This is a genomic window from Bradyrhizobium sp., assembly GCF_036735945.1.
Lineage (GTDB): Bacteria > Pseudomonadota > Alphaproteobacteria > Rhizobiales > Xanthobacteraceae > Bradyrhizobium.
Genome location: NZ_DAINNI010000014.1, coordinates 1 through 57,671 on the forward strand (window position 1 = coordinate 1; position 57,671 = coordinate 57,671).

At 65.2% G+C, this 57,671-nt stretch carries 48 protein-coding genes (1 of these 48 running past the window's edge); 27 read left to right on the plus strand and 21 right to left on the minus strand.

The genetic code is table 11. The annotated features are described in order from the left end of the window. Nucleotides 1-120: 120 nt before the first annotated feature. The 4 genes from V7E26_RS07375 to V7E26_RS07390 form a co-directional block, all read right to left on the minus strand. On the minus strand, nt 121-711 hold the full coding sequence (locus V7E26_RS07375) for a DUF2889 domain-containing protein (protein WP_324414783.1): 591 nt from the start codon (nt 709-711) through the stop codon (nt 121-123). A gap of 45 nt (nt 712-756) precedes the next feature. Next, nucleotides 757-1,734 (minus strand): NADPH:quinone oxidoreductase family protein, encoded by a 978-nt coding sequence (locus V7E26_RS07380; RefSeq protein WP_324414784.1) that lies wholly within the window; start codon nt 1,732-1,734, stop codon nt 757-759. 81 nt (nt 1,735-1,815) lie between these two features. Beyond that, nucleotides 1,816-2,889, minus strand: a complete 1,074-nt coding sequence (locus V7E26_RS07385; protein ID WP_324414785.1) for an LLM class flavin-dependent oxidoreductase — start codon at nt 2,887-2,889, stop codon at nt 1,816-1,818. Nucleotides 2,890-2,969: 80 nt separating this feature from the next. Beyond that, nucleotides 2,970-3,728: a FadR/GntR family transcriptional regulator gene (locus V7E26_RS07390; protein WP_324414786.1), complete on the minus strand. Its 759-nt coding sequence runs from the start codon at nt 3,726-3,728 to the stop codon at nt 2,970-2,972. 154 nt (nt 3,729-3,882) lie between these two features. Between V7E26_RS07390 and V7E26_RS07395 the strand changes: the two genes are divergently transcribed. The 9 genes from V7E26_RS07395 to V7E26_RS07435 all read left to right on the plus strand — a co-directional run bounded on the left by V7E26_RS07395 (nt 3,883) and on the right by V7E26_RS07435 (nt 13,062). Beyond that, nucleotides 3,883-5,238, plus strand: coding sequence for an ABC transporter substrate-binding protein (locus tag V7E26_RS07395; RefSeq protein ID WP_324414787.1), 1,356 nt, complete (start codon nt 3,883-3,885; stop codon nt 5,236-5,238). Further along, complete coding sequence (locus tag V7E26_RS07400) at nt 5,235-6,134, plus strand: carbohydrate ABC transporter permease (RefSeq protein ID WP_324414788.1); 900 nt, start codon at nt 5,235-5,237, stop codon at nt 6,132-6,134. Before V7E26_RS07395 ends, V7E26_RS07400 begins: the two co-directional genes overlap by 4 nt. Continuing rightward, nucleotides 6,131-6,967, plus strand: a complete 837-nt coding sequence (locus V7E26_RS07405; protein ID WP_324414789.1) for a carbohydrate ABC transporter permease — start codon at nt 6,131-6,133, stop codon at nt 6,965-6,967. The genes V7E26_RS07400 and V7E26_RS07405 overlap by 4 nt, the downstream gene beginning before the upstream one ends. 8 nt (nt 6,968-6,975) lie before the next feature. Beyond that, entirely contained in the window at nt 6,976-7,767 is a 792-nt protein-coding gene (locus V7E26_RS07410) for a shikimate dehydrogenase family protein (RefSeq protein ID WP_324414790.1), read from the plus strand. Nucleotides 7,768-7,935: 168 nt separating this feature from the next. Next, nucleotides 7,936-8,349, plus strand: a complete 414-nt coding sequence (locus tag V7E26_RS07415) for a DUF3830 family protein (RefSeq protein ID WP_324414791.1) — start codon at nt 7,936-7,938, stop codon at nt 8,347-8,349. A gap of 2 nt (nt 8,350-8,351) precedes the next feature. Continuing rightward, nucleotides 8,352-9,290 carry an allantoinase PuuE gene (gene puuE / locus V7E26_RS07420; RefSeq protein WP_324414792.1) on the plus strand — a complete coding sequence of 313 codons (939 nt, stop codon included), beginning with the start codon at nt 8,352-8,354 and terminating at the stop codon, nt 9,288-9,290. Beyond that, complete coding sequence (locus tag V7E26_RS07425; RefSeq protein ID WP_324414793.1) at nt 9,271-10,527, plus strand: allantoate amidohydrolase; 1,257 nt, start codon at nt 9,271-9,273, stop codon at nt 10,525-10,527. Before puuE ends, V7E26_RS07425 begins: the two co-directional genes overlap by 20 nt. Nucleotides 10,528-10,702: 175 nt before the next feature. Next, the gene (locus tag V7E26_RS07430; protein WP_324414794.1) at nt 10,703-11,410 is read left to right on the plus strand and encodes a cysteine hydrolase family protein; all 708 of its coding nucleotides are present in this window, start codon (nt 10,703-10,705) and stop codon (nt 11,408-11,410) included. Next, on the plus strand, nt 11,407-13,062 hold the full coding sequence (locus tag V7E26_RS07435) for a regulator (protein ID WP_324414795.1): 1,656 nt from the start codon (nt 11,407-11,409) through the stop codon (nt 13,060-13,062). The genes V7E26_RS07430 and V7E26_RS07435 overlap by 4 nt, the downstream gene beginning before the upstream one ends. A gap of 116 nt (nt 13,063-13,178) precedes the next feature. Here the strand turns inward: V7E26_RS07435 and V7E26_RS07440 are convergent, their stop codons facing one another. Then, nucleotides 13,179-14,033 carry a VOC family protein gene (locus tag V7E26_RS07440; protein WP_324414796.1) on the minus strand — a complete coding sequence of 285 codons (855 nt, stop codon included), beginning with the start codon at nt 14,031-14,033 and terminating at the stop codon, nt 13,179-13,181. A 74-nt stretch (nt 14,034-14,107) separates the two neighbouring features. Here V7E26_RS07440 and V7E26_RS07445 point away from each other — a divergent pair, with 74 nt between their 5' ends. Beyond that, nucleotides 14,108-15,493 carry an NAD(P)/FAD-dependent oxidoreductase gene (locus V7E26_RS07445; protein ID WP_324414797.1) on the plus strand — a complete coding sequence of 462 codons (1,386 nt, stop codon included), beginning with the start codon at nt 14,108-14,110 and terminating at the stop codon, nt 15,491-15,493. Here the strand turns inward: V7E26_RS07445 and V7E26_RS07450 are convergent. Genes V7E26_RS07450 through V7E26_RS07465 form a run of 4 tightly spaced genes read right to left on the minus strand, consistent with a single transcriptional unit; the run spans nt 15,479 to nt 20,568 of the window. Next, nucleotides 15,479-17,119: an ABC transporter ATP-binding protein gene (locus tag V7E26_RS07450; protein ID WP_324414798.1), complete on the minus strand. Its 1,641-nt coding sequence runs from the start codon at nt 17,117-17,119 to the stop codon at nt 15,479-15,481. The genes V7E26_RS07445 and V7E26_RS07450 overlap by 15 nt on opposite strands. Beyond that, on the minus strand, nt 17,116-17,946 hold the full coding sequence (locus V7E26_RS07455) for an ABC transporter permease (RefSeq protein WP_324414799.1): 831 nt from the start codon (nt 17,944-17,946) through the stop codon (nt 17,116-17,118). The genes V7E26_RS07450 and V7E26_RS07455 overlap by 4 nt, the downstream gene beginning before the upstream one ends. A gap of 4 nt (nt 17,947-17,950) precedes the next feature. Then, nucleotides 17,951-18,928 carry an ABC transporter permease gene (locus V7E26_RS07460; protein WP_324414800.1) on the minus strand — a complete coding sequence of 326 codons (978 nt, stop codon included), beginning with the start codon at nt 18,926-18,928 and terminating at the stop codon, nt 17,951-17,953. A gap of 23 nt (nt 18,929-18,951) precedes the next feature. After that, nucleotides 18,952-20,568, minus strand: coding sequence for an ABC transporter substrate-binding protein (locus V7E26_RS07465; RefSeq protein ID WP_324414801.1), 1,617 nt, complete (start codon nt 20,566-20,568; stop codon nt 18,952-18,954). A gap of 426 nt (nt 20,569-20,994) precedes the next feature. On the opposite strand from V7E26_RS07465, the gene V7E26_RS07470 reads away from it, so the two are divergent. Beyond that, the gene (locus V7E26_RS07470) at nt 20,995-21,294 is read left to right on the plus strand and encodes an HU family DNA-binding protein (RefSeq protein ID WP_028347431.1); all 300 of its coding nucleotides are present in this window, start codon (nt 20,995-20,997) and stop codon (nt 21,292-21,294) included. A gap of 281 nt (nt 21,295-21,575) precedes the next feature. Here the strand turns inward: V7E26_RS07470 and V7E26_RS07475 are convergent, their stop codons facing one another. Beyond that, complete coding sequence (locus tag V7E26_RS07475; protein WP_324414802.1) at nt 21,576-22,355, minus strand: SDR family oxidoreductase; 780 nt, start codon at nt 22,353-22,355, stop codon at nt 21,576-21,578. Nucleotides 22,356-22,672: 317 nt separating this feature from the next. On the opposite strand from V7E26_RS07475, the gene V7E26_RS07480 reads away from it, so the two are divergent. Beyond that, on the plus strand, nt 22,673-23,518 hold the full coding sequence (locus tag V7E26_RS07480) for a CmcJ/NvfI family oxidoreductase (protein WP_324414803.1): 846 nt from the start codon (nt 22,673-22,675) through the stop codon (nt 23,516-23,518). A 68-nt stretch (nt 23,519-23,586) separates the two neighbouring features. Beyond that, on the plus strand, nt 23,587-24,834 hold the full coding sequence (locus V7E26_RS07485) for an MFS transporter (protein ID WP_324414804.1): 1,248 nt from the start codon (nt 23,587-23,589) through the stop codon (nt 24,832-24,834). On the opposite strand, the gene V7E26_RS07490 is transcribed toward V7E26_RS07485, so the two are convergent. The 4 genes from V7E26_RS07490 to V7E26_RS07505 are packed head-to-tail and all read right to left on the minus strand — an operon-like array spanning nt 24,831 to nt 28,083. Further along, on the minus strand, nt 24,831-25,601 hold the full coding sequence (locus V7E26_RS07490) for an anti-sigma factor family protein (protein ID WP_324414805.1): 771 nt from the start codon (nt 25,599-25,601) through the stop codon (nt 24,831-24,833). The two genes, V7E26_RS07485 and V7E26_RS07490, sit on opposite strands and share 4 nt — an antisense overlap. Next, nucleotides 25,598-26,125 carry an RNA polymerase sigma factor gene (locus V7E26_RS07495; RefSeq protein WP_324414806.1) on the minus strand — a complete coding sequence of 176 codons (528 nt, stop codon included), beginning with the start codon at nt 26,123-26,125 and terminating at the stop codon, nt 25,598-25,600. Before V7E26_RS07495 ends, V7E26_RS07490 begins: the two co-directional genes overlap by 4 nt. Further along, nucleotides 26,122-27,603 carry a YncE family protein gene (locus V7E26_RS07500; RefSeq protein ID WP_324414807.1) on the minus strand — a complete coding sequence of 494 codons (1,482 nt, stop codon included), beginning with the start codon at nt 27,601-27,603 and terminating at the stop codon, nt 26,122-26,124. The genes V7E26_RS07495 and V7E26_RS07500 overlap by 4 nt, the downstream gene beginning before the upstream one ends. 9 nt (nt 27,604-27,612) lie before the next feature. Next, nucleotides 27,613-28,083: a DUF305 domain-containing protein gene (locus V7E26_RS07505; RefSeq protein WP_442893361.1), complete on the minus strand. Its 471-nt coding sequence runs from the start codon at nt 28,081-28,083 to the stop codon at nt 27,613-27,615. Between the two features lie 240 nt (nt 28,084-28,323). Between V7E26_RS07505 and V7E26_RS07510 the strand changes: the two genes are divergently transcribed. The 4 genes from V7E26_RS07510 to V7E26_RS07525 all read left to right on the plus strand — a co-directional run bounded on the left by V7E26_RS07510 (nt 28,324) and on the right by V7E26_RS07525 (nt 34,718). Beyond that, nucleotides 28,324-29,640 (plus strand): aspartate aminotransferase family protein, encoded by a 1,317-nt coding sequence (locus V7E26_RS07510; RefSeq protein ID WP_324414808.1) that lies wholly within the window; start codon nt 28,324-28,326, stop codon nt 29,638-29,640. 36 nt (nt 29,641-29,676) lie between these two features. Continuing rightward, a complete protein-coding gene (locus tag V7E26_RS07515; RefSeq protein ID WP_324414809.1) occupies nt 29,677-31,344 on the plus strand; it encodes a hydantoinase B/oxoprolinase family protein in 1,668 nt (555 codons plus the stop codon). Beyond that, complete coding sequence (locus V7E26_RS07520; RefSeq protein ID WP_324414810.1) at nt 31,341-33,386, plus strand: hydantoinase/oxoprolinase family protein; 2,046 nt, start codon at nt 31,341-31,343, stop codon at nt 33,384-33,386. Before V7E26_RS07515 ends, V7E26_RS07520 begins: the two co-directional genes overlap by 4 nt. Before the next feature lie 105 nt (nt 33,387-33,491). Then, nucleotides 33,492-34,718, plus strand: a complete 1,227-nt coding sequence (locus V7E26_RS07525; RefSeq protein WP_324414811.1) for an ABC transporter substrate-binding protein — start codon at nt 33,492-33,494, stop codon at nt 34,716-34,718. 74 nt (nt 34,719-34,792) lie between these two features. On the opposite strand, the gene V7E26_RS07530 is transcribed toward V7E26_RS07525, so the two are convergent. Continuing rightward, a complete protein-coding gene (locus tag V7E26_RS07530; RefSeq protein ID WP_324414812.1) occupies nt 34,793-36,007 on the minus strand; it encodes a mandelate racemase/muconate lactonizing enzyme family protein in 1,215 nt (404 codons plus the stop codon). 224 nt (nt 36,008-36,231) lie between these two features. Between V7E26_RS07530 and V7E26_RS07535 the strand changes: the two genes are divergently transcribed. After that, complete coding sequence (locus tag V7E26_RS07535) at nt 36,232-39,564, plus strand: carboxyl transferase domain-containing protein (RefSeq protein ID WP_324414813.1); 3,333 nt, start codon at nt 36,232-36,234, stop codon at nt 39,562-39,564. Between the two features lie 213 nt (nt 39,565-39,777). On the opposite strand, the gene V7E26_RS07540 is transcribed toward V7E26_RS07535, so the two are convergent. Next, on the minus strand, nt 39,778-41,388 hold the full coding sequence (locus V7E26_RS07540; RefSeq protein WP_324414814.1) for a flavin-containing monooxygenase: 1,611 nt from the start codon (nt 41,386-41,388) through the stop codon (nt 39,778-39,780). A 177-nt stretch (nt 41,389-41,565) separates the two neighbouring features. On the opposite strand from V7E26_RS07540, the gene V7E26_RS07545 reads away from it, so the two are divergent. From V7E26_RS07545 to V7E26_RS07565, 5 genes are all read left to right on the plus strand, one after another. After that, nucleotides 41,566-42,792: a cytochrome P450 gene (locus V7E26_RS07545; RefSeq protein WP_324414815.1), complete on the plus strand. Its 1,227-nt coding sequence runs from the start codon at nt 41,566-41,568 to the stop codon at nt 42,790-42,792. Nucleotides 42,793-42,908: 116 nt separating this feature from the next. Further along, nucleotides 42,909-43,196: a GIY-YIG nuclease family protein gene (locus V7E26_RS07550; protein ID WP_324414857.1), complete on the plus strand. Its 288-nt coding sequence runs from the start codon at nt 42,909-42,911 to the stop codon at nt 43,194-43,196. A 119-nt stretch (nt 43,197-43,315) separates the two neighbouring features. Further along, complete coding sequence (locus tag V7E26_RS07555) at nt 43,316-44,920, plus strand: GMC family oxidoreductase (protein ID WP_324414816.1); 1,605 nt, start codon at nt 43,316-43,318, stop codon at nt 44,918-44,920. A 7-nt stretch (nt 44,921-44,927) separates the two neighbouring features. Next, a complete protein-coding gene (locus V7E26_RS07560) occupies nt 44,928-45,377 on the plus strand; it encodes a hypothetical protein (RefSeq protein WP_324414817.1) in 450 nt (149 codons plus the stop codon). Between the two features lie 83 nt (nt 45,378-45,460). Next, a complete protein-coding gene (locus V7E26_RS07565) occupies nt 45,461-46,483 on the plus strand; it encodes a S1C family serine protease (protein ID WP_324414818.1) in 1,023 nt (340 codons plus the stop codon). On the opposite strand, the gene V7E26_RS07570 is transcribed toward V7E26_RS07565, so the two are convergent. The 5 genes from V7E26_RS07570 to V7E26_RS07590 are packed head-to-tail and all read right to left on the minus strand — an operon-like array spanning nt 46,484 to nt 53,999. Continuing rightward, nucleotides 46,484-47,266 (minus strand): alpha/beta fold hydrolase, encoded by a 783-nt coding sequence (locus V7E26_RS07570; RefSeq protein WP_324414819.1) that lies wholly within the window; start codon nt 47,264-47,266, stop codon nt 46,484-46,486. It abuts the gene before it with no gap. A gap of 3 nt (nt 47,267-47,269) precedes the next feature. Further along, nucleotides 47,270-48,565, minus strand: a complete 1,296-nt coding sequence (locus tag V7E26_RS07575) for an O-acetylhomoserine aminocarboxypropyltransferase (protein WP_324414820.1) — start codon at nt 48,563-48,565, stop codon at nt 47,270-47,272. Nucleotides 48,566-48,606: 41 nt separating this feature from the next. Continuing rightward, complete coding sequence (pncB, locus tag V7E26_RS07580) at nt 48,607-49,911, minus strand: nicotinate phosphoribosyltransferase (protein WP_324414821.1); 1,305 nt, start codon at nt 49,909-49,911, stop codon at nt 48,607-48,609. 60 nt (nt 49,912-49,971) lie between these two features. Beyond that, nucleotides 49,972-53,517, minus strand: coding sequence for a molybdopterin cofactor-binding domain-containing protein (locus V7E26_RS07585; protein WP_324414822.1), 3,546 nt, complete (start codon nt 53,515-53,517; stop codon nt 49,972-49,974). After that, nucleotides 53,517-53,999, minus strand: a complete 483-nt coding sequence (locus V7E26_RS07590) for a (2Fe-2S)-binding protein (RefSeq protein WP_324414823.1) — start codon at nt 53,997-53,999, stop codon at nt 53,517-53,519. The genes V7E26_RS07585 and V7E26_RS07590 overlap by 1 nt, the downstream gene beginning before the upstream one ends. Before the next feature lie 289 nt (nt 54,000-54,288). Between V7E26_RS07590 and V7E26_RS07595 the strand changes: the two genes are divergently transcribed. The 4 genes in view from V7E26_RS07595 to V7E26_RS07610 are tightly spaced (at most 22 nt apart) and all read left to right on the plus strand, a layout consistent with a single transcriptional unit that may run on beyond the window. Further along, the gene (locus tag V7E26_RS07595; RefSeq protein WP_324414824.1) at nt 54,289-55,737 is read left to right on the plus strand and encodes a 6-hydroxynicotinate reductase; all 1,449 of its coding nucleotides are present in this window, start codon (nt 54,289-54,291) and stop codon (nt 55,735-55,737) included. Next, entirely contained in the window at nt 55,734-56,642 is a 909-nt protein-coding gene (locus tag V7E26_RS07600) for a UPF0280 family protein (RefSeq protein ID WP_324414825.1), read from the plus strand. The genes V7E26_RS07595 and V7E26_RS07600 overlap by 4 nt, the downstream gene beginning before the upstream one ends. A gap of 20 nt (nt 56,643-56,662) precedes the next feature. Next, nucleotides 56,663-57,247 carry an amino acid synthesis family protein gene (locus V7E26_RS07605; RefSeq protein ID WP_324414826.1) on the plus strand — a complete coding sequence of 195 codons (585 nt, stop codon included), beginning with the start codon at nt 56,663-56,665 and terminating at the stop codon, nt 57,245-57,247. 22 nt (nt 57,248-57,269) lie between these two features. Continuing rightward, nucleotides 57,270-57,671 carry the start of an ABC transporter substrate-binding protein gene (locus V7E26_RS07610; protein ID WP_324414827.1) on the plus strand. It continues 804 nt past the right edge of the window, so the window shows 402 of its 1,206 coding nt (coding positions 1-402); it begins with the start codon at nt 57,270-57,272; its stop codon lies beyond the right edge, outside the window.

Here is a 57,671-nt window from a genome sequence, read left to right on the forward strand (position 1 = left end):
TGATTTATAACGACCGGGTGTCTTCAAAACCCGCCAATCCGCGAAGACGGGTTAAAGGGGTGAACCACGCGGCGGCCGGCCATTCGATCAAGCGAGCCAATGCCGCAGGGGCGGTGACACCTAATCCTTCGTCCCAGGCCCGGTCGCAAACTGCGGGAATTTCGCCGCGACGATCGGGCCGTCGGCGCGCCAGGAATGGCAGCCGCCGATGAAGAACGGACGCTTGCCGGAGGTCTGCTGGTTCTCCAGCGCGTCGCGGCCCTCCGGCTGCTTGCCGTGCGACATGGTCTGGTACAGCGTGGTCACGGCGGGCCCGAGCAATTCCATCAGATGCGTGCAGGTCTCGATCCGGCCGATCTTGCGCCGCAGGATCTCGCGCCAGCCCGGGCCGATGCGCTCGCCGACCAGGCGCGCCAGGATCGGCTCGACCTCGATGCAGGTCGGGTAGGGCGTCTCGCGCATCATGGCCTGCGCTTCGCGGATGGTCATGCCGTCGTCAATCGCGAGCCGCAGGCCGATGTCGTGCACGGGATCGCCGGGCTTCAGTTCGCCGCGAAACTGGTCGGCGGATTGGAGGAACGGCTTGGTGTCGCGCAGCCACGCCTCGACTTCCCAAAACCCGTCGTCGCGCAGGAAGCCCTCGCAGATGACCGAGCGCGTATGCATCGGGCGGCGCCGGCGGGCTGCGTGCCCCTCTGATGTCAAAGCCATTGGTTTTTCCTGTTTCGAAGCCGAAGCGGCCGGGCGGTCTGCGCTTCAGCCGAATGTGACGATCATCTTGCCGAGCGCGGAGCGCGACTGCATGGTCTTGAATGCCTCGCGGAAATCCGCGAACGGCACGACCTTGCCGACCACGGGCTGCAATTTTCCCGAGGCCAGCCAGTCGAACAATTGCGTGATCAGCCTTGCGTGGGTCTCCGGCTCGCGCCGCTGGATTTGCGCGAGGTCGACGCCGAGCAGCGCACCGCCCTTGAGCAGCGGCAGGTTGAAGGCCAGCGCGGGGATGGTGCCCGAGGCGAAGCCGACGACGAGATGACGCCCGCGCCAGGCGATCGAGCGGAACGCCTGCAGCGCTACTTCACCGCCGACGGGGTCGAAGATCACATCCGGCCCATGTCCGCCGGTGAGTTCCTTCAGCGTGTCGCGCCAATCGGCCTTGGTGTAATCAATGGTCTGATCGGCGCCGAACCGGACCGCGAAATCACGCTTCTCCGCCGTCGAGGCGGCGGCGATCACCCGTGCACCCATCAGCTTGCCGAGCTGGACCGCGGCAATGCCGACGCCGCCGGCGGCGCCGAGCACCAGCAATATCTCGCCGGCCTGCAGCGCGGCGCGGGCATCGAGCGCGTAAAGTCCGGTCAGATAATTGGCCTGAAACGAGGCGCCGGCCTCGAAGGGGACCTGCGGCGGCAGGGGCTTGAGCGCCGCCGACGGCACCGAGATATATTCGGCGAGCGCGCCGGACCTGACCATGCCGATCACCGGCGTGCCCGGCCTGAACGCGGTGACGTCGCCGGCCACGGCATCGACGATCCCGGCGAACTCCGTCCCCGGAATGAACGGCAGGGGATCCCTGGTCTGGTAGAGCCCTTGCACCTTCAGCCCGTCGACGAAGCCGACCGCGGCGGCGCCGACCTTGACGCGGACATTGCCGCTGGAGACGCCGGGCGTTTCGATCTCCCTGATCGAAATACCATCGATGGAATCATAGTTCTCGACAAGGACGGCCTTCATGCAAATTCTCTCATGCGTTTTCTCGTCCCGCGCCAACGACTTGCGTCGGCGTATTAAGATGCGTGCGGGGCCAGGGTAACTCTATTCGGCGGCCTCGGCCTGCCGGTCGATCGCCAGCGCGCCGTCCTTGATCAGGGGAATCAGATCGCGGCCGATCGCCATGGTGTCATGCGGATTTTCGAAGCCGCGCAGCAGGAAAGAGTGGATACCGAGCCGGTAATATTCCAGCACCGCCGCCGCGATCTGCTCGGGCGTGCCGACGAGGCATGACGTATTGCCGGGGGCGCCGGTGGCCCGGGCAATTCCCATCCACAGCCGTTCATCATGGACGTCGCCGCGCGCGGCATAGCCGAGCAGGCGTTCGGCGGAATGGTTGGTCGGCTGCGGCGCCGCGCCGGTCTTGCGCTCGACATCCGCAAGCAGGGCATTGGCCTTGTCCCACGCCGCGCCTTCGGTCGCCGCCATGATCGGCCGCAGCGACATGTTGAAGCCGACCTGGCGCCCGAAGGCCGCCGCGCGGCGGCGGAAGTCCTGCACGCGCTCCCGCGTCTCCTTCAGCGGCTCGCCGAAGATCGCGAACACGTCGCAATGCCTGGCGCCCATTTCCAGCGCGCCTTCCGACGAGCCGCCGAAGAACAGGCTGGGGTAGGGCTGCTGATGCGGCTTGATGTCGGAATAGCCGCCCTCGACCCGGTAGAATTCGCCCCTGTGATCGATCGGGCCGTCGCTGGTCCAGAGTTTTCGCATCACCTCGAGATATTCGCCGGCGCGGCGGTAGCGGTCGTTCTTGGGCAGGAAGTCGCCTTCGCTGGCCTGGTCCGCGTCGCTGGTGCCGGCGATGATGTGCAGCGCCATCCGGCCCTGCGTGAGCTGGTCGAAGGTTGCGATCTGCCGCGCCGCCAGGGCGGGGGCCACCGAACCCGGCCGGTGCGCGATCAGGAACTTGATCCGCTCGGTGTGGTCGGCCGCATAAAGCGCAATCGCAAAACCCTCGGCGGCGGAGGCGTAATACCCGACCAGGACGGCATCATAGTTCCACTGTTCGTGCAGGCGGGTGAAATCGACCACCCATTGCCGGGATATCTGTCCCTTGATCAGGTGAACCGCAATGCCTTCCTGCTGGGTGCCGATCATGCCGATGATTCTTGCGGGCATCGCATCTCCTCGGGTCTTTTTGCTTTGGACCGAATGAAACGCGCATCGCCGTGCGAATGCAAGCACTTAGCGATTTGTGTTTAGGCGTCGCCTTCGCGTTCCGCGCCCGCCGCCACCGCTTCGCCGTTTCTGCGCCGTGACAGGGCGGATGTGATGTTGCGCTCGGTCAGGTCCATCAGGCGGTGCATCGCGCGCCGCGCGCCGTCAGGATTGCGCGCCCAGATCTCGTCGAGGATCGCGCGGTGGAAGGGCAGGCTCTTGCGCGGCGCGCCCGGGTTCAGCGTCGACAGCTCGAACGACATCCGCAAGGCGGCCTCGACGGTGGCGCCGAACGCGACCAGGAATTCGTTTCCGGTCGCGGTCAGTATGCCGCGATGAAAGCGAAGGTCGGGATCGGAATAGGCGCGGCTGTCCATGCCGGCGGCATCCATCTCGCGGTAGGCGCGCTCGATGCGGGCGAGGTCGGCATCCGAGCCGCGCTCGGCGCAGATCGCGCACGCTTCCGGTTCCACGATCCGGCGCACCTCCGTGAGCTGGCGGGCGAATTCCTCGCTTCTGCGTTCCGCCCAGGTCCATTCCAGCAGTTCGGCATCCAGCATGTTCCAGTTGATTCGCTCGCGGACATGCGTGCCCGCCTTCTGACGGGCGGCGATCAAGCCTTTTGCCTTGAGAAGGGAGAGCGATTCCCGGATCGAGGTGCGGCTGACCTCGAATTGCGAGGCGAGCTCGATCTCGCGGGGCAGGGTCCAGCCCTCCTGCCATGCGCCGGTCACGATCAGCTTTGCGATCTCGCGCGCGACATGGGTGTTGGACTGGCGGGATTCGGCGTCCCTGGGCAAAGCGAGACCCTCAAGGCGATGAAAGAATATTGTCTGCTTTATTGGATCACGATGTCAATCCATAGCAATTTTCTCGTTGGTATCTGAACGTCCTTCCTTTGACATGCGATTTTATGTCGGTCATATTATCCAAAAAACAAACAGGGAGGCTGCCGTGACCCACAACAATTCCAGCCGTCGCCTCAGCCGCCGGAGCCTGCTGCAGGCCGGCGCCGCCACGCTCGGCGCCGCGGCGTTTCCGATGCCGGCGATTGCGCAAGCCAAGCCCTTTGCCGGGGTCACGCTGCGCGGCGCGTCGTTCCAGCACCGCTTCTTCACCCTGCTGCAGAACTACATTCCGGAGTTCGAGGCACAGACCGGCATGAAGGTCGATCTGCAGCTTTCGGCCTTTCCGGTCTACAACCAGCAGGCCAATCTCGAACTGTCGTCGGGCGGCTCGGCGTTCGATTTCGTCAACGTCACCTTCATTCTCGCCGCGCGCTGGGTCGCGGCCGGGCTGCTCGCCAATCTCGATGAATTCACGTCCGATCCCAACCTGACGCCCGCGGAATGGAATCCGAAGGATTTCGTCGAGGGCGCGCAGGTGCCGTACCGCGACGCCAAGGGTGCGACCTACGGCTATTCCTGGGAAGGCGGCGCCATGGTGATGGGCCTGTCGCGGATGGACCTGATGGAGAAGAAGGGCCTCAAGATTCCCAAGACCTTTGCCGAGCTGCAGCAGGTATGCGCGGAACTTAACGGCACCGACAATGTCAACGGCATCGTCAGCTTCCAGCTCCATCACTGGTGCCTGCCGCCCTACATCCAGGGTTTTGGCGGCAACATCTTCCGCAACCCGCCCGCCGACATCATGCCGGCGCTGAACTCGCCGCAGGCGGTTCAGGCGGTGGAGTTCTATTCTAATCTCCTGAAGAACTACGCGCCGAAGGGCGTGCTGACCTATACCGAGGACCAGGCGCGGCAGGCCCTGCTCACCGGCCGCTCCAACATCTTCATTCACTCCAGCGCCTGGATCACGCCGATCCTGATGTCCAGCGAGAGCAAGGTGAAGGAGACCTCGCGCGTGGTGCGGATGCCGGCAGGGCCGGTCAATGATTTCCCGGCCGCCAACAGCCAGGGGCTGGGGATTCCCAAGAACGCCAGGAACAAGAAGGCGGCGTGGGAATTCATCAAATGGGCGGTCAGTCCGGAAATCTCGATGCGGCTGGTCAAGGAGCACGGCCATTCCTCGGTCTGCCGCCGTTCGGTGATCGAGAGCGAGGAATATCGCAGGCTCAATACCGTCAATGGCCAGGACCTCGGCGCGCTCTATCTGGAAGTGCTGGGACTGCCGGCCAAGGGCCAGAACTACATGGCCTATCGCACCGTGAAGGAATTCCCGATCGTCGGCGACGTCCTCAACAAGGCGTTCGAGCAGGTGGCGACCGGGCAGCTCGCGGCCGGGCCGGCGATGAACGCCGCGCAGGAACAGGCGATCGCCAATCTCCGCCGGGCCGGGACGACGCTTTGAGCGAAAACACACTGGCCGACGCCGCGCGTCGCCGCTTCAATAAAGTCGCGCTGGCGCCGAGCCTGATCGTGCTGTTCGCGATCGCGGGTCTGCCTGCGATCTATCTGGTCGTGACCAGCCTGACGCCGTTCCAACTGGTCAATCCGGGTTCGGCGACCGATTTCTCCTCGCCCTTGCGCAATTATCGCCTGCTGCCCGACGATCCGCGCTTCGTCAATTCGCTGTGGGTGCAGGCGAAGCTGTCGTTCTGGGGCGTCCTGTTTCAGGTCCTGCTCGGCATGCTGCTGGCGCTGCTGTTGCACACGCAGTCGCGTTTCGTGGAGTTCGCGCGCACCTTCTTCCTGATCCCGATGGTGCTGCCGCCGATCGTGGTGGCCGTGATCTGGAAGCTGATCTATACGCCCGACATCAGCCCGCTCTATTACGCGGCCAGCCTGCTCAACATCACCATGCCCTCGCTCACCTCGAGCGTCGACTTTGCGCTGACCGCGATCATCATCGCCGATACCTGGGAATGGCTTCCCTTCACCTTCCTGATGGTGCTGGCCGCGCTGCAGACCATTCCGGACGAGTTCTCCGAAGCCGCTCTGGTCGATGGCGCCAACCGGCTGCAGATCTTCTATTACGTCACGCTGCCTTTCATCGCGCCGGTCTTGGTGATCTCGGGCATGTTCCGCCTGATCGACAGCGTCAAGGCGTTTCCGCTGATCTTCCTTTTGACCGGGGGCGGGCCGGGCAGCGTCACCGAGGTGACGAATTACTACGCCTATCTGCTGGCGTTCGATTTCAACGAGATCGGGTATTCCAGCTCGGTCACGGTGGTGCTGCTGCTGCTCGTCGTCGTGGTCTCGTTCGGCGTGGTGTGGATGGGCCGCCGCCGGGAAACCACGGCATGAGCGGCGACAGCGGTCCGATCCGCCATTCGGCAAGCTGGGGCCGGCTCGCCGCGATCGGCGTGACGCTGCTGGTGCTGCTCTCGCCGTTTCTCTGGCTGCTGCAGATGAGCTTCAAGTCCAACGACCTGATCCTGCAGTTTCCGCCGCCCCTGATTTTCACGCCGACGCTGCAGAACTACACCTCGCTCTGGCAGGGCGCCTTCCCGGCATCCTTCGTCAACAGCCTGATGAGCGCCTCGTTCTCGACCGCGCTGGCGCTCACGCTCGGCGTACCCGCGGCCTATGCGCTGTCGCGCTGGACCGGGCGCGGCCGGCACGCGCTCAGCTTCGCCATCCTGGTCACGCGAATGGCGCCGCCGATCGCCTTTACGATTCCGTTCTTCCTGTTCTATCGCTGGATCGGCCTGCTCGATACCGTGACCGGGCTGGTGCTGGTCTACACCAGCTTCAACCTGCCGCTCGTGATCTGGATGATGCAGCCGTTCTTCGACACGGTGCCGCCGTCGCTGGAAGAGGCGGCGCTGGTCGACGGCGCTCCGATACGGGTGATCTTCCTCGAGATCATGCTGCCGATGGTCGCGCCCGGCATCGCGGCCACCGCGATCCTCTGCTTCCTCTACGCCTGGAACGACTTCTTCTTCGCGCTGATCCTGACGCGGACAAATGCGCGCACTGCGCCGGTCGCCGTGGTCAACTTCATGAACTACGAGGGCTGGGAGTGGGGCAAGATCGCCGCCGGCGGTTCGCTTGTGATGGCGCCGGTGCTGATCTTCTCGCTCGCGGTGCGCCGTTATCTCGTGAGCGGGCTGACCGCCGGCGCGGTGAAGGGATAGGGTGGGCCGTGCAGCTTCCGACCGGGGCTTCGCGCTTCGTCTTCATTTTCGCCCATCCGGCCGGGCATGTCGGCGCGCCGCGTCATTACACGCCTTACTTTCAAGGCGCCGGGCTCGACTGGCACATGGTGCCGCTCGACATCGCGCCGGAAAATCTCGCCGCGACGATCCGCACGCTTGCGAAATCGCCGAGCGTCGCCGGCTTCAACCTCACCATGCCGCACAAGCCCGCGGCGTTCGAACTCTGCGATGCGGTCGGTCCCGCCGCCGAGTTCGAGGGCGTGGTCAACACCATCCGGATCGAGCCCGGCGGACGGCTGGTCGGCGAATCCTTCGATGGCGGCGGCTTCCTCAATGCCGCGCGCGAGGCCGGGATTTTTGATCCCGATCGCCGCTGCGTCGTGATCGGTGCGGGCGGCGCCGGCCGCGCGATCTGTCACGCGCTCGCTGCGGCCGGCCTCAGGCGATTGCGCATTCTGAACGAAGCGCCGGGCCCGGTCGAAATCCTCGCCGCGAAACTTCGCAGCCGTTTTGCCGACCTCGACATCAGGCTCGACGAGAAATTCGACGACGCCGGCCTTTTGGTCAACGCCACGTCGCTTGGCCTGCACGAGACCGACGCCATGCCGATGAATCCCGCGCGGCTGCCGGATGATTGCGCGGTGTTCGATATCATCGCCGCGCGGCGGACCGAGTTCATGCAGGCCTGCGCCGCGCGCGGCCTCAAGGTGGTCGATGGCGTCGCGATGATCAAACACCAATTGCCGCTGCAGACGGCATTCTGGCGTGGCGAGGCGTGAACTCAGCGCGCGCGATTGAACTGGGGGCGCCGGTCCGCGCCCGCACAATCCCGGGTCTGCGCTGCGTCAAACTGTCAAAGAGGGCCTCGAATCGGCCTTGCGTCGGCTTGGTCCGGCTGCGATTGATATTGCTGAAACCTTGTCCTCGACCCGTAGAAGAAGAGATCGATGAGCCACCTGATTGTCCGCGCCGGTGAATTCACCTTCGAGGCCCGTTTCGAGGAGCAACTTGCGCCGAAGACGGTCGCCGCGTTCCGCAAGGCGATGCCGTTCGAGAGCCAGGCGATCCATGTCCGCTGGAGCGGCGAGGGGGTCTGGATGCCGCTCGGCGATCTTGATTTCGGCGTCTCCTACGAGAACCACACCAGCTATCCGGCGCCCGGCCAGATCATTCTCTATCCCGGCGGCATCAGCGAGACCGAAATCCTGCTCGCCTATGGCGGCGTGCATTTCGCAAGCAAGATGGGCCAGCTCGCCGGCAACCACTTCATTACCCTGACCTCGGGACTGGAGAACCTGACCGCTTTCGGCAAGACCGTGCTGTGGAAGGGCGCGCAGAAGATCCGCTTCGAGGAAGTCTAGGCATGGCCGCGCCGTCTTATCCGCGCGACTTCCGCGGCTACGGGCGCAACCCGCCCGATCCGAAATGGCCCGGCGGCGCGCGCGTGGCCGTGCAGTTCGTGGTGAATTTCGAGGAGGGCGGCGAGAACAATATTCTCGACGGCGATCGCGCCTCGGAGGCGTTCCTCTCCGATGTGCTGGGCGCGCAGCCCTGGCCGGGCCAGCGCCACGCCAATATCGAATCGATGTTCGAATATGGCTCGCGCGCCGGTTTCTGGCGGCTGTGGCGGATGTTCACCGAGCGCAACCTGCCGGTCACCGTGTTCGGCGTCGCCAGGGCGCTGCAGCGAAATCCCGATGTGGTGGCGGCCATGAAGGAGGCCGGCTGGGATATCGCGAGCCACGGTCTGCGATGGATCGAGCACAAGGACATGTCGGTGAGCGAGGAGCGGACCGAGATCGCGTCCGCCATCCGCATCCACACCGAGGCAACGGGCGCGCTCCCGCTCGGCTGGTACACCGGACGCTCCTCGATCAACACGATGCGGCTTCTGATGGAAGTTGGCGGCTTGCTTTATCTCTGCGATTCCTATGCCGACGACCTGCCGTACTGGATCAAGTCGCGTGGCTTGAAACCGCATCTGGTCATTCCCTATACGCTCGACGCCAACGACATGCGCTTCATCAACCCGCAGGGTTTTGGCGGCGGGGACGAATTCTTCAGCTATCTGAAGGACGGTTTTGACGTTCTTTACCGGGAAGGCGAAACCGCGCCGAAGATGATGTCGGTCGGGCTGCACTGCCGGGTGGTCGGGCGTCCCGGCCGGGCCGCGTCGCTGATGCGCTTCCTCGATTACATCCGTCAGCACGAGCGCGTCTGGGTGCCGACGCGGCTTGAGATCGCGCAGCACTGGCACGCGCATCTCGCTTATCTCGCCGACGATGCGTTCGACATTGGGTAGGTCGATGCTCGGCGACGAGATCGTGGGCCGCATCAACCAGCTCGGGACGATTTCCGAGGCGGCGGAGCATCTGGCGCGCGTCTTCCTGTCGGCCGAGCACCGCATCGCCGCCGATCTCCTGATGTCATGGATGGAGGATGCCGGCATGGCCGCGCATCTCGACGGCATCGGCAATGTCTGCGGGCGCTATGAGGGCAACCGGCCCGGCCTGCCGTGCCTGATGCTGGGCTCGCATTACGACACGGTGCGCGACGCCGGCAAATGGGACGGACCGCTCGGGGTGATCACGGCGATTGCCTGTGTCGCCGACCTGAACCGGCGCGGCGTGCGGTTGCCGTTTGCTGTCGAAGTCGTCGGCTTTGCCGACGAAGAGGGCGTGCGGTTTTCCTCCACGCTGCTCGGCAGCCGGGCCATCGCCGGAACGTTTGACGAAGCCGTGCTCGACGCCCGCGACGCCAGCGGCGTCTCCATGCGCGAGGCGATGGCGCAGTTCGGGCTCGACTCCGGCCGAATCGGCACGGCGGCACGAAAGCGGAGCGAACTGCATGCCTATGTCGAACTGCACATCGAGCAGGGGCCGGTGCTGGAGCAGCGGAACCTTCCTGTCGGCGTGGTCACGGCAATCGCCGGAGCGACGCGGCTGGCGGTGAGCCTCTCCGGCCTGGCCGGCCACGCCGGCACCGTGCCGATGGCGCTGCGGCGCGACGCACTGGCCGGCGCCGCCGAATGCATCGTCGCGGTCGAGCAGTTCTGCGGGGACGACGACGCCGGCCTGGTCGGCACAGTCGGTGCCATCACCGCAATGCCCGGCGCGACCAACGTCATCCCGGGGCGCGTCTCGTTCACGCTCGACGTTCGCGCGCCGACGGACGACCACCGCAGGCTTGCGGTAGCCGGGATCGTGCGGCAGATCGAGGCGATTGCGAAGCGTCGTGAACTCTCGCTGCAGGTCGATATCACCCACGAGAACCGCACCGTGCCCTGCGCGTCGTGGCTGAAAGCGCAGGTCGCGGAAGCGGTCGCGGCCGAAGGTTATGCCGTGTTCGAACTGCCGAGCGGGGCAGGGCATGACGGTATGGCGATGATCGATGTCGCAGATGTCGCCATGCTGTTCGTGCGCTGCCGTGGCGGCATCAGCCATAACCCGGCCGAGCACGTCGCATCGGCCGATGCCGACGCCGGCGCATGCGTGCTGCTGCGCTTCATCGAGAACTTCCGGCCGCTGCCTAGTTCGTGAGCAGTTGCACGTCCGGCAAGCGCCGGACGCGGAACGCGTCGGCGCGGCATCCGCAGTTCAACGAATTGAAACAACGATCGAATTCGCCGTCGTTCATCGCATGCCGCCATTGTACACAATGGCATGCGCCTTGCTTGCCCTCTTGTCGAGAGTTCTCGTTCGGGGCGCGCAGGTCATGGCGAACTCAAGAAAGCTCGCTGCGGAGCCGGAGCCGATCGAGCTCGATTGGGCGGCGACCGCGCTCCTCATCATCGACATGCAGCGCGACTTCATGGAGCCGGGCGGTTTCGGCGAGACGCTCGGCAATGACGTCAGCCAGCTTGCCCGCGCGGTAAGGCCGATCGCGGCGGTGCTGGATGCGGCGCGCGCGGCCGGCATGCTGGTGGTTCACACCCGCGAGGGCCATCTGCCCGATCTCTCCGATGCGCCGCCGGCCAAGGTCGAACGCGGCGCGCCGTCGCTGCGTATCGGCGATCCCGGGCCGATGGGGCGCATCCTCATTCGCGGCGAGGCGGGCCACGACATCATTCCCGAGCTCTATCCGACCGGCGGCGAGATCGTGATCGACAAGCCGGGCAAGGGCGCGTTCTACGCCACCGAGCTTGGCGATGTGCTGCAGCGCCGCGGCATCGAAAATCTGCTGGTCTGCGGCGTCACCACCGAGGTTTGCGTCAACACCACCGTGCGCGAGGCCAACGACCGCGGCTACCGCTGCGTCGTGCTGGCGGACGGCTGCGCATCCTACTTCCCGGAATTCCACGAGATGGGCCTGAGGATGATCAAGGCCCAGGGCGGCATCTTCGGCTGGGTCTCCGATTCAGCCGCGGTGCTATCGGCGCTCTTACCGGAGATTTCAACAGCGGAAACGGGGACATCACGATGAGCACGAGCGGGACAGGGACTGCAGGCACGTCAGGATTCAAGCCGGTATTATGGACGCCGGGCGACTGGAACGCGCTGTTCGGCTTCGGCACCAACATCCTCGTCAACATGCTGGTGCTGACCGGCTTGCTGCGTTTCGTGCTGAAGATGCCTGACAGCATCGTGTTCGGCCGCATCCTGCCGGCGCTCGGCCTGATGATGTGCCTCTCGACCTTCTATTACGCGTGGCTTGCCTACAAGCTCGCGCAGAAGACCGGCCGCGACGACGTCTGCGCGCTGCCGTCGGGCGTCAGCGTGCCGCACATGTTCATCGTCACCTTCGTGATCATGCTGCCGATTACGCTGAAGACCGGCGATCCCCTCAAGGGCTGGTCGGCGGGCCTGGTCTGGGTGTTTTTCCAGAGCTTTATCCTCATGCTCGGTGGCTTCATTGCGCCTTACATCCGCAAGATCACGCCGCGCGCGGCGCTGCTCGGCACGCTTGCCGGCGTCTCCGTCACCTTCATCTCGATGCGGCCGGCGCTCGAAATGTACATGACGCCGCAGATCGGCCTCGTCTGCTTTGCCATCATCCTGGTGAGCTGGTTCGGCGGCGTGAAATATCCGAAGGGGATTCCCGCGGGCCTCGTTGCCATCGCTGCCGGCATGCTGATCGCGTGGGGCTCGAACCTGTTCGGGCTCGGTCTCGGCGGTTTGAGCCTGAAGGGTCTCGGCGATGCCTTTGCCAATTTCGGCTTCTCGGTGCCGCTGCCGGCGTTCGGCCAGGTGTTCTCCGGCTTCGAATTCCTCGGCATCATCCTGGTGACCGCGATTCCCTTCGGCATCTACGATCTCGTCGAGGCCATGGATAACGTCGAGAGCGCGGAAGCCGCCGGCGACGAATATCCGACCACGCGCGTGCTGACCGCCGACGGCGTCGTCAGCCTGATCGGCTGCCTGATGGGCAATCCCTTCATCAACGCCGTCTATATCGGCCATCCCGGCTGGAAGGCGATGGGCGGCCGGATCGGCTATTCGGCGGCGACCGGCCTGATGGTCGTGCTGCTGTCGTGGTTCGGCATCATCTCGGTGCTGCTGGCGCTGGTGCCCGTCGTCGCGATCTCGCCGATCCTGCTCTATATCGGCATGCTGATCGGCGCACAGGCGTTCCAGACCACGCCGGTCAAGCATGCGCCCGCCATCGTGCTGGCGCTGACGCCGCATCTCGCGGCCTGGGCCAAGCTGCAGATCGACACCATGCTGGCCTCGACCATGACCGCGGCGCAGACGGTCGGCGGTCTCGCCGCCGACAAGGTCGATGCGGTCAAGGCGGCCGCCATCGCCGCGCTGCCGCAGCAGGGCGTGATCTATCACGGGCTGGAGGTGATGGGCGGCGGCTCGATCCTCGCCGGCCTCGTGCTCGGCGCGATCGGCGTCTTCGTGATCGAGCGCGATTTCATGAAGGGGTCGGCGTTCGCACTGGCCGGAGCCGTGATGACCTATTTCGGCTTCATGCACGGCGAAGCCGTCGGCATCGGCGGCGGTCTCGGCGTCACGCCGGGCGTGGCGCTGGCCTACGCCGTGATGGCGGCGGGGCTGTATGCGCTGGCGAGGAGCGGCGAGGGCGTCGCCTACAGCGCGCACACCGAACCGGTCGCCGCACCCGCGGAGTAATTGATCCTCATGGTGAGGAGGCGCGTTAGCGCCGTCTCGAACCATGAGGCCACAGACGGGCCTTCATCCTTCGAGACGCCGCTTCGTGGCTTCTAAGGATGAGGGAGATGACGGCGCTATCCCTTCACAAACGCCAGCATCGTGCCGTTGCCTTCTGCCGGCGGCACGATCACGCCGCCGGCGCTCTTGACGCCGACCGCGCCCAGCGCCTTCTCCGCGGCTGCGACATCAGCGACGATCACGAGCCCCGCGCCGCCGCGCTCGGGCAGGCCGGCGAGCGATACGCCGGGATAGCGCCTGGCGATCTGCTCCTTCGTCAGGAACACGAAATCCGCGCGGTCGCCGCCGGAGGGCACCGCGACGGCGCCATCCGCCTCGCCGCGCGTCTCGCGGTCGATCATTTTGGCCAGATGCGCCGCTTCCCTGGCGGGCTCCGGCGCGACCATCAACACCTGCTTCAGCCGTTTCGCGCCATTGGCGTGCTTCATCAGTTCGGGAATCCACACCGTCTCGCGCGTCTTGTGCTGGCAGGCGAAGATACGCACGCCGCCGGGCGATTCCGCCGTTGGCCACTGGAAGGTGCGGAATTTCGCCGCCGACACCGTACCGTCGGGCATCGTCACCGGACGTTCGAAATCGGTCGGGCCGACCGGCGGATAGCCGCGCGCGCGGATTTCTTCCGCACCTTCCGCGGAGTCCACCGCGGTGAACGCGATGCGCTCGATGCCTTCGCCGTTCTTCTCCAGATAGGCCCGCGCCGGAGCATTATGTTCCGTCGGATTGAGCACGCCGAGCAATTCCATGTAGTCAGGATCGAACATGATGGTGTAGTTGCCCGACCCCATATGCGCGCTGTGGGTGCCGCGCGGCGACACGGTGAAGCCGAGCCGCTTGTAGTTTTCGGCGGCCTTGTCGAGGTCCTTCACCATGATCACGGCGTGATCGATCCCGATGACGTTCTTGAGTGCCACTCTCTTGTTTCCCTGGAGCTGGTTAGGGGACTAAACTAAGCAGAACGACCAGTTGCCTGCAAGGAAGGATCCCGATGAATACGAGTAACGTCCGCTGGCCCGATTCACTGTGGGCGGCCGTGACGCCTTCGGGGCCCGAATTGCCCGAACTGATCGGCACGCAGCAGGCGGACGTGATCGTGATCGGCGGCGGTTTCACCGGCCTTTCCACCGCGCTGCATCTGCGCGAGGCCGGCGTTGACGTGGCGATCGTCGAGGCCGCGGAGCCCGGCTGGGGCGCCTCGGGCCGCAACAACGGCCAGGTGATCCCGACGCTATCGCGGCCCGATCCGGAGGATATCGTTGCAAAGCACGGCGAGACCGGAGAACGTTTTGTCGGCATGCTGCGCGACAGTGCTTCGTATCTGTTCGACCTGACGCGGCGCTACAAGATCGACGCCGAGGGAGAACAGGAGGGCTGGGTGCAGCCGGTGCACTCGCCCGGCCGCATCAAGATCGCGGAGCGGCGGGTGCGGCAATGGTCGAACGTCGGCGCGCCGGTCGAATTGCTGTCGCGCGAGCAGATGCGCGACATGCTCGGCTCCGACGCGTGGTACGGCGGCTTCTGGAACAGGACCGGCGGCCATATCAACCCGCTGGCGCTGGCGCGCGGCCTGGCCCGCACCGTGCTCGATCTCGGCGCACGCATCTACGCCCGCTCGCCGGCCGAAAGTTTCGAACGCCGTGGCGACCGCTGGGTGGTGAAGACCGCCAAAGGCGAGATTTCCGGCCGCGCGCTTGTGATGGCCACCAATGCCTATAGCGGCGAGTTCTCGAAATCACTGGTGCCGGAGATCGCGCACGAGGTGATGCCGGTATTGTCGTGGCAGATGTCGACGCAGCCGCTGTCCGATAACGTCCGCAAGACCATCATCCCGGGACGGCAGGCGATGTCGGACACCCATGGCGAACTCTATTTCGCGCGTTATGACGCGCGAAACCGTCTCGTCACCGGCGGCGCCGTACTCGGCCCCGGCAACAAGGTGGAGCGGATCAAGGCGCGCGTCACCGAGCGCCTGCAGCGGCTGTGGCCGCAGATCGGCGAGGTCTCGTTCGATTATGTCTGGAACGGCTATGTCGGGATGACGGCGGACTTCCTGCCGCGCATCCATCGTCTCGGGCCGAACGCCTATGGCTGGACCGGCTGCAACGGCCGCGCCATCGCGCTGACGATGCCGCTCGGCCGCGAATTGGCGAAGGCCGTGCAAGGCGTCCCGGAAAACGAGCTGGCGCTGCCGTTCACGGCGCCGATGACATACGTGGCGCACGGCCTGCTGCGCAAGATCGCGCCCTGGATGCTGGTGCTTTACCGGTATCGCGATGCGCAGGAGCCGGTCAAAGGCGACCGCTTCGAGTTGCTGCGATGGGCGGAATATTTCCTCGCTTCGGCCAATAAGAGCGGAACGTCACGCTCCAGCTAACCCCGCTGTATCGTGCTCCCGAGCAAACTCACCGCCGGGAATCGAGTCCAGCAGCGCCTGCGTATAGGGATGCTGCGGATTGCCGAACACATCGGCCGCGCGGCCGTGTTCCACCACCGCGCCATCCTTCATGACGGCGACGAGGTCGCAGATCTGCGCGGCGACACGCAGGTCATGCGTGATGAAGACGATGGAAAGCCCGAGCCGCTCGCGCAATTCGCTGAGCAGTTTCAGCACCTGTGCCTGCACGGAAACGTCGAGCGCGGAGACCGGCTCATCCGCCACCAGCACATCAGGCTTCAGCGCCAGCGCGCGCGCGAGACCGATGCGCTGGCGCTGGCCGCCGGAGAATTCATGCGGATAGCGGTCGCTGGCGGAGGGATCTAGCCCGACCAGCGCGAACAGCTCCCTTGCACTGGCAAGTGCCTCCGCCCGCGGCGTGCCGTGTACCATCGGGCCTTGTGCCACCAGTTCGGCCGCTTTGCGGCGCGGATTGAGGGAGGCAAACGGGTCCTGGAACACCATCTGGATATGGCGCGTCTCGCGCCTGACCTGTTCGCGCGACAGCTTTGCCCAGTCGTTGCCATCGAGCTCGATCGAGCCGGTGTCGGGATCGATCAGCCGCACGATGCAGCGTGCCAGCGTCGACTTGCCGGAACCGGATTCGCCCACGATGCCGAGCGTCGCGCCGCGCGGCAGGCTGAGCGACACGTTCTTCACGGCCGGCGTCACCCGCGCGCCACGTCCCAAAAACCCGCCAGTGCGGTAGGTTTTTGAAACATCCGTGATTGCCAGAATATTGTCGGCGGCAAGCACGCGCGGCGGCGGCGCCTTCAGCGGCGGTACGGCGCCGACAAGCTGCTTCGTATAGGCATGCTGCGGCTGGTGCAGCACCTCTGATGCCGTGCCCTGTTCGACGATCACGCCATGCTGCATCACCACGACGCGGTCGGCGATCTCGGCGACGACACCGAAATCATGGGTGATGAACATGACCGCGGTCCTGCGGCGCTGCTGCAGGTCGCGGATCAGCTTCAGGATCTGCGCCTGCGTGGTGACATCGAGCGCCGTCGTCGGCTCGTCCGCGATCAAAAGCTTCGGATCGAGCGCCAGCGCCATCGCGATCATGGCGCGCTGGCGTTGCCCGCCGGAAAGCTCGTGCGGATAGGCTTTAGCTGCCAGCTTCGGGTCGGGAATGCGGACATCAGCCAGCAGCGCCAGCACCCGCCCGTTGATTTCGGCTTTCGACAGATCGGTGTGGATCGAATACATCTCCGCGATCTGGTCGCCGATGGTGCGGAGCGGATTGAGCGCCGTCATCGGCTCCTGGAAGATCATCGCAATGCCGTCGCCGCGCACCTCGCGCATCTCGGCGGGCGACACCGCGCAGAGGTCGCGGCCCTCGAACATCACCCGGCCGCCGTCGATCGTCACTTCATTGGGCAACAGCCGCATCACGGCATTCGCCATCATCGACTTGCCGGAACCGGACTCGCCGACCACGCAGAGGATCTCGTTCGAGGCAATGTCGAGCGACACGTCCGTGAGCGCATGGGTCCGGTCGGCGCCGGCGGGCAGGCTGACGCTGAGGCGATCGAGCGAGAGGATGGTTTCGTTCCCGCTCATCGGCTCTTGAGCCTCGGATTGAGCGCGTCGTTGAGGCCCTGGCCGACCAGCGACACCGCGAGCACGGTAACGAGGATGGCAATCCCCGGGATCGCCGAGACGTACCATTGCACGCGCAGCACGTCGCGCCCGAGCCCGATCAGATTGCCCCATGACGCGACGTTGGGATCGGACAGCCGCAGGAAGGCGAGCGCGCTCTCCAGCAGGATCGCGACCGCCATTACCACGCTGGCATAGACGATGACCGGGGGCAGCGCGTTGGGCAGAATCTCGCCGAAGATGAGCTGGATGTTCTTCATGCCGAGCGTGCGCCCGGCCTGGACGAATTCACGGTTGCGCAAGGAAAGAAACTCGGCGCGGGTCAGGCGCGCCGGTGCCGGCCACGACACCACGCCGACCGCGATGGTCACGGTGGTCAGCGTCGAGCCGAACACGGCGACCAGCACCAGCAGCAGCACGAAGTTGGGCAAGGTCTGGAACGCTTCGGTAATGCGCATCAGCACATTGTCGACCCAGCCGCCGTAATAGCCGGCGAACGCGCCGACGAGGATGCCGATCAGGATCGCAATCGCGGTGGCGATGCCGCCGATCAGAAGCGATATCCGCGCGCCGTAGAAAATCTGCGCGGCGATATCGCGGCCCGAATTGTCGGTGCCTAGCAGGAAGCGCGGGTTGGAGAACGGCCAGACCAGCGGCCGGCCGGCGAGCGCCAGCGGATCGCGCGGATAGAACCAGCCGGCGGTAACAGCCATCGCGATCACGACCAGCAGCAGGATCAGGCCCGCGACCGCGGCGGGACTCCGGAAGTATCGCTTGACCGCATCCATCGCGCTAGCCCTCCGCCGAAATGCGCGGATCGAGCCGCGCATAGATGAGGTCGACGACGAAGTTGACGGTAATGACCAGCAGCGCCGAGACGAAGACGATGCCGAGCAGCGTATTGAGATCGCGCTGCACCACCGATTCATAGGCGAGCCGTCCGAGCCCCGGCAGCGAGAACACGCTTTCGACCACCACCGATCCGCCGAGCATGGTGCCGGCCTGCAGGCCGATCAGCGTCACCATCGGGAGCAGGGCGTTGCGCAGCACGTGCCGCGTCACCACGCGCGTCTCGTCGAGACCTTTGGCTCGCGCGGTTCTGACGTAATCCAGATTCAGCACCTCCAGCATCGAGGCGCGCATGATGCGGAGGTAGATGGCGAGGAAGATCAGCCCCAGCGTCAGTGTCGGCAGCACCAGATGGCCCGCGATATCGAGCAGGCGCCAGATGCCGGTCTGCACCGCGCCGATGTCCTCGAAGCCGCCGGGCGGCAGCCATTGCAGGTAAACCGAGAACACCACGATCGCCATCAGCCCGAACCAGAACGAGGGCGTGGCATAGAAGATCAGGCCGAGGGTGGAGATCAGCGTATCCGGCCAGCGGTTGACGCCGCGGGCGGCGATCACCCCGAACAGCAGGCCGAAGAAGAATGCGAACGACAGCGACGCCGTCATCAAAAGGATCGTCGGCGGCAACCGCTCCAGGATGACGGAAGCCACCGGCTTGCCGTAGATCGAGGAGAAGCCGAGATCGAGCCGCACGAGCCGCCAGAGGTAGTTGCCGAGCTGCGCCGGGATCGAGAGGTCGAGCCCGTAGAATTTGCGCAGTTCGCTCGCGGTCGCGGCGTCGCCGCCGCCCATCTGCGCCATCATGGCGTCGACAGTGTCGCCCGGCGCGAACTGCAGCAGCAGGAACACGCCGATCAGGATCAGGACAAGGGTCGGAATCGAGGCGGCCAGCCGCCGCCCCGCAAGGCTCAGGATGCGCATAACCTATCTTGGCGGATATCAGCCTAAGCGGAAAGCCAAAGATCGTGCCAGCTCGCCGAACCCCAGCGCGGCGTATTCGAGTGGTTGCGCGCCTTTGCGGTGATCGTGGTGAGGAAGATCTGCTCGATGGGCATCCAGACCGGCAGCTCCGTGTTCACCTCCTTGACGAACTGGGCGTAAAGCGCCTTGCGCTTGGCCGGGTCGACTTCGGTCGCGGCGTCGTCGATGGTCTTGTCGACGTTCTTGTCTTCCCAGCCCCACTGGTTGGTCCAGGGCGCGCCCTTGGGCTGGCCGGAGCGATACCAGACCGTGGTCGAGACGGCAGGGTCGTTGCGGTACTGGTGCCAGCCGGTCGCGATGTCGAAGGCGTGATCGTCATAGACCTGCTTGAGGAAGCCGCCGCCATCGTTGCGGACGATCTCGACGGGAATGCCGATCTCGCCGAGCGATTGCTGGATGAAGGTCGACCACAGCGAGATGTCCTCGCCCCAGGGCGCCGGCAACAGCCTCAGCGAGAAGCGCGTGCCGCCGCGGCCGGCCTTGAAGCCGGCTTCGTCGAGCAACGCTGCCGCCTTGGCCTTGTCGTAACGGTATTGCGGCGTGTTCGGTCCGGGATAGAAATCGGTCGAGGTGGAGGGGATCGGCCCGGTACCAAGCTTGGCGAAATCGCCGAGGAAGTTCTCGATGAAGAACGGCACATTGATCCCGTGCGCAATGGCGCGACGAACCTTGATGTCCGACAGTTCCTTGCGGCGGAAGTTGAACTCCAGCGTGTTGGTCCGCGCGTTGCCTTCATTGCCCTTGGTCGAGACAATGAAGCGCTTGTCCTTGCCGAGCCGGGCGAGATCCGAGAGCGTCAAGCTGGAAAACGGCGCATAGTCCAGCTCGCCGGCTTCCATCTGCGTCGCCGCCGCGGAGCGGTCGGTGATCACCTTCCAGACAATGCGGTCGAGATACGGCGCGTTCGGCCGCCAGTAATTTTCGTTGCGGTCGGCGATGATATATTGCCCGCGCTCATATTTGACGAATTTGAACGGGCCGGTGCCGACGGGGGCAAGGTTGGTCGGGTTCTGCCTGATGTCGCCGCTCTCATAGAGATGCTTGGCCGAGACATAGCCGAGGTCGGGCAGGGCGCGCAGCAGCAGGTTCAGCGGCATCGGGCGCTCGTATTTGAAGATCGCGGTATGCGCGTCAGGCGTCTCCACCGCGGTGAGGAAGAGCTGCAGCGTCGATCCGTAATTGAGGATCTTCTTCCACATGTTCATGGCGGTGAATTCGACGTCGGCCGAGGTGAACGGCTTGCCGTCGTGCCAGGTGATGTCCTGGCGCAGCTTGAAGGTGACGGTCTTGCCGTCGGGGGTGGCTTCCCAGCTTTCGGCGAGCACGCCGACCGGCTGGCCGCTGGCGTCGAGATCGACGAGGTTTTCCTGGATCTTGCCGCCGATGATGTAGACGCCGGTGGAAGCCTGGATGCTCGGGTTGAGCTGGCGCTGCTCGGCGGCGTAGTGGACGTTGAACACGCCACCCTTGCGCGGCGTCTCCTGGGCAAAGGCCCGCATCGGATTGATCACGTTGGCCGCGATGGCTGCGGACGTCAGCAGCGCGGTGCGGCGGTTGATCTCAAGGCGCGTCAAATCCATGCGAAGTCTCCGGACACATATTGATGGCGAACCGTTCAAGCGTCCGCCTTTAACGGCGATGCTACGATGGAACGCCGACGCGAGTCATTTTCAAATCAACGCGCGGAACGGAAAATCCTTCCGAAAACAATGTGCTTGCCGGCCGATCCATCCGTGCTTTTTGTCTCGCGGAGGGGCGGATTCCGGCTCGTCCCGATGGACGCGGGGACGGCAGGGCAGCCCCGGATTGTCCGAAAAAGGGACATCGGGCGCGCAAAATCCCCATAAAAATAGGGGCAAGACGGCTTCGGATGTCAAAAAACCCCGGAAAAATTGGACGAATCACTGCAAACCGACTAGCGGATAGGTGTGCAGAATGTCGGAAACCCTGTTTTTTAGGCGCTTTTCGCCATATCGTCGCCCTGTGCCAGAATCAATGGAGCAACCATGGCCACCCAAATGTCTAAGTCGCAGCTGATCGAGAAGATCGCGACCACCACCGAACTTTCGAAGAAAGAGGTCAAGAACGTGATGGACACGCTCGTTGACGTCGGTCACAAGGAGCTCAAGAAGAACGGGCTATTCCTCGTTCCTGGCTTCGCGAAGTTCGTCGTGGTCAAGAAGCCCGCGACCAAGGCTCGCAAGGGCACCAACCCCTTCACGGGCGAGGAAATGATGTTCAAGGCCAAGCCGGCCCGCAAGATCGTGCGCGCCCGCCCGGTCAAGGCCGCCAAGGACGCGGTCTGAGATCAAGGGGCCGCTTGACCAAGCGGCCAGAGCAAGCGGAAAGGCCTCCGGCGACGGGGGCCTTTTTGTTTTCTTCACCTCGTCCCGTCGTCCCTGCGAACGCAGGGACCCATACCGCGTGATTTCTCTTGTGGCACCGTGGCAGACGCCGTCCTTCCAAACGAAGGCCTGTGGTTATGGGTCCCTGCGTTCGCCGGGACGACGTGGGGAGAGAGTTCGTGCAAGTCATCCCCGCCACAGCTTGTCATCCCTGCAAGAGCGGGGCGAGGGAGATGCAACCACTACACCACCGGCGACCGTCCGCCGTCGACATTGATCGCCGTTCCCGTGATGTACGACCCCTGATCGGACGCAAGGAAGCATGCGAGGTTGGCGAACTCCTCTGCCGTCCCGATCCGCCCCAGTGGCGTGCCCCTGGCGAGAGTTTTGGCGAACACCTCGAAGTCCGTGTCGGGCGCCTGCGCGGCGTGGCGCTTCACCCATTGATCGCTCATGATCAGGCCGACCAGCATAGCGTTGACCAGGATGTTGTGCTCGCCGCCTTCGTTCGCCATCACCTTGGTCAGCGCCATGCCCGCGGCCCGCGACACCGAAGTCGGCGCGGATGAGGCGGCCGGCGCCTTGGCGTAGGTGTTGAGCACGTTGATGATACGGCCCCATTTGCGTGTCTTCATGCCCGGCCAGACCAGCCGGCTGAAACGGATCGCCGCGAATAGCTTGAGGTCGAGATCCTCCTGCCAGGCCTCGTCGGAGATGTTCTCAAACGCCATCGTCCGCGCCGTGCCGGCATTGTTGATGAGAACGTCGACCGGGCCGAGATCCCCGACGATCTTGTCATGTGCGCTTGCAATGTCCGACGCCTTCGAGACGTCGCAGACATAGTCGCGAACCGTCAACCCTTCCTTGCCGAGATCTTCCCGCGCCGCCTTGAGATCCTGCGCGCCGCGGGCGAGGATCGCCACCTTGGCGCCGGCGCCGGCAAATCGACGCGCAACCGCGATCCCGATCCCCTTGCTGCCGCCGGTGACCACGGCGACTCTGTCCTTCATCGTGACTTGCATGTTGTTCTCCCGAGCGCGGTCTTGCTGCCGCCGGCTGGCCGATGCGGATGATCGGCGGACAGTCCATCATGGGGGCCTGCGCCGGCATGATCAAGCCGCCGGCAGGCGAGGGCAGCTTCGCGCCGCACGCAATCGAACTCGGAGATGACGCTGTCGTGAACGGCGGAAATTCCATCCGGTTTCGACGGCGCCCTGGCAAGGATTTTTCCCGTTTGCCGCGGGCGGGAATGGCATCGTTGCTTTTTCTGCCGCGACCTTGTGGCGGCTGACGGCCTCGCCAAGATCAAGAGAACAACAATGGAGTCCAGGAGACCACCATGGGCCTGCAGCAAGCCAAACTCGAATCGCTTCCGTTCGTTACCGCCGAGCTGAACTATCTGGCGCCGACAGAAGGAAAGCCTCGTACCTACGCTTTCGATCCGCCGCCGGGCGAGCCCAAATCCACCGCGCTGCCCGAGCCGCACAATGTCCCGATCTTCGATGCACGCCTGATCGCCGCCAACCTCTCGCTGGACCGCGAGGGCTTTGCGCTGGTCCGCCATCCCACCATCGTCAAGAATTTCTACGACGATAAGGAAGTCCGGAACATCTACTATCCGGCCGTGGAAGCCTTCCTGAAGGCGACGCTGAAAGCGGACCGCGTTGTCATCTTCGATCACACCGTGCGCAAGCGCGTCGAGGGCGCCGCCGATATCAGGGGCGGAGGCCCGCGCCAGCCGGCCACCCGCGTTCACGTCGACCAGACGGACAGATCAGGCGCCAACCGCGTGCGCGAACATCTGCCGGATGAGGCGGAAGAACTGCTGAAGGGGCGCGTGCAGGTCGTCAATGTGTGGCGGCCGATCCGCGGTCCGCTGCGCGATGCACCGCTCGCAATGGCCGACGGCCAGACTGTCGAGCCGGGCGATCTCATCGCGTCCGACCTGATCTATCCGAACCGCAGCGGCGAGACCTATTCGGTCAAATACAACCCGAACCATCGCTGGTATTACATTCCGGAAATGCGGACCGACGAGGCGCTCCTCCTGAAGTGTTACGACTCCGCAACCGACGGTCGCACGCGGTTCGGGCCGCATACCGCCTTCATCGATCCGACCACGCCGGCCGATGCGCCGCCCCGCGAAAGCATCGAGTTGCGGACGCTGGTGTTCCACCGGAACTGACAAGCGGATTCGCGTTCCCGCGCCATTGATGCTACCTCGCCCCAGGAGAGTTTGGGGCGAGACGGCTTATGGACGGCAAGGCCGATAGCGCGGGCGGCAACTTCCGCGCACTGATTTTTGCGCTTCTGGCGCTGGCCTGCGGCCACATGCTGTCGACGCTGTTGCGGACCATTCCGGCCGTCAGCCTTGATGTGATGGCCGCCGACTTTCGCACCGCCCCGCAAAAGCTGGCGAGCCTCACCTCGGTCTATCATTTCGCCTTCGCGGCCTCGCAGATCCCGGTCGGCGCGGCAATGGACCGTTTTGGCGTCCGCCCGGTCTCGTTGAGCCTGCTCGCAGGAACGGTTGTCGGCGCGCTGGCCTCAGGGCTCGCCACCGGGACGGCGAGCTTTGTATTCGGCCAGCTCCTGCTCGGCGTCGCCACCTCGGGCATGCTGATGTGCCCGATGACGCTTGCTGCCAAGCAGATGTCGGCGGCGCGCTTCGGCCTGTGGTCCGGCATCATTCTCTCGATCGGCAATATCGGCATGCTGCTGTCGGCGAGCCCGCTCGCCTTCGTCGTCGAGCATTATGGCTGGCGCGCGGGTTTCTGGATCTCCGCCGGTTTCGGCGTCGCGGTGGCTCTTGCCGTGTTCCTCCTGGTCCCGAAGCAGCCGGCCGAGCATGGCGATCCATCCTCGCCACTGTCGCAGATGGCCGAAGTGCTGCGCATCGGCCTGTCCCGACCGCTGCGCGGCCTGATCGGGCTGGCGCTGGTGTCGCTTGCGGCCTCGCTGGTGCTGCGCGGATTGTGGGGCGGGCCGTGGCTGATGGAGGTCAAGTCGCTCGGCCGCATCGAGGCCGGCAACGTGCTCGGCCTGTTCACGCTGGCGCTGATCGTCGGCCCCGTGCTGATGGGGATCGTCGACCGCTCCATCGGCCATCGCCGCGAAGTGCTGGCCGCGACGCATTCGTTTGCCGCCTTGCTGCTCGCGCTGGCGGCGGCGGGCGCGCCGAACTATCCGCTGTCCGATCTCTTCGGGGTAAAGGCCGTGCCGGCGCAGATCGACGCCGTGCTGTTCGTCCTGATGGGTATCGCGATATCGACGCAGCCGCTGCTGTTCGGCATGACGCGGCAGTTGGCGGGCGCGCAGAACGCCGGCAAGGCGCTGTCGGCCATCAACCTCGCATTCTTCCTCGGCGCTGCCCTGATGCAGTCGACGACCGGCGTGGTGGCAACGATTTTCGGGCTTCCCGCCGTGCTGCTGTTCATGGCAGCAAGCCTGATCGTCGGGGTAACAGTCTTCATTGCCTATACAAGGCCATCGAAGTCCTAGATCGTACGCGCCTGCCTCCGGACCTCGTTGGCGATCGGCTTGAGGGATTCGGCTGCGGCCTGTCCCACCAGGCTGTAGCCCATCCCGTCATCGGCCCAGCTAAAGCCCGAGATGTTGCCTCCCGAATTCGGCGCCATCGGCGCGCTTTGTTCCGACGCCATTGGGCGTGCCAGCACGACGAGCCGCTGTCCGCGATCGTCGTCATACATGAACATCGCGGCCGGACCATGCGACGTCGCGATCAGGCGTCCGCCCATCAGGCGAAAGCCCGATCCCGTCAGGTCCGGCAGCTTCACCGGCTGGTTCAGGCGGTTCGACACCCACTGGACCAGTTGCGCGCTGTCGGCTGCCCGCATCTCGACCGGCTGCACCCGATCCGGTGCATAGACGTGATAGGTGTCAGCGGCTTCCTGGGCGAGTGCGGCAAGTCCGCCAGGCGACATCTGCAGGGTGCCCCGCATCACCCAACCGCCGACACCGCCGATGCTCAGCATCAGCATGGCTGCGACCGCCCACCAGACGGGCGAAGGCCGTCGCTGCCGCTTCTCGATGATCCGTGACAGATTGAGTTGCGGCGGCAGCGGCTCGTCCGCAATGGGCGCCAGTGCCTTGCGCAAGAGATCGCGCTGGTCCGTAAAGGCGACGGTGCGCCGGGCGACGTCGGGGTGGTCGGCCAGATAGACGCTGACTTCCGCCCGTCGCTCGGGTTCGAGAACGCCATCCACATAGGCGTGGAGATCGTCTTCCGTGATGGGACGATGGCTCATTTCATGCTCCGCAACTGCACCACGTTCCTCGTCGCGCCGTCCGCGGTCCCGTCGATTTCCTGCTGCAACCTTTCGCGCGCCCGCGACAGGCGCGACATGACGGTGCCGATGGGAATGCCGAGAACCTTGGCTGCTTCGGAATATGACAGGTCTTCCACCGCGACCAGGAGCAGCACGGCACGCTGGTCTGCCGGCAGCCGCGCAAGCTTGTCGAGGACATCCCGGTACATCAGTTTCTGTTCCTGCACGGCGTCCTGCCCGAAATCACCTTCATTGGCCTCGTCGATGGCGATGTGCGCGCCCCGGCTTGCGGAGCGGCGGAACTGGTTGACGGCAAGGTTGTGCAGGATCGTGAACAGCCAGGGGCGCGGATCGCCGTCGCGCCGTTGTCCCCAATTGCCGACGGCACGTTCCAGGCAGTCCTGCACCAGATCGTCGGCCGTGGCACGATTGCGGACCAGCGCCCGCGCATAGCGGCGCAGGGCCGGTATCACCGGCTCGACCGAGCGCAGCATGTCGGTCATGGCACCTGGACCTGCACGGCCTCTCCGAACTTCGAAGGCTCGCCCGGCGCGATCACCAGATATCGCCGCTCGGCCGCAGTCGAATTCTGGACGAGCTGCCGGATCGGCCCGACCGCATTGACAATGGCCGAACCTGCGGGGTTGGTCATGAAGGCGGCGAGTGGTTGCACCGACCCGGCTCCGTCGTTCCTGCTGGCCAGCGCCAGCACGTAGCGCTGCTTCGGCTGCAGGCCGGTCACCGACGCCTGCAACACCTGGATCAGGCCCTGGTCGAACAGCGAGACGCTGGTCGGCGGCTTTTCCGTCTTCGTTTCAGCCTTCGGCCCAAGAGAAAGGTGGGCGACCTGACCTGCGATGCCGAGGCTTTGCAGATTCTGGCGGTCGTCGGGATTGGGCGCAGCGTCAGGTACATAGACGATGGCCTGCGGCGCCTGTCCGACCGGAATGTTGGCCACCACCTTGTTGCTGGCGGTGTCGATTGCGGCCAGCGCATCGGCATTTTCGAGTCCGACATAGATGCGTGTGCCGTCGCCCGACGGCCAGAGGCCGTGTGGCAGGCTGCCGACCGGGATGGTCGCTACCTGCGAGAAATCATCGGTGCGAAATACCTTGACCTCGTTGGTGCCGCCGATCGTGATATAGGCGAACGATCCCTTCGGCGTGCGCGCGAAGTTGACGTGATTGGTGATCGGGCCGGTCTCGATCGTCCTGATCGGATTGAAGGGCGGCCTTGCATTGAACACCTGCGTCTTGCCGATGTCCTTGAGCGTGAACCAGACCTGTTCGCCGTCGGGCGTAGCGGCGATGTCCGGGCAGAACGGGCTTTCCTGCTTCACGCGCGCGACGATGGAATGGTCGGCGACCGACACCACGACCGTCTCCGGGTTGAAGGACGAGCAGATGTAGCCGTATTTGCCGTCGGGAGAGAAAATCTGCATGCCGGGTCCGGCCGGCACCTCGATGCGGGTCTTTTCGGCAAAATTCGCGGCGTCGATGACGCTGACATAATTCTCGCCGCGCACGGTGACCCAGACTTCCTTTCCGTCCGGCGTAAAGAACGCTTCGTGCGGCGAGCGCCCCAGATAGGTGACGTGCCTGACGGCGTTCGTCGCGGTGTCGATGAACGTCACCGAATTCGATCCGATCGACACGACGGCGAGTGTCCTATGGTCGGGCGAATAGCCCATGCCGTGGACCAGCACCTGTCCCTTGTAGAGGGGGCTGAAATTGCCGGGCTGCGGATCGCCCAGGCGGATGACGCCGAGCAGCTTGTTGTCGACGGGATCGGTAACGGACACCGTGTTCGAAAACTGTTCCGCCGCATAGACGCGGTCGCGATGGCTGATCGGAATGTCCGGGGAGGACGCGGCGGCGGGGGCCTGGCCGGCCCAGGCCGGAGCAGGCGGCACCAGCGCCGCCATGGAGGTCGCAACGATCGTGCAGGCCAGCAGGCCGCTTCGCAAAGCCGAATGGTTCATCTGTCGCTCCTATTTCTTCATGCCTGCTGGCATCGTCGTGTGATGATGGACCGCCGGCGCCTGACTGGATTGCGTGGGCGCAGGCGTGGAGGCCGGGGCCTGTTCGCCGATCGCAAGCTTCATCGCCGCGATCTCCTGCATCTGGCTGACGATGATTTCCTGCGCGATACGCCGGAGCTGCTCGTTCTGGCCGTAGCGCAGTTGCAGCACGGCCATGTCGATCGCCCCTTGATGGTGCGGCGCCATCATGGCGACGAAGTCGCGGTCGATGTCTCCGGTCGGCTTTGCCTCCATGGCGCTCATCATCCTGTTCATCGCGGCCTCGTTGTCGGCGAGGAACGCGCTTTCCTCCGGGGTCGCCGCATGTTGTGCCGGCGAATGAGCATCATGCGCGAACGCCGGCGGCAGTGCGGCGAGGGCGAAGAGCAGGCGCATGCCGAACAGCGCCGCACTCTGGCCGGGCTTGAGGAATTGCAGCATCGTCGCAGCACCTTTTCGGATTGGTTCCCATGATGAAAGCAGCTTGCATGGGTGGTGACGCGTCGCGACGCGTTCTATTCCGTCACCCGCGGCCATTTTGCCGGGATAGCAGACACGTAATCGTGAGCCGGTGCCTTGCGCCGTGCGGCATTCGCAGGTGGCGGCCGCGACAAAGCGATGGTTTGCGGGCAGAAATCCAGCGGCTATAAGGGTTTGTCCCATCATTTTCTGGAATGGCGCATGTACCCGGATCCGGACTCGGCCTCGCAAAAAATGTACGACCGCGCGCTGGCGAGCCTTCCCGGCGGCAACACCCGCACCACCGTCTTCATGAAGCCCTATCCGGTCTATGCGGCGCGCGGCGAGGGCTGCCGGGTCTGGGATCTCGACGGCAACGTCTATATCGACTGCATCAACAATTTCACCTCGGCGATCCACGGCCACGCCCATCCCGCGCTTATCAAGGCGGCGACCGCGCAGCTTGCGCTGGGATCGGCGTTCGGCCTGCCGACGGTTTCAGAGGTCGATCTCGCCGAACTGCTGGTGTTGCGGCTGCCCTCGGTCGATCAGGTCCGTTTCGCCAATTCCGGCACCGAAGCGGTGATGATGGCGCTGAAGGCGGCGCGCGCGCATACCGGACGGCCCAAGATCGCCAAGTGCGAGGGCGCCTATCACGGCTCCTATGACTACGCCGAGGTGAGCCTCGATCCGACGCCGGAAGCCTGGGGCCGCAACGCGCCGGTCTCGGTCGCCTATGCCAGGGGCACGCCGGAAAACGTGCTGGCCGATGTCGTCACCATTCCCTTCAACGACACCGAAGCCGCCGTCAGCCTGATCCGCGAGCACGGGCCGGAGCTTGCCTGCGTGCTGGTCGATCCCATGCCCAACCGCGCCGGGCTTGCGCCGGCCGATCAGGCCTATCTGGAGGCGCTCCGGAAAGTCACGCGCGAGGTCGGCGCGCTCCTGATCTTCGACGAAGTCATTACGTTCCGCCTCGGCTATCGCGGCGCGCAGGGGCTGTGGAATATCGAGCCTGACCTGACCACGCTCGGAAAGATCATCGGCGGCGGCTTTCCGGTCGGCGCGATCGGCGGCCGCCGGGATGTGATGGCGGTGTTTGACCCCAGGTCCGGAAAACCCGCGCTGCCGCATGGCGGCACGTTCTCCGCCAATCCGGTGACGATGCGCGCCGGCATCGCCGCGATGCAGTTGCTCGATGGCGCAGCCTTTGCGCGGCTCGACGCGATGGGCGAGGCGGTGCGCTCCGGCATCGATGCTGCCTTCAAACGCCACCGCGTGCCCGGCCGCACCGTCGGCCTCGGCTCGCTGCTGAAGATTCACTTTGCCGATCGCCCGATCCGCGACTACCGCTCGGCCTATCTGAGCGAGGAGGAGGCGCAGCGCCAGACCGTGTTCTCGCGCGCGCTGCTCAATCGCGGCGTGCTGGCCGCCGGCTACGGCCTGATGGCGTTGTCGACCCCGATGACGGATGCCGATATTAATGCCATCATCGAAGCCACGTCGGGCGCGCTCGAGGAAGTCGCGCGCACGCTCTGACACATCTTGCGAACCAACGAATAATAACGGCACCGAATGTCCGCCAGGATCGATCCCATCACACGTTCCGTCGTCCAGCACCGCCTCAGTTCGATCGTGAAGGAAATGGGCGAGGCGATGCTTCGCACCTCCTATTCGCAGATCCTCAATTCCAGCCGCGATTTCTCGCTGGCGATCTGCGACACCAGCGCGCGGCTGATCGCGCAGGCGGATCATCTGCCCGTCCATGTCGGCGCGCTGCCCTGGGCGACGATAGCGGTCGAGGAGCGCTTCAAGGACGTGAAGCAGGGTGACGTCATCCTGCTCAACGATCCCTATCACGGCGGCAGCCATTTGCCTGATGTGACGGTGTTCGTGCCGGTATTCGCCGACCGCAAGCGTCTGCTCTGGACCGTCGTGCGCGCGCATCAGAGCGATATCGGCGGCGGCACCCATGGCGCCTATAACCCCGCGGCCACCGAGATCTGGCAGGAGGGGCTGCGCATCCCGCCGATCAAGCTCTACGAAGCCGGCAGGCTGCGCGACGATCTGTTTGACCTGCTGGCGCTCAACGTCCGTAACCCCCGCGAATTCCGCGGCGACCTCGCGGCGATGCTCGGCGCGGCGCATCTTGGCGAACGGCGGCTGTCGCGGCTGTTCGCCGAATTCGGCGCCGCCGTGGTTGAAGCCGCCATGGAAGCGATACTCGACGCGACGGAGCAGCAGACCCGCGCGGTCGTCTCGACCTGGAAGGACGGCGTGTTCCACGGTGAGGCGTTCCTCGACGACGACGGTCACGGCCGAACTGATTTGCGCATCGCCGCAAAGGTCACCAAGAAGGGCAGCGATGTCGAGGTCGATCTCTCCGACTCCGATCCGCAGTCGACCAGCTTCGTGAACTCCTCGCACGCCAACATGCAGGCGGCGGTGGCGATGGCATTCGCCTATCTGATCGACGCCGGGATTCCGAAGAACACCGGCGCGCTGCGCCCGCTCAGGGTGGTCGCGAAGCAGGGCACGGTGGTGTGGGCCGATCCGGGCCGGCCGGTGACGCTGTGCACCAGCCATCCGTCCAATGAAATCGTCGAAGCGATCGTCAAGGCGCTGTCGGCGTCATGCCCGGAGCGCGCGATGGCGGGCTGGAGCCGGCGCTTCCGGATTGCAATCCAGGGCGAGGACCCGCGCAGCGGCAGGAATTTCATCTGGCACCTGTTCCAGGCGCGGCCCGGCGGCGGCGCATCGTCAGGCGGCGACGGCTGGTCCTCGATCGGCGAGTGGCATTCGGTCGGCGGGCTGAAGTTCGGCAGTCTCGAAGTCGCCGAGGTGCGCTTTCCCCTGCATTTCCGCCAGCACGAGTTTCGCCCGGGCTCCGGCGGCGATGGCCAGCATCGCGGCGGTCTCGGCGTGTCCCTCGATCTGGTGCTGGAGACGGAAAAGATCGCGAAGGGCAACACCGCCGGCGACGGCGCGCGCCATGGCCCCTGCGGCATGCTCGGCGGCAACGACGGCAAGCCGCATCATTATCGTCTGTTGTCCGAGGGGCGCGAGCCGCGCGTGCTTCGTACCAAGGAAGTCGGCATCGAGCTGCGTCCCGGCGACTGTCTCGAAATCCGCTCCTCCGGCGGTGGCGGATGGGGGCCGCCGGACAAGCGATCGGCGGAGGCGCGCCGGCGCGATCGTGAGCAGGGCCTGACTGACATCGCGACGGAGCGGATGTCCTCATGATGTTCAGGATAGGTGTTGACGTCGGCGGGACCTACACCGATCTCGTGGCGACGGACGAGGGCGGACGCACCATATTCGCGAAATCGCCGTCGACCCCGGCGGACCAGTCGCTCGGCGTGATGGCGGGGCTGGAAGAACTGGCGCGGCGGCTGAACGTCACGCGCGCGCAGATGCTCGCGGCGACCGATCGTCTGGTGCATGGCACAACGGTTGCGACCAATGCGCTGCTGGAGCGCAAGGGCGCGAAAGTCGCGCTGATCACGACCGAGGGCCATCGCGACGTCATCGAGATGCGCGAAGGCCTCAAGCCCGACCGCTACGACCTGCGCTCGCCACCGCCGGCGCCGCTGGTGCCGCGCGACCTGCGCTTCGGCGTCAAGGAGCGGCTTCGGGCGAGCGGCGAGGTTCTGATTCCGCTCGATGCAAAGTCGCTCGATGACGCGATTGCCGGGATCAAGAAGTCGGGCGCGACCTCGGTCGCGGTGTGCTTCCTGCATTCCTACCTCAATCCCGTCCATGAACTCGCCGCCGTCGCGCGGCTGCAGCAGGCATTGCCCGACATCAGCATCTCGCGCTCCAGCGACGTGCTGCCGCAGATCAAGGAATATGAGCGCGTCTCGACCACGATCGTGAACGCCTATGTCGAGCCGATCGTGCGGCGCTATCTGACCAACCTCGAGTCACGGCTGACCGAAGCCGGCTTCAAGGGCAGTCTGTTCGTCGTGCTGTCGCATGGCGGCATGGCGCCGGTGGAGGAAGCTTCGCGCCTTGCGGCGGGCACCGTGCTGTCGGGGCCGGCCGGCGGCATGTCCGGCGGCCGGCGCTGCGCTGACCTGGTCGGGATTCCCGATCTTGTACCGTTCGACATGGGCGGCACCTCGACCGACATCTCGCTGATCTCAGGCGGGCAGGCATCGCTCTCGGCTGACGGCATGCTGGCCGGCCAGCGCATCGCGCTGCGCAGCCTCGACATCGCGAGCATCGCCGCGGGCGGCGGCTCGATCGCCAGCGTCGATGCCAGCCGCACGCTGCGGGTGGGGCCGGAGAGCGCAGGCTCGGTGCCGGGGCCGGCCTGCTACGGCAATGGCGGAGAGGCCGCGACCGTGACCGATGCCAACGTGGTGCTTGGCTATCTCGATGCCGCGGCCTTCATGGGTGGCAAGCGTCCGCTCGACCGCGCGGCGTCGGAAGCCGCCGTCGATCGCATCGCCAAGTCGATGGAGCTGTCGCGGGTCGAGGCCGCGGCCGGCATCTATCGCATGATCAACCTCAACATGGCCGACGGCATCCGCCTGATGACCTTGCGCCGCGGCGTCGATCCCCGAAAGTTCGCGCTGCTCAGTTTCGGCGGCGCGGCCGGCCTGCACGCCGCCGAGGTCGCGCGCGAACTCGAGATCAAGCGCATCATCGTGCCGACGGTGGCCTCGGTGCTGTCGGCATGGGGCATGCTGACCAGTGACCTCCGCTACGAAGTCAGCCGCACGCACTACGGCGCCGGCGTGCGCATCTCAGCCGACGAAGTGCGCGAACTCTTCGCCGGGCTGGAACAGCAGGCCGCCGGCCGGCTGCGTTCATGGTTCAACGGCCCGGTCTCGATCGAGCGCTCCGCCGAAATGCGCTATGGCGAACAGATCTTTGAGATCGACGTCTCGCTCGACGGCCTCGACTGGAACGCGCCCGATCTGGTTGATCAGATCGAGGATCGTTTTCATATCAGGCACGAGGAACTCTACACCTACGCCTCGCGCGGCCAGGAAGTCGTGTTCGTCAACGCCCGCGTCGCCGCCGTCGGCGCAGTCGAGAGGCAGGACGAGGGCGCGCGCAAGGCCGCGTCATCCAGCGCTGCTTCTCCGCGCAGCAAGCGTCAGGCCTTCCTCGGCGGCTGGCGCGAAGTTCCGGTCTATGCCCTCGACGAACTGCAGCCCGGCCACACCCTGAGCGGACCCGCGATCATCGAAGCCGAGACCACGACGGTGCTGGTGGATACGGGGGACCGCGTGATCGTCAATCCGCTGGGCTGGCTGGACATCGCGCTGCGCTGATACGACCGAAACAATTGATTTCAACAGCCCCATTTTGCGCGCTATCATCGGCGCCGCTGGGCGGCGTCACAAGTTCCTGGTAGCTTGGCGTTCGAGGGCATGTTGATGCAAACAATAGCAAGAGCCGCAGCGGCGCTGTGGCTCGTCTTCGCATTGATAGCCGTTACCCCCGTTCCGCAGGCCCGCGCCGCCGGCGTGACCGACACCGAAATCCGCATCGGCAACATCATGCCGTACACCGGTCCGCTCGCCGCGTTCGCCTCGATCGGCAGGGCGGAGGCCGCCTATTTCGACATGATCAACCAGCGCGGCGGCATCAACGGTCGCAAGGTCAGGTTCATCTCGCGCGACGACAGCTCGAATCCGAAAACCGCGGTTGAGCACACCCGCGACCTCGTCGAGCAGGAGCGCGTACACGTGATGTTCGGCTCTTTCGGCACGCCGAGCAACCTGGCGACGCGAAGCTATCTCAACGAGCAGAACATCCCGCAGCTCTTTGTCGCCTCCGGCGACGAGGAGTGGGCGCATCCGAAGCGGTTTCCGTGGACGATGGGCTGGCAGCCGACATTCCGCTCCGAGGGCCGGATCTACGCCAACTACATCCAGGCCGCCTATCCGAGCCGGAAGATCGCGGTGCTCTGGCAGAACGACCAGTTCGGCCGCGATCTGTTCCGCGGCTTGCAGGAAGGCCTCGGCATCACCGCCAACATGATCGTGGCCGATATCGCCATCGATGCGGACATGTCGATCGATGCCCAGGTCGATATTCTCAAGAACTCCGGGGCCGAGGTGCTGGTGCTCAACTGCGCGCCGCCGATCTCGGCGCGTGCCATCCGCAGGGCGGCCGATCTGGGCTGGCATCCGGTGCTGGTGCTGGTCAATGCGGCGGCCTCGATCGCCAACGCGCTGCGGCCCGCGGGCTTGCAGAATTCCGTCGGCGTAATCTCGACCTCGTTCCTGAAGGACGCCAGCGACGCCACCTGGAAGGACGACGCTGGCATCAAGGAATGGCTCGCCTTCATGGACAGGTACTATCCCGACGGCGACAAGGACGACAGCAATGCCATCTTCGGCTACGCGGCAGCCGAAACGCTGGCGCAGGTGCTGACGCAATGCGGCGACGACCTGTCGCGCGAGAACATCATGCGTCAGGCCGCGTCGCTCCGAAACTACCACAGCACGGTGGCGCTCCCGACCATTGCGATCAACACCGGGCCGTCCGATTTCCATCCGATCAAGCAGATGCGGCTGGTGCAGTTCGACGGCAGCGCCTGGCAGCCGATCGGCGACGTGATCGAGAATGCGTTTCTGGGTGTGGCGGGCGATAAGTGAATGCGACAGAATTGTAGGGTGGGCAAAGCGAAGCGTGCCCACCATCAACTGCGCGAATGGATAGATGGTGGGCCCTACTTCTTCTGCCCGTAATTCAACAGCCCGCCCTGGCTCTTCGGCGGATGGGCGCGCAGGCCTTCCTCGTTGGGCTCGGTGCCCCAGCCGGGGCGGTCCGGCATCACCAGATGACCGTCGACGATGTCAGGAACATGCGTGAACAGTTCGTGGTCCCACGCCAGGCGATCGATGTCGGTTTCCATGATGCGCAAATTCGGCACGGCCGCGGAGAAGTGCGCGTTCTGCATGGTGCAGAGATGGCCGTAGAAATTATGCGGGGCGACGTTGACCTCGAAATGCTCGGCGGCAGCCGCGATCTTCATCGATTGCCACACCCCGTTCCAGGGCGTGTCGATGATCGCGACGTCCATCGCCTGCTGGTCGAAATAGGGCAGGAACTCGCGCAAGCCCAATAGCGTCTCGCAGGATGATATCGGGTGCGGGCTCTGGCGGCGGATATAGCCGAGCGCCTGCGGGTTGAAGGTGTCGATCTCCACCCAGAACATGTCCATGTCCTTGATGGCGCGCAGTATCTTCAAATAACCTTCGGTCTTGGCGTTGAAGTTGAGATCGAGCAGCAGGTCGACATCGGGTCCGGCGCCGTCGCGGATCGCCTCCAGGTGCATGCAGAGATTTCGCAGCACCTTGCGGTCGACATTGATCTCCGGCTCGAACGGCGAGCCGAAGCCGGGCCGCCAGCCCTGCGGCTTGCCGTCGGTGTAGACGAAGATGTTGGTCTTCATCGCCGTGAAGCCTTTTTCGCGCACCTCCTTGCCGATGGACGTCACACCGTCGAGATCGGTGATGGCGGGCTTGAACCAGTCGGGATGGTTGATGCGCCAGGTCGCGCAGTGCGACCAGTAGACGCGGATGCGGTCGCGGATCTTGCCGCCGAGCAACTCGTAGCAGGGCACGCCGAGCGCCTTGGCCTTGACGTCGAGCAGCGCGTTCTCGACGGCGCCGAGCGCCAGCGCCACCACGCCGCCGGCGGCCGGCCGCGTCGCGGAGAACAGTTCGGCGTAGATCCGCTCGTGCTGGAACGCATTCTTGCCGACCACGCGCGCCCCGAGCCGCTCGATCGCCGCGGTCACGCCGGGCGCGCCAAAGCCCTCGTCATACTCGCTCCAGCCGACGAGGCCGTCCTCGGTCATGATCTTGACGAAGTGGTAATTCCGCCAGCCGGCGTCGCATGCGAGCGTTTCGACGCTTCTTATCTGGGTGGCCTTTTTCATGATTTTTCCTGCCCCGGGCTTGTTGTTGTGATTGGCCGATAACAACAACGGTTTGCGCGAAGCGTCAATGACGGGTGGCCCGGTGATTTCCCGTTTCGCGGAACAAAATTCCGCTTGCATCGGAATTCCTGCAAGGCTGTCATGTTCGCCAACAAGAATCTGAATCGACAGCGGTTTTCGCTCGCGAATTCGGGCCGTGAACGCTAGGGGCCAACGGAACGTCCATGTCTTTCCACAAACTGCTGATTGCCAACCGCGGCGAGATCGCCATCCGCATCGCCCGCGCGGCGGGTGACGCCGGGCTCGCCGCTGTCGCGATTCACTCCGCCGACGACGCCCAGTCGCTGCATGTCCGCGCCGCCGATGCGGCCTGCGAAATCCCCGGCCGTGGCGCGCGGGCCTATCTCGATATCGAGGCGGTGATTGCGGCGGCCAAGGCGACCGGATGCGACGCCATTCATCCCGGCTACGGCTTCCTCAGCGAGAACGCCGCGCTCGCCCGGCGCTGCATCGAGGAGAGCATCGTCTTCGTCGGGCCCTCGCCGGAAGCGCTCGACCTGTTCGGCGACAAGGCGCAGGCCAAGGCGCTGGCAAAAGAGTGCGGTGTCCCGGTCATCGAGGGCACCAGCGGCCCGACCAGCCTGGAGGAGGCGAGGGCCTTCCTCGAAGCGCAGGGCGAGCGCGGCGCCATCATGATCAAGGCGATCGCCGGCGGCGGCGGCCGCGGCATGCGGATCGTCGACGATCCCTCGCGGCTGGAGGAGGCCTATGCGCGCTGCCAGTCCGAGGCGATGGCCGCCTTCGGCAGCGACGGCGTCTATGTCGAGCGGCTGATCCGCAACGCCCGCCACATCGAGGTGCAGATCATCTGCGACCATCACGGCGCGATCAGCCATCTCTGGGAGCGCGAATGCACCATCCAGCGCCGCAACCAGAAGCTCATCGAGGTCGCGCCGAGCCCGTCCCTGAGCGACGCGTTGCGCGCCCGCATCATCGAAGCCGCCAAGGAACTCGCCGCCGCCGCCGACTACGACAATCTCGGCACCTTCGAGTTCCTGGTCGATAACGACGCCCGCACCAGCGACAAGGCCTTTGCCTTCATCGAGGCCAATCCGCGCCTGCAGGTCGAGCATACCGTCACCGAGCAGGTGCTCGGCGTCGACCTCGTGCAGTCGCAGCTTGCGGTCGCCGCCGGCGCGACGCTTGGCTCGCTCGGCCTCGCGCAGGGCTACATCCCGCGGCCGCGCGGCTTTGCGATGCAGCTCCGCGTCAACATGGAGGTGATGGACGAGACAGGCGCGACCAGGCCGACCGGCGGAACGCTTGAGATGTTCGACCTGCCGTCCGGCCCCGGCGTCCGCGTCGATACGTTCGGCTATTCGGGGTACCGCACCAGCGCCGCCTTCGACTCGCTGCTGGCCAAGGTGATCGTGCATTCGCCCGGCGGCAACTGGACCGATATCGTGCACAAGGCCTCGCGCACGCTGCGCGAGTTCCGCATCGGCGGCGTCGCCACCAACCTGCCGTTCCTCGCCGCGATCCTGGCGCATCCCGATTTCATCGAGAACCGCCTCTCGACCGGCTTCATCGATCGCCACGCCGCCGGCCTCGTCGGCGAAGCCATGCGCGCGGCGGAGGAGGAAGCAGAGACGGCGCTGGTCGAATCCGGCAGTGCAGCCGACGACGAGACGCTCGCGGCCGCGGTTGCGGCATCGGCGACCGGCCCGGCAGGTTCGGTAGCCGTGCCGGCGCCGCTGCAAGGCACGATCGTTGCCGTTGACGTCAGGGAAGGCGACCTCGTTCGTCCCGGCCAGCAGATCGCCGTCCTTGAGTCCATGAAGATGGAGCATCTGGTCACGGCGCCGCATGGCGGCCGCGTGACCGACATCGCAGCCGCCCCCGGCGTGACGCTGATGCAGGACGAGGCGATCCTCTATCTCGAGCCGGCCGAGATCGACGCCCATGACGTGACTGAAGAGGAAGATGTCGACCTCGATCACATCCGCGCCGATCTGGCCGAACTGATCGAGCGCCACGCCATCACGCTGGATGAAAGCCGGCCCGCCTCGGTGGAGCGCCGCCGCAAGACCAACCAGCGCACGGCGCGCGAGAACGTTGCCCATCTCGTCGATGACGGCTCCTTCGTCGAATATGGCTCGCTCGCCATCGCCGCCCAGCGCCGCCGCCGCAAGGTCGACGACCTCATCCGCAACACCCCGGCCGACGGGCTGATCTCCGGTGTCGCGACCGTAAACGCGGACAAGTTCGGCGCGGATGCCGCCCGCTGCATGGTGATCTCCTACGACTACACCGTGCTGGCCGGAACCCAGGGCCACATGAACCACAAGAAGATCGACCGCATGCTCAGCCTGACCGAGCAATGGCGGTTGCCGCTGGTGTTCTATGCCGAGGGCGGCGGCGGCCGTCCCGGCGATACCGACCGGCTCGGCATGACCGGCCTCGACGGACCGTCCTTCGTGCAGTTCGCCAGGCTTTCCGGCCTCGTGCCTGTCATCGGCATCGTGTCAGGCTACTGCTTCGCCGGCAACGCCGCGATGCTCGGCTGTTGCGACGTCATCATCGCCACCAAAAATGCGTCGATCGGCATGGGCGGCCCCGCGATGATCGAAGGCGGCGGCCTCGGCGTCTATCACCCGGCCGAAGTCGGCCCGGTGTCGTTCCAGTCGCCGAACGGCGTGATCGACATCCTGGTCGAGGACGAGGCCGAAGCGACCGTCGTCGCGCAGAAATATCTGTCCTATTTCCAGGGCGCGGTTGCCGACTGGAAGGCGCCGGACCAGCGCCTGCTGCGGCGGGCGATCCCGGAAAACCGCCTGCGGGTCTACGATATCCGCAACGTCATCGATCTCCTCGCCGATGAGGGCTCGGTGCTGGAAATCCGCCGGGATTTCGGCGTCGGCATGATCACCGCCTTCATCCGCATCGAGGGCAAACCGTTCGGCCTGATCGCCAACAACCCAAAGCATCTCGGCGGCGCGATCGACGCGCCCGCGGGCGACAAGGCCGCGCGCTTCATGCAGCTCTGCGATGCCTTCGACATTCCGATCGTGTCGCTGTGCGACACGCCGGGCTTCATGGTCGGCCCCGAGGCGGAAAGGACCGCGATCGTGCGTCACGTCGCGCGGATGTTCGTGACCGGCGCGAGCCTCACCGTGCCGCTGTTCGGCATCGTCCTGCGCAAGGGCTACGGGCTCGGCGCGCAGTCGATGATCGGCGGCGGTTTCCATGCCTCCTTCTTCACGGTGGCCTGGCCGACCGGCGAGTTCGGCGGCATGGGCCTCGAAGGCTATGTGCGCCTCGGCTTCCGGAAAGAGATGGAAGCGATCGAGGACCCGGTCGAGCGCGAGAACTACTATAAGGCCAAGGTCGCCGAACTCTACGCCAACGGCAAGGCGGTCTCGATCGCCTCCGTGCTCGAGATCGACGAGGTGATCGATCCGGCCGACACGCGGCACTGGATCATGTCGGGCCTCCGCTCGGTGCCGAAGCCGCCGGCGCGCACGACGAGAAAGCGGCCGTGCATCGATGCGTGGTAGTACCCTCGGGTAAAATGTATCGTGAGACTGCGAAATTCAGACTCAGTTGTCGTCACCCGCCTTGTGCGCAATTGCGCACTGGGGCGGGTGACCCAGTATTCCAGGGACGCCATTGATTGAGCCGAGAGGCCGCGGCGTACTGGATCCTCCGCATGCGCGGAGGATGACAGCAATGTGTGCGGCGCGATCTCCAGTCGCCGGCTGCGGATGACTCTAGCTCAGCCGCAACTCCGCATACCCCTTCGCCGCGACATCGTCGCATCTGGCGCGGTACGCGGGGGCGCTGCCGCTGTAGCGGGCGACGATGCGGGTCTGTTTGCCCTCGACGTTGGAATTGATGCCGGTCATCCAGGAATCGACCTCGTTGGACAGCATCCCCTCGCCAAGCTCCCTGACGTGGTCGGTCCAGGATTTCACGCCGTCCGGCGTTGCCTCCAGCCGCGTCAGTCCCTTTTCGATCGCGAACTCGATCAGCCCGGTGACCCAGTCGACGCTGTATTCGATGCTGCGCGGAATGTTGCCGAGCGCGGTGTGCGGGCCCATCAGCATCAGCATGTTCGGAAATTCATGTACCATGATGCCGAGATAGGTCTCCGGGCCGCGTTTCCATTTGTCCTTCAGCCGCGTGCCGCCGACCCCGCGAAAATCGATCTTGTCGAAACTGCCGGTGATGGCATCAAAGCCGGTCGCGTAGATGATGATGTCGAATTCGTATTCCCGATCGCTGGTCTTGATGCCCTTTGGCGTGATCCGCTCGATCGGCGTCTCCTTGATGTCGACCAGCTCGACATTGTCCTGGTTGTAGACCTCGTAATAGAGGGTTTCGAGCGGCAGGCGCCGGGTGCCGAAGCCGTGATTCCTGGGGATCAGCTTCTCGGCGACCGTCTGATCCTTCACGCGCTGACGGATCTTGCGCGCGACAAAGTCGGAGATCGTGGCGTTCGCCTTGCGGTCGATCAGGATGTCGTTGAAATTGCCGATCCAGATGCCGAAGCCGCGCTCGCCGTAGAGCCGTTCGTAGTTCGCCTCGCGCTCCTCGTCGGAAACCTCGAACGCACCGCGCGGGTCGGTGGTATGAATGAAGCAGGCAAAGGTCTCGCGGCAGCGCGCGAACATCTCGGGATAGCCGGCCTTGATCTTCGCCTGCGTCTCCGCGTCGATCTTGCCGTTATGCAGCGGCGCGGCCCAGTTGGCCGTGCGCTGAAACACCGTGAGATGGCCGACCTGGCCGGCGATGGTCTGGATGGTCTGGATGCCGGTCGCGCCGGTGCCGATCACGGCGACGCGCTTGCCCGCGAAATCCACCGGCTCCTTCGGCCAGCGCGCGGTGTGAAACGACGCGCCCTTGAAATCGTCGCGGCCGGCGATGTTCGGCAGCGTCGGCGTCGAAAGCGGTCCGATCGCGGTGATCAGGAAACGCGAATTGACGCGGCTGCCGTCCTCCAGCGTGATGGTCCAGCTTCTGGAGTCCTCATCGTAAACCGCCGTCGTCACGCGGCTGCGAAACTGGATATCGCGGCGCAGGCCGAACTTGTCGGCGACATAGTTGATGTAGCGCAGCGTTTCCGGCTGGCCGGCAAAGTGCTCGGACCACTCCCATTCCTGCAGCAGCTCCTTCGAGAACGAATAGCCGTAGGAATAACTCTCGGAATCGAAGCGCGCGCCGGGATAGCGGTTCCAGTACCAGGTGCCGCCGACGTCGGTGCCGGCTTCGAACACGCGCACCTTCAGGCCCTGTTCGCGCAAACGATACAGTTGGTACAGGCCGGACAGGCCCGCACCGATGATAATGGCGTCAAAGTCCGGAATCGGCGTCGCCTCCATGTTCGTGGTTGGGGTCGAGCCTATCCGCTCCGATGCCGGCGGACAAACCCCGTATCGGCGCGTGGCAGGGTTGCAGCTTTGCCGCCGGCCTGTCGGCTTTACTCGCAGCCGCATCTGCCCCTATCGTCAGGGCTCGGATCGCGCGGCAAGCGGCGACGGCACAAGGGGAGGGAAGCGATGGCCCAGGCGGCTCGGCGCGAGCTGGCTTCGATCGACGTCAGCGATCCCCACCTTTATCAGGACGACACCTGGCGGCCGCTGTTCGAGCAACTGCGCCGCGACGACCCCGTGCATTATTGCGAGGCCTCGCCGTTCGGCCCGTACTGGTCGGTGACGCGCTACGACGACATTTTTGCGGTCGAACTCGACCACGGGACCTACTCGTCGAGTTCCGAACTCGGCGGTATTCAGGTGGCCGACCAGCCCAAGGGGCAGGAGCGCGTCAGCTTCATCCGCATGGACCCGCCCGGCCACACCGCGCAGCGGCGAACTGTCGCGCCGATGGTGGCGCCGTCCAACCTAGCCAATTTCGAATCCGTGATCCGCAAGCGCACCTGCGACGTGCTGGACGCATTGCCGCGCAACGAGACCTTCGACTGGGTCGAGCGGGTCTCGACCGATCTCACCAACATGATGCTGGCGACGCTGTTCGATTTCCCCTGGGAGGATCGGGCGAAGCTGACCTGGTGGTCCGATGTCGCCATCGCCAATGTCGATTCGCCCGATGCTGTCGTGCATTCGGAGGACGAGCGTTTCGAAGAGATGATGAAGATGGGCGAATATTTCCGCAAATTGTGGAATGAGCGCGTCGATGCGCGTCCTACCTTCGACCTCATTTCGATGCTCGCGCATTCGGACGCCACGCGCAATCTGCAGAACCGGGAATTCATCGGCACCATCGGGCTTCTGATCGTCGGCGGCAACGACACCACCCGCAATTCCATGAGCGGCGGGCTGATGGCGCTTTGCGAAAATCCCGAACAGTTCGAGCTGGTCCGCGCGCGGCGCGAACTGGTCCCGAACCTGGTTTCCGAGATCATCCGTTACCAGACGCCGGTGCTGCACATGCGCCGCACCGCGCGCCATGACACCGAACTCGCCGGCCGCCGCATCGCAGCAGGCGACAAGGTCGTGATGTGGTACATCTCCGGCAACCGCGACGAGAGCAAGATCGACCGCGCCGATGAGTTCGTCATCGACCGCGCCAAGCCCCGGCAGCATCTCGCCTTCGGCGCCGGCGTCCACCGCTGTGTCGGCGACCGCCTTGCCGAACAGCAAATCCGCATCCTCTGGGAGGAAATATTGAACCGCGACCTTCGCTTCGAGATCACGAGCCCGCCACAGCGGCTCTATTCGAATTTCATCCGCGGTATTCGTACCCTTCCAGTGAGGATTGTTAGCTGATGTATCTCCGTCATTGCGAGCGCAGCGAAGCAATCCACCTGCACGGCTTGCAGAGGCATGGATTGCTTCGTCGCTGCGCTCCTCGCAATGACGGTAGAGAGATCCGGGACACGCCGATGAAGCAACCTTGTGTTTACATTGTAGCGAGCCGGCGTCACGGCACGATATACACCGGTGTCACATCCAATCTTCCGAAACGCGCTTTCGAGCATCGAGAAGGATTGGTTAGCGGCTTCTCAAGAAAGTATGGATGCAAGATGCTGGTGTGGTACGAGCTGCACGAAACAATGATCGAAGCAATAACACGCGAGAAGCAGATCAAAGCGGGGAGCCGGGCCAAGAAGCTGGCCTTGATCGAAGCGCTGAATCCAGAGTGGAATGACCTCTACGAGTCATTGATGTGATTTTACCCCGAACCCTATCCCCGTCATTGCGAGCGAAGCGAAGCAATCCATCTCACGGCTTGTGGAGGCATGGATTGCTTCGCTGCGCTCGCAATGACGAACGAAAGAGCTGACCAATAATGAAAAAACTTGATCCCGTTGACGTCCTGATCATCGGCGCCGGTGCATCCGGCGCGGCGGTGGCGTGGAGCCTGGCCGAAACCAAAATGCATATCGTCTGCCTCGACCAAGGCGGCTGGATGAAGCCGTCGGAATATCCGAGCACCGGGCGCGACTGGGAGGCGAAGTTTTACGGCGAGTGGTCGACCAGCCCGAATGTCCGCGGCCGCCCCGAGGATTATCCGATCAACGACGACAACTCGCCGATCAAGGTGGTGAATTTCAACGCCGTCGGCGGTTCGACGGTGATGTACACCGCGCACTGGCCGCGGCTGCATCCTTCCGACTTCAAGGTGAAGACGCTCGACGGCGTCGCCGACGACTGGCCGATCGAATACGATGCGCTGACGCCGTTCTTCGAGGAGAACGACCGGATCATGGGCGTATCCGGCATGTCGGGCGACCCGCTGTCGCCGCAGACCAAGCCGCCGATGCCGGCGCAGCCGCTTGGACTCTCCGGCCCGCTGATCGGCAAGGCCATGAACAAGCTCGGCTGGCACTGGTGGCCGTCAGACACCACGGTCGCGACGACGGATTACGAGGGCAGGGCGCGCTGCATCAATCTCGGCCATTGCACGCCGGCCTGCGCGCAGGGCGCAAAAGCCTCGACCGATATCACCTACTGGCCGCAGGCGATCCGCGCCGGCGTCGAGGTCAGGACCCACTGCCGGGTGCGCGAGATCCTGACCAACGAACACGGCATGGCGTCTGGCGTCGTCTATTACGATCAGGATGGCGTCGAGCAATTCCAGCCGGCGGAAGTCGTGATCGTCGCCTGCAACGGCGTCGGCACGCCGCGGCTGTTGCTGAACTCGGTCTCCAGCCGTTTCCCGAACGGGCTCGCCAATTCATCCGGCCTGGTCGGCAAGAACCTGATGTTTCATCCCTATGCGCAGATCTACGGCTTCGTGAAGGAGCCGACGGATAGTAACCGCGCGCCGCCGACCTGCCTCTGGAGCAAGGAGTTCTACGACACCGACCTGTCGCGCGGCTTCGTCCGCGGCTACGGCATCCAGTTCGGCCGCGGCGCCGGCCCGGTGTTCGAAGCCGTCGCCAGCGAACAGAAGGGCATCCTGCCGTGGGGCGAGGATCATCACCGTGTGTTCCGCAGGCTGAACGGCCATCGCCTCGCAGTGTCGGCGATCTGCGAGGATCTGCCCGAGGAGCACAACCGCGTCACGCTGGATCCCGTGCTGAAGGACAGCCACGGCATTCCCGCACCGAAGATCGACTACACGATCAGCGCAAACAGCCGAAAGATGATGGACCACGGGCTGGCGCGCGGCCGTGAGATTCTCGAAGCCGCCGGCGCGACCGACATCTGCATCAACGACCCGATACCCTGGGGCGGCTGGCACCTGCTCGGCACCGCGCGGATGGGCACCGATCCGGCGCGCTCCGTGGTCAACGAATGGGGCCGCTCGCACGATGTGAAGAACCTCTTCATCGTCGACGGCAGCGTGTTCGTCACCTCCGGCGGCGTCAACCCGACCTCGACCATCCAGGCGCTCGCGCTCTACATCGCCGACCAGATGAAGCAACGCCTTGCCAACCTCTTCGACTGAGACCGTCATGTCCGCAAGCAATGAACTGACTTCAGCCCAACGCAACGATCTCCGCTCCGTCGCCGCGATGATCGTCCCCGCCAGCGATGAATACAAGGTGCCCGGCGCCGACGACCCCATGATCCAGGCCGACATGCTGGCGACGATGGGGCGAGATACCATGCTGGTGCGCGCCGCGCTGGATCATCTCGCGCGTCTCGCCGGCAAGCCGCTGGCGGAACTCGACGCCGCCGGCCGCGAGAGGGTGGAGAAGGAATTCCGCGCCAACGGCGGTGCTCCCGCCGCAACGCTCGTCCGCGTCGTCCTGCAATGCTACTACCGCGACGACCGCGTGCTGCGCTCGCTCGGGCTCGAGCTGCGCGCGCCGTTCCCGAAAGGCTACACGCTGGAGCAGGGCGACTGGTCGCTGCTCGATCCCGTCAAGGGGCGCGGCGGCCATCTCAGGCGGGCGCCGTAGCAAGCCAGCCCTGCGCCGGATGCGTTGCCACCTTGCGCAGGCGGTTTCCGGCCACCATCTGAGGAAGCCGAAGGAATCTCGCCATGCTGGATTTTACCTCAGATATCGCCGATGACGCCCTGTCATCGCGAACGGTCGAGCCTGCCCCGGATGATCGGGTCCTGCTCGATGCCTATTCCAATGCCGTGATCGACGTGACCGAGCGCGTCGGCCCTGCTGTCGTGCGCGTTGAAACCGGGCCGAAAGTGCGGAGCGCGCGCGAGCGCGGCGGGCTTGGCTCGGGCATCGTGATCTCGCCGGACGGTCTCGTGCTGACCAACAGCCATGTGGTCGGCTCAGCGAAGGAGATAAGGCTCCGCGACACCGAGGGCTTTATCACCGACGCGCATGTGCTCGGCGTCGATCCCGACACCGATCTGGCGCTGCTGCGGGCCGATGGCGCGCGCGATCTGCGCTATGCCTCGCTCGGCAATTCCAAGAGCCTGCGCCGCGGCCAGCTCGTGGTCGCGATCGGTAATCCGCTCGGCTTCGAATCGACTGTCACCGCCGGCGTGGTGTCGGCGCTCGGCCGCTCGATCCGCTCGGTGAGCGGACGCACCATCGAGGACGTGATCCAGACCGATGCCGCGCTCAATCCCGGCAATTCCGGCGGGCCGCTGGTGTCGTCGGCGGCGGAGGTGATCGGCATCAACACCGCGATCATCAGCGGCGCGCAGGGCATCTGCTTTGCGGTCGCCAGCAACACCGCGCAGTTCGTGCTGTCGGAAATCATCCGCCACGGCTATGTCCGCCGCGCCCATATCGGCGTCGCCGGCCAGACCGCGCCGATCCCGCGACGCCACGCGGTGGTCGCCGGCGTCGACAACACGATGGGCGCGCTGCTGGCGCAGATCGAGCCGGATAGCCCGGCCGCGAAGGCCGGCCTGTTGCCGGGCGATGTCGTGATCAGGCTCGACGGCGTCGACATCAACGGCGTCGACGACCTGATCCGCGCCCTCGACCGCGACCGCATCGGCCGCACGCTGGCGATGGACGTGCTGCGGATGGGAAGGCTGCGCGGGATCGACATCCATCCGGTGGAGCGGAAGCCTGCGGGGCGGCAATGACTATTGTTGCAGCGCCGCCAGCAACTCGTCCGGTGCTTCGGACATGATCATGTGGCCGGCGCCCGGCACGATGATCGTGCGTGAATTCGGCGTCGCCGCGGCCAGAGTCCTGCCGGCCTTCGCTGGTGTCATCATGTCGCGCTCGCCGAGGATGAAGGTCGCGGGCACTCTTACCTGCGCTGCGGCCGCGAGCGCATTCCGATAGCTGTTGCAGGCGTTGAGATCGTTGTAGAGCACGCCCGGTCGCATCTGCTGCAGCACCCGCTGCGCGCCCTGATGCATCCACAGTCCCGGCGCGAGACTGCCGCCGAGTTCGGCCTTGAAGCCGAGGCCCCAGATCGAGACCATGTCGATGGCGTCGATGCTGTTGGCTTCGGCGGCCTTGAGCAGATCGGGGCCGACCGTCATCGTCGCGGCGGTACCGATCAGGCTGAGGCCGGAGACCCTGTCGGGATGCCGCGCGGAAGTCTCCAGCGCGATCAGCGATCCCATCGAATGCCCGACCAGCTTCGCTTTCGGCGCGCGCGCGGCGTCGAGCAGCGCGGCGGTCCAGTCCGCCATGTCGGCAATGGTCGGCAGCGGCTTGCCTCCGGAGCGGCCGTGTCCCGGCAGGTCGGGCGCCAGCACGGAATGGCCGTGATGGGCGAACCAGCGGCTGTGCAGCGCCCAGGTCGAATGATCGAAGCCGGCGCCATGCAGCATCACGACCGCGGGCAGCGACGGATCGAATGGCCGGCCGCCGGTGGCAACGAAGGTATCAACGCCGTTGACGGAAAGCTGCATGGATCAAACCTTCTGCGATGCGCGGAGCGCCTGGCCGAGATCGTCGATGATGTCGGAGACGGTTTCGATGCCGACCGACAGCCGCACCAGCTCCTCGCCGATCCCTGCGGCCTTGAGCTGATCGGCATCCATCTGCTGATGCGTGGTGCTGGCGGGGTGGATCACCAGCGTCTTGGCGTCGCCGACATTGGCGAGGTGGCTGATCATCCGAAGCGACTCGATGAATTTCTTGCCAGCCGCGCGGCCGCCCTTGATGCCGAAAGAGACGATCGATCCGGCACCGCGCGGCAGCAGCCGTTTCGCGAGCACATGGTCGGGATGATTTTCCAGCGCCGGATGCAGCACCCAGCCGACCGCCTTGTTCGCCGTCAGCGCTTCCAGCACCGCGATCGTGTTGCTCATGTGGCGCTCCATGCGCACGCCCAGCGTCTCGACGCCCTGCAGCAGCTGGAACGCATTGGTGGGCGAGAGGCAGGCGCCGAAGTCGCGCAGACCTTCGGTGCGGGCGCGCATGATGAAGGCGGCCTGGCCGAACTGCTCGTCGAAGACGATGCCGTGATAGCCGGCATAGGGCTCGGTAAGCTGCGGGAATTTGCCCGAGGCGTGCCAGTCGAACCGGCCGCCATCGACGATGACGCCGCCGATCGCAATGCCATGGCCGCCGATCCATTTGGTCGCCGAGTTCATCACGAGATCGGCGCCGAACTCGATCGGCCGGCTGAGGAACGGCGTCGCAAAGGTGTTGTCGATCAGGAGCGGGATCTTCGCGTCATGCGCGATCCGGGCAACGGCGGGAATGTCGAGGACCTCAAGCCCGGGATTGCCGATGGTCTCGCCGATCACGAGCCGCGTGTTCGGCCTGATCGCGGTGCGGAATTCGTCGAGCGCGCGCGGCTTGACGAAGGTCGTCGTGATGCCGAAGCGCGGCAGGGTGTGCGCCAGCAGGTTGATGGTGCCGCCGTAGAGCGAGGCGGAGGCGACGATGTGGTCGCCGGCATTGAGGATGGTCGCGATGGCGAGATGCAGCGCGGCCATGCCGCTCGCCGTGCAGATCGCGCCGACGCCGGCTTCGAGCGCCGCCAGCCGCTCCTCGAGCACGGCGGTCGTCGGGTTGGAGATGCGGGTGTAGATGTGGCCGGCGCGCTCCAAATTGAACAGCGCCGCGGCGTGATCGGAATCCTGAAAGACGTAGGAGGTGGTCTGGTAGATCGGAACCGCGCGGGCGCCGGTTGCGGGATCCGGGCGCTGGCCGGCATGCAGGCTCAGCGTTTCGAAGGCAGGCGGCTTGGGTGCGGGCATGCGGGACTCGTCAGGTCAAGTTGTGGAAGGAATTCGATGGCTCAGACGTGCACGGGGGTGCGGACCCGGCCGGCATCCCCGAACACGCGCAGATAGCGTTCGACCTCGGACGGGCTGCCGGTCGCCTTCTCGGGATTATCCGACAGCTTGACCGCCGGCCGTCCATCGACCGACGTTACCTTGCAGACCAGCGAGATCGGATCGAGGTCGGCGGAACCGTCAGGCGCGCAGCCGACGAAATCATTGGTGAGGTTGGTGCCCCAGCCGAAGGAGATGCGGACGCGCCCGGAGAAGTGACGGTAGGTCTCCTCGATCGAGTCGACATCCATGCCGTCGGAGAACACCAGCAGTTTTTCCTTGGGATCGCGGCCCTTCTGCTTCCACCACTTGATGATCTCCTCGCCCGCCGTGATCGGCGGCGCGCTGTCGGGGCGAAAGCCGGTCCAGTCGGCGACCCAGTCCGGCGCGTCGCGCAGGAACGCCTTGGTGCCGAAGGCGTCGGGCAGGGCGATCAGCAGGTTGCCGCCGTAGGTGTGGCGCCATTGATCGAGGATGCGGTACGGCGCCCAGCGCAGCTCCTCGTCGGAATTGGCGAGCGCGGCGGCGACCATCGGCAATTCATGCGCGTTGGTGCCGATCGCTTCGAGATCATTGTCCATCGCGAGCAGCACGTTGGAGGTGCCGGTGAAGGAGGGGCCGAGGCCCTCCTTGACCGCCTCGACGCACCAGCGCTGCCACAGATGGCCATGACGGCGGCGGGTGCCGAAATCGGACAGCCGCAGGCCTTCCAGCTTGCGCAGCCGCTCGACCTTGGACCACAGCTTGGCCTTGGCGCGCGCATAGAGCACGTCGAGCACGAAGCGGCCCTGGCCCTTGGTCGCCTGGCGCGAGCGCAGCTCGTTCACGATCGCGAGCGCCGGGATCTCCCACATCGTGGTGTGGGTCCAGGGACCGTGGAAGTGCAGCTCATACTGGCCGTCGACCTTGTTGAGCTCGTATTCGGGCAGGCGGAAGTTCGCCAGCCAGTGGATGAAGTCCGGCGAGAACATCTGGGTCTTGCCGTAGAAGGTATTGCCGGCGAGCCAGATCAGCTCCTTCTTGCTGAAGCGAATGGTCCGCGCATGGTCGAGCTGCGCGCGCAGTTCGCCCTCGTCGATGATTTCGGCGAGGCGGACGTGCCTTGAGCGGTTGATGACGGAGAAGGTGACGCGCTGGGTCGGGTAGAGATCCCGGATCATCTGCTGCATCAGCAGCTTGTAGAAATCCGTATCGAGCAGGCTGCGCACGATCGGGTCGAGCCGCCAGCCGTGATTATAGGTTCGGGATGCAATATCGGTAACTGCCATGGCGGAACTCTAGCGTGCCGGGGGCCGCCCAACTAGGGGGATTTGGCTGGGCATGGCAGCTCAGCGCGCCTGTTCCCGCCGGATGCGGCTGACCGCGGCGGGAATATCCTTCCAGGCAGGCTTGTCGGGGGCAAATTGCTGCCGGAGATAGCCGACCAGTTCCGCGACCTGGCCGTCGGCCAGGCTGTCCCGGAAGGCCGGCATGTAGCCGAGGTCGGTCACCGCCGGCCTGGCGATGCCGTGCAGCACGACCTGGATCAGATTGTCGGGTGCCGTGCTGTGCAGATTGCTGTTCAGCGCCAGCGACGGCCGGCTGCCGAACAGCGGCGCGCCGCCGACCTCGTGGCACACCGCGCAGGCCCCCTGGTAGATCCGGGCGCCGACGCTCGAGGCGGCCGCTGCGCGCGTGCCAGTCGCGGATTCCAGCCGTGCGGCGAGCGCCTCCCGCGCGGCTCGATCCATCGAGGTCGGATTGAACGAAGCGAGATAGACCGCCATGGCGCGGATGTCGGAATCCGGCAGCGCGGCTAGCTCCTTCACCACGGGCGCCATTGGCCCGGCGGCGACGCCGTGGAAGCGCGACTCGCCGGTTCGCAGATAGGCGTAAAGTTCGTCCTCACTCCACGGGATCGGCGCCTGCGACAGCGAGGTCAGTGCCGGCGCTTCCCAGCCCTCGGCAAACCCGCCGGCGAGGTGAGCATCGGCGATCTCCGCGCCGAGCGCGTTGCGCGGTGAATGGCAGGCGCCGCAGTGACCGAGGCCCTCGACCAGATAGGCGCCGCGATTCCATGTCTCGGATTTCGCCGGGTCAGGCTGGAAGGTGTCCGACTTGTGGAACAGCGCGTTCCAGCCCGCCATCAATGGACGCTGGTTGAACGGGAATGCCAGCGCATTCGGCGGCGTCTCCGCGCGCACGGCGGGCTGCGCCATCAGGTAGGCATAGAGCGCCTGCATGTCGGCGTCGGTCGTCCTGGCGAAATGGGGGTAGGGGAACGCGGGATAGAGATGCCGCCCATCGCGGTGGATGCCCTGGCGCATGGCGCGCTCGAAGGCGGGATAGGACCACGCGCCGATCCCGGTCTCGACATCGGGCGTGATGTTGGTCGAATAAATGGTGCCGAACGGCGTTTGCAGCGGACGGCCGCCGGCATTGAGGGTGCCGTCCGCCGAGGTGTGGCACACCGCACAATCGCCGAGCGCCGCGAGCTGCTGGCCGCGGGCGATGGTGGCAGCCGAATAGACCGAGGCATCCGGCCGCGCGATCGGCGCGATCGCGCGCCATGGCAGCGTGGCGGCGCCGATGCCGATGGCGGCGGCGCACAGTGCTGCGGCGGTTGCAAACATATTGCCACGGATGGCGAACGGATTTGGCCATGCGCGAGATACGGGTTGGGAGGGGGGCGGCAATGCCGCTGGCGCTGTCTGCTCCTCGCCGCGCAAGCCCCGCAAAATTCGTTCCGGCGTGAACGGCAGTTCGCGGAAGCGTACGCCGGTAGCATCATAGATCGCGTTGGCGATCGCTGCTGCACTTGGCACGGATGCGGACTCGCCGACGCCGAGCGGCGGCTGATCCTGCCGCGGCAGCATCAGCACGTCGATTTCCGGGACGTCGGGGAACTTGATGATGGGGTAGGCGCCCCATTCCCGCGCGGTCACGGAGGTGCGGTCGAACGACACCTCCTCCATCAGCGCGCGGCTGGTCGACTGGATGACATTGCCGTGGATCTGGTGGCGGACGCCATCCGGATTGATCATCAGGCCGGAATCCTGCCCCGCCACCACGCGCGTGACGCTGACATCGCCGGTCGCCTTGTTGACGGCGACGTCGGCGATCCATGCCGACCATGCCGCGCCATAGCCGGGAAACTTGCTGTGCACATAGAGCGCGTAGGCAAAGCCGCGTCCGCGTACGATGTCACCTTCGGCGTGCCTGTCCTCGCGAACCGGCCGCGGCTTCCAGCCGGCGCGCTCGGCGACGGCATTGACGAGGTCGACGGCGCGCGAATCCTTCAGATAACGCAGGCGATACTCGATCGGATCGACGCCGGCTTCAGATGCGCATTCATCGATCCAGGATTCATGCGCAAAGGTGTTCGGCAGCGCCGAGACGCCGCGCAGCCACGACGCGCGCACGATCGGCGGCATGTCGTTCGCCACCACGCGCAGATTCTCGTAATCGTAGGGCGGGATTGCGGTGCGATCGCCCATCTCGAAGATGGCCGGCGTGTGCGGGACGGCGCCGGTGAGCAGCAGCGCCAGCGTCGGCGCTCCGTTGGATGGATAGCGCGTCGCGAAATCATAACCGGCGACACTGCCGTCGGCGTTCAGGCCGCCGTTGACGTCCATCAACTGCGCGGTACCCTTGGGCTCCCACGCGTGCTCCTGCTCGCGCGTCAACTGCACGCGCACGGGACGACCGACAGCGCGCGACAGCAGGACCGCGTCGGCGGAAACGTCATCGGCGCAATTGCGGCCGTAGCAGCCGGCGGCTTCCAGCCTGATAACCTCGATCTCGGCCTCGCGGCGGTGGATCAGCCGTGCCAGATCGGTGCGCAGATGATGCGGATTTTGGGTGCCGGACCAGACCCGCGTCAGATCCTCCTGATAGTCCGCAACCGCGCAGGATGGGCCGATCGAAGCATGCATCTGGTAGGGCCAGATGTAGGTGCGCGGCATTGGCCTGGCCGCGCCGGCAATCGCCGCATCGACGTCGCCCTTGTCGATCAGCTTGCGCGGCGTCGACGGATTGGCACGCAGCGCAGTCTCGATATCCTTGAGGTCGGGCAGTGTCGGCGTCGGTTTCCAGCTCACCCTGAGCTGCGCGGCGGCCTTGATCGCGTTCTCCTCGCGCTCGGCGATGACGCCGACGAAGTCGCCGTGCCTTACGACGGCAACGAGCCCGGGAATATCGCTAACCGAGCTCTCGTCGACGGCGATCAGGCTGTTGCCGATGAAGTCGCCGACATCGACGCCGGCATAGGGCGGGCGGACGACACGGCCGTGCAGCATGCCGGGAATACGCACGTCGTGCACGTAGACCAGTTCGCCCGTGGCCTTTGCGGGCAGGTCGACACGCGGCACCGACCGCCCGACGATGCTGTAGGCATCGACGGACTTCACCGGAACATCGTCCGCCAGTTCAAGCTGGATGGTTTCGCCTGCTATCAGCTCGCCATAGCTGACGCTGCGATTGTCCTTGCCGCGGATCAGGCCGTCTTCGATGACGAGCTGTTCGACCGGAAGCTCCATTCGATCGGCTGCGCGTGCGACAAGGAAATGCCGCGCCTGCGCCGCGGCCTTGCGCAGCGGCACCGCGGTGATCTGGATCGTCTCGCTCGCGATCGTCGCGCCCTGGTTGGGAACGACCGCGGTATCGCCCAGCACGACCACGACGCGCGCAAAGGACACGTCGAGTTCCTCGGCGACGATCTGGGCGAGCGCGGTGCGGATGCCGGTGCCGAGATCGACGTGGCCGTTATAGGCTGTGACAGATCCGTCAGCGGTGATCTTGATGAAGGTCTCGAACCTGACGGCCTCTACCGGCGAGGCGGCGCGAACGACTGATAGCGTGCCTTGCAGACGCTCGGACGCGGGAGGCGCAGCCATCACGCCTGCGCCTCAACGACATGGCCGGCAGCACGCATCGCTGCGCGCATGATCTCGACATGGGCGCCGCAACGGCAGAGATGATGTCGCAACGCTTCCAGCACCTCATCCTCCGACGGGTGAGGGGAGCGCAGCAACAGCGCCTTCGTCGTGATGATCATTCCGTTCAGGCAATAGCCGCATTGCGCGGCTTGCTCGTGAATGAAGGCCTGCTGCACGGGATCGGGATGCCCGCGCGTGCCGAGGCCTTCGAGCGTCACGATGTCGCGGCCAACACAGCCTTCGATCGGGATCACGCAGGAGCGCGCGGCGACATTGTCGATCAGCACGGCGCAGGCGCCGCATTCGCCGAGCCCGCAACCGTATTTCGGTCCGTTCAGCGCGAGGTCGTTACGCAGCACATAGAGCAATGCGGTATCGGGTGCGGCCTCGACGTCATGAGTCTTGCCGTTGACGATCAGGCGCATCGTGCTTTGCGTCATGCTATCAGCGAGTCCTCGTTGCGCTGCAAAAATCCTGCGCTGCACACTTCGCGGAGGATACCGTTTGTGTACAAACGTGCAAGCCGCGGCGTCTCGCTGCAGTGCGTTGCCCGCTTTGTAGACAAGCGGCGAGGCAAATGAGGTATTATGCGGCAAGCCGGGATTTTCGCCCGCCGGGCCGCTTGACAGGATTTCCGTCCGCGCGCAACATCATTCGTATACGAACAAATGGTCGGACCCGCGGGGAGGCGGGGATACGATCGGCGACTTCTCGATCGCAGGCTTGTTCATGACCGATACGACGGCCGCCGCCGGTGGCGACAAGATCCGCTGCGATGCCTGTCCGGTGATGTGCTACATCAAGCCGGGCGCGGCGGGCGCGTGCGATCGCTATGCCAATCACAATGGCGAACTGGTGCGCGTCGATCCGCATATCGTGCTGGAGCGGACGGTATCGCATGGCGGACGGCTGGTGCCGTTCCAGGCCGGCGGCGACTGGGACGGCAAGCTCGTCCATGAACCCAGCGTGTTCGTCACCGCGATCGGCGCCGGCACCACCTATCCCGACTACAAGCCCGCGCCCTTCATCGTGTCGTCGGAGGTCGATGGCGTTGACATGGTCACGGTCGTGACCGAAGGCATTTTCAGCTATTGCGGCGTCAAGGTGAAGATCGACACCGACCGCTATCTCGGCCCGGAGACGGGGACGGTGCGTGCGGAAGGCGAGGCGATTGGGCATGTAACGACCAGCGAATACGGCTCGCAGATGCTGTCGCTTGGCGGTGTGCATCATCTGACCGGAGGATCCAAGAAAGAGGGGCGCGTCACCTGCGACGCGCTGATGGACCTCTCCAATTGCAAGGCCGTGGAACTCACCATCGATGGCGGCGCCACGGTGGTGGTGCAGGCCGGCCGTCCGCCTGTTGTCAATGGTGTCGCGGAAGAGCGCATGCGGGTGGGCTGCGGCTCGGCGACGATCGGCATGTTCGCCAAGCAATGGCACGGCAAGGTCGACGAGGTCGTGGTCGTGGACGACCACATCACCGGCGTGCTCTCGGAACATCAGGCCGGCAAGCTGCTCGATATTCCCGATACCGGGATCAAGATGAAGGGCCGGCGCTCGACGCCGGGCCGCTATTTCCAGGTCGCCGATCCCGGCACGGGGTGGGGCGGTACCAATATTTCCGACCCGCTGTCGGTGCTGGGACCGTTCAACGCCAGGGAGGCGCGGCCCGGCCTGACCATGCTGATGGTTTCGACCACCGGCGAGCACGCCGCCTATTATGAACTCGACGATGCGCTGCGGCCGGTCGAGAGGCCGATGCCGCCTGATCTCCAGTTCTCGGTCGAGCGCATCCAGGAAAATTGCGAGCCGGCGCTGTGCACGGTGCTGTTCATGGGCGGCGCCGGCGGATCGCTGCGTGCCGGCGTCACCGACAATCCGGTGCGGCTGACGCGCTCGGTGAAAGACGCGCTGACGCGGGTGACCAGCGGCGGCGCGCCTGTTTATGTCTGGCCCGGCGGCGGCATCACCTTCATGGTCGACGTCACGCAGATGCCGGCCGGCGCGTTCGGTTACGTGCCGACGCCGGCGCTGGTGGCGCCGATCGAGTTCACGCTGAAGCTGTCTGATTATGCCGCGCTCGGCGGCCATATGGATCATGTCCGCCCGCTGGCGTCGTTGCGCGAAAACAGCGAATTCCGCCCGATGCCCCATATGCCCGGACGCCGCGCATGAAACGGTTCCCGCAAATGGCGCTCCTTCCCGACGGCAAGCGGCTGCATTTGCAGGATGGCCCGATCGATCTGGTCATCGAGGCGAAGGGAAGCGAGGGGGACGTGCGCGCCGCGTACCAGGCCGCGGCGCGGCGCTTCTCCGGCCTGCTCGATGAACTCTGCAACGAGTTGATCGAACTTCGGAAGGTCGCTGATCCCTTGCGAAATGCGCTGAACGGCGTCGTCGCGCGGCGCATGCATGCGGCCGTGACGCCGTTTGCGGCCGAGCACTTCATTACGCCGATGGCGGCCGTGGCGGGAAGCGTCGCGGAAGAAATTCTTGGCGCGATGCTGGGCGTAGCGCGGCTCGATCGGGCCTACGTCAACAATGGCGGCGACATCGCGCTGCATCTGTCGCGCGGCGAGCAGTTCACCATCGGCCTGATGGACCGGCCGGACCATCTTGGTGTGATGCAAACCATCAGCATCGAAACCGACGATCCGGCGCGCGGCATCGCGACCAGCGGACGGCACGGCCGCAGCTTTTCGCTCGGGATCGCCGACGCCGTCACCGTGCTGGCGCGAACGGCTTCGCAGGCCGACGCCGCTGCCACCATCATTGCCAATGCGGTCGACCTGCCTGGCCATCCCGCCATCGTCCGCTGCCCGGCCAACGAACTGCAGCCCGACAGTGACCTCGGCGCGCGCCTTGTCACCCAGGACGTCGGCGTGCTCGGTGAAGGCGAGATCGACGACGCCTTGAGGACAGGGGTGATCCGGGCACAGCAATTGCTTGCGGCAGGATTGATCGAAGGTGCGGCCTTGCGTCTACTAGGCGAGACGGCGCTGGTGGGATCAACAGGGATCGGGGCAGGGGTGTTGCCGGCGTTTCGCGGAACCGCGATAGAAAGAACAGCGCATGTCTGATCGGAAGCGAGGCGAGTAACATGGGCGCGATCATTCGCAAGATCGTCACGGTGGTCGAGGAAACCCATCTCGAGATGGGACAGAAGGTTGCGCCGCCGACCCGGCGGGCGGCGGCGATTGCCGTGATCGAAAATCCGTTTGCCGGCCGCTACGTCGAAGATCTCTCGCCCCTGATCGAAATCGGCGAGGAACTCGGCGATCTCCTCTCGAAGAGGGCGGTCGCTGCGCTCGGCATCGAGGGCGCCAGGGCGCACAGCTACGGCAAGGCCGCGGCCGTCGGCGAAAACGGTGAACTCGAGCATGCGGCTGCGATCCTGCACCCGAAGATGGGCGCGCCGGTGCGCAAGGTCCTGGGCAAGGGCGCGGCATTGATTCCGTCGTCGAAGAAGCGCAGCGGCCCGGGGACGACGCTGGACATTCCGCTCGGCCACAAGGACGCGGCCTTCGTGCGCAGCCATTTCGACGGCATGGAAGTGCAGATCAATGACGCGCCGCGCGCCAACGAGATCATGGTCGCGGTCGCCGTCACCGACAGCGGCAGGCCGTTGCCGCGCGTTGGCGGTTTGACGGTTTCGGAAGTCAAAGGCGAAGACGGTTTGAGATAGTTCACAATAGTTGGAGGTAGGGATGCGACGGAGACACTTACTGGGTGCGGGGCTGGCGATCGTAGTGGCCGGCATGGCGGGCAATGCCATGGCGCAGGGCGGCGAGATCAAGATCGGCGAGATCAACAGCTATTCGCTGCTGCCCGCTTTCACCGAGCCCTACCGCAAGGGCTGGCAGCTCGCGGTCGAGGAGATCAACGCGGCTGGAGGCATCAACGGCAAGAAGCTCGTCGTCATCTCCAAGGACGACGGCGGCAAGCCGGCGGACGCGCAGACCGCCGCGAACGAACTGGTGTCGAGCGAGAACGTCGCGATGCTGACCGGCACGTTCCTGTCCAATATCGGGCTCGCCGTATCCGACTTCGCCAACCAGAAGAAAGTGTTCTTCCTGGCGGCGGAGCCGCTGACCGACGCCATCACCTGG

Bases quoted from the DNA above. Each gene is read 5' to 3' on its own strand.
- V7E26_RS07375 (WP_324414783.1), bottom strand. From the start codon at position 711: ATGGCTTTGACATCAGAGGGGCACGCAGCCCGCCGGCGCCGCCCGATG.
- V7E26_RS07485 (WP_324414804.1), top strand. From the start codon at position 23,587: ATGGACGGCAAGGCCGATAGCGCGGGCGGCAACTTCCGCGCACTGATT.
- V7E26_RS07550 (WP_324414857.1), top strand. From the start codon at position 42,909: ATGAAGCAACCTTGTGTTTACATTGTAGCGAGCCGGCGTCACGGCACG.
- V7E26_RS07530 (WP_324414812.1), bottom strand. From the start codon at position 36,007: ATGAAAAAGGCCACCCAGATAAGAAGCGTCGAAACGCTCGCATGCGAC.
- V7E26_RS07515 (WP_324414809.1), top strand. From the start codon at position 29,677: ATGTCCGCCAGGATCGATCCCATCACACGTTCCGTCGTCCAGCACCGC.
- V7E26_RS07505 (WP_442893361.1), bottom strand. From the start codon at position 28,083: ATGCTGCAATTCCTCAAGCCCGGCCAGAGTGCGGCGCTGTTCGGCATG.
- V7E26_RS07425 (WP_324414793.1), top strand. From the start codon at position 9,271: ATGCGTTCGACATTGGGTAGGTCGATGCTCGGCGACGAGATCGTGGGC.
- V7E26_RS07570 (WP_324414819.1), bottom strand. From the start codon at position 47,266: ATGCAGCTTTCCGTCAACGGCGTTGATACCTTCGTTGCCACCGGCGGC.
- V7E26_RS07480 (WP_324414803.1), top strand. From the start codon at position 22,673: ATGGGCCTGCAGCAAGCCAAACTCGAATCGCTTCCGTTCGTTACCGCC.
- pncB (WP_324414821.1), bottom strand. From the start codon at position 49,911: ATGGCAGTTACCGATATTGCATCCCGAACCTATAATCACGGCTGGCGG.
- V7E26_RS07380 (WP_324414784.1), bottom strand. From the start codon at position 1,734: ATGAAGGCCGTCCTTGTCGAGAACTATGATTCCATCGATGGTATTTCG.
- V7E26_RS07415 (WP_324414791.1), top strand. From the start codon at position 7,936: ATGAGCCACCTGATTGTCCGCGCCGGTGAATTCACCTTCGAGGCCCGT.
- V7E26_RS07385 (WP_324414785.1), bottom strand. From the start codon at position 2,889: ATGCCCGCAAGAATCATCGGCATGATCGGCACCCAGCAGGAAGGCATT.
- V7E26_RS07545 (WP_324414815.1), top strand. From the start codon at position 41,566: ATGGCCCAGGCGGCTCGGCGCGAGCTGGCTTCGATCGACGTCAGCGAT.
- V7E26_RS07465 (WP_324414801.1), bottom strand. From the start codon at position 20,568: ATGGATTTGACGCGCCTTGAGATCAACCGCCGCACCGCGCTGCTGACG.
- V7E26_RS07525 (WP_324414811.1), top strand. From the start codon at position 33,492: ATGCAAACAATAGCAAGAGCCGCAGCGGCGCTGTGGCTCGTCTTCGCA.
- V7E26_RS07575 (WP_324414820.1), bottom strand. From the start codon at position 48,565: ATGCCCGCACCCAAGCCGCCTGCCTTCGAAACGCTGAGCCTGCATGCC.
- V7E26_RS07430 (WP_324414794.1), top strand. From the start codon at position 10,703: ATGGCGAACTCAAGAAAGCTCGCTGCGGAGCCGGAGCCGATCGAGCTC.
- V7E26_RS07540 (WP_324414814.1), bottom strand. From the start codon at position 41,388: ATGGAGGCGACGCCGATTCCGGACTTTGACGCCATTATCATCGGTGCG.
- V7E26_RS07590 (WP_324414823.1), bottom strand. From the start codon at position 53,999: ATGACGCAAAGCACGATGCGCCTGATCGTCAACGGCAAGACTCATGAC.
- V7E26_RS07445 (WP_324414797.1), top strand. From the start codon at position 14,108: ATGAATACGAGTAACGTCCGCTGGCCCGATTCACTGTGGGCGGCCGTG.
- V7E26_RS07435 (WP_324414795.1), top strand. From the start codon at position 11,407: ATGAGCACGAGCGGGACAGGGACTGCAGGCACGTCAGGATTCAAGCCG.
- V7E26_RS07500 (WP_324414807.1), bottom strand. From the start codon at position 27,603: ATGAACCATTCGGCTTTGCGAAGCGGCCTGCTGGCCTGCACGATCGTT.
- V7E26_RS07495 (WP_324414806.1), bottom strand. From the start codon at position 26,125: ATGACCGACATGCTGCGCTCGGTCGAGCCGGTGATACCGGCCCTGCGC.
- V7E26_RS07490 (WP_324414805.1), bottom strand. From the start codon at position 25,601: ATGAGCCATCGTCCCATCACGGAAGACGATCTCCACGCCTATGTGGAT.
- V7E26_RS07605 (WP_324414826.1), top strand. From the start codon at position 56,663: ATGGGCGCGATCATTCGCAAGATCGTCACGGTGGTCGAGGAAACCCAT.
- V7E26_RS07600 (WP_324414825.1), top strand. From the start codon at position 55,734: ATGAAACGGTTCCCGCAAATGGCGCTCCTTCCCGACGGCAAGCGGCTG.
- V7E26_RS07470 (WP_028347431.1), top strand. From the start codon at position 20,995: ATGGCCACCCAAATGTCTAAGTCGCAGCTGATCGAGAAGATCGCGACC.
- V7E26_RS07535 (WP_324414813.1), top strand. From the start codon at position 36,232: ATGTCTTTCCACAAACTGCTGATTGCCAACCGCGGCGAGATCGCCATC.
- V7E26_RS07450 (WP_324414798.1), bottom strand. From the start codon at position 17,119: ATGAGCGGGAACGAAACCATCCTCTCGCTCGATCGCCTCAGCGTCAGC.
- V7E26_RS07405 (WP_324414789.1), top strand. From the start codon at position 6,131: ATGAGCGGCGACAGCGGTCCGATCCGCCATTCGGCAAGCTGGGGCCGG.
- V7E26_RS07460 (WP_324414800.1), bottom strand. From the start codon at position 18,928: ATGCGCATCCTGAGCCTTGCGGGGCGGCGGCTGGCCGCCTCGATTCCG.
- V7E26_RS07555 (WP_324414816.1), top strand. From the start codon at position 43,316: ATGAAAAAACTTGATCCCGTTGACGTCCTGATCATCGGCGCCGGTGCA.
- V7E26_RS07520 (WP_324414810.1), top strand. From the start codon at position 31,341: ATGATGTTCAGGATAGGTGTTGACGTCGGCGGGACCTACACCGATCTC.
- V7E26_RS07475 (WP_324414802.1), bottom strand. From the start codon at position 22,355: ATGCAAGTCACGATGAAGGACAGAGTCGCCGTGGTCACCGGCGGCAGC.
- V7E26_RS07595 (WP_324414824.1), top strand. From the start codon at position 54,289: ATGACCGATACGACGGCCGCCGCCGGTGGCGACAAGATCCGCTGCGAT.
- V7E26_RS07455 (WP_324414799.1), bottom strand. From the start codon at position 17,946: ATGGATGCGGTCAAGCGATACTTCCGGAGTCCCGCCGCGGTCGCGGGC.
- V7E26_RS07585 (WP_324414822.1), bottom strand. From the start codon at position 53,517: ATGGCTGCGCCTCCCGCGTCCGAGCGTCTGCAAGGCACGCTATCAGTC.
- V7E26_RS07510 (WP_324414808.1), top strand. From the start codon at position 28,324: ATGTACCCGGATCCGGACTCGGCCTCGCAAAAAATGTACGACCGCGCG.
- puuE (WP_324414792.1), top strand. From the start codon at position 8,352: ATGGCCGCGCCGTCTTATCCGCGCGACTTCCGCGGCTACGGGCGCAAC.
- V7E26_RS07565 (WP_324414818.1), top strand. From the start codon at position 45,461: ATGCTGGATTTTACCTCAGATATCGCCGATGACGCCCTGTCATCGCGA.
- V7E26_RS07560 (WP_324414817.1), top strand. From the start codon at position 44,928: ATGTCCGCAAGCAATGAACTGACTTCAGCCCAACGCAACGATCTCCGC.